This is a genomic window from Ferrovibrio terrae, from assembly GCF_943372915.1.
Taxonomy (GTDB): Bacteria; Pseudomonadota; Alphaproteobacteria; order Ferrovibrionales; family Ferrovibrionaceae; genus Ferrovibrio; species Ferrovibrio terrae_A.
Genome location: NZ_CALSAN010000006.1, coordinates 111,252 through 167,774 on the forward strand (window position 1 = coordinate 111,252; position 56,523 = coordinate 167,774).

Sequence of the window (56,523 nt, forward strand, 5' to 3'; positions counted from 1 at the left end):
CCCACTGGTGACGCATCTGAACGGCCAGCAGTTCGGCGCACCGGATGCCGGCGCCGACATGCAGTTCAGCCTCGCCGACCTGATCGCCCATGCGGCGAAGACGCGGCGGCTGCGCGCCGGCTGCATCGTTGGCAGCGGCACGGTGTCGAACCGCGATGCCTCGAAAGGGTTTTCCTGCCTGGCCGAAATCCGCATGATCGAAACGATTGCCGACGGCAAGCCGAAGACGCCGTTCATGAGCTTCGGCGATCATGTGCGCATGGAGATGACCGGCACCGACGGCCAGTCGATCTTCGGCGCGATTGACCAGACGGTGGTGAAGTATACGGGGCCGTAAGCCGCCCCTACAAAAACCGTCACCCTCGGATTTATTCCGAGGGTCCATTGATATGTTCCGATGCGCGGAAAGACGGGATGGACCCTCGGCCATAAGCATTTCCTGGGCCCGAGGGTGACAGCTTATTTTCGTCGTCCCTGCGAAAGCGGGTATCCATCAAACGACAAGACCGGGTTCCGGCTTTCGCGGGAAAGAAACATCAAACCATTCGATACAACGAGAGTATCAACCGAAAAAATGCGATTGGTCGGATCGATGGTGTATCACCGATCATCACTGAAGCGGCACATTGATCACTTGCGATGTCAGAACAAACTCGAGCGGACTAACCTTTCGCGACAAGCCATTCACCTTCATGGGAGGCAGTGTCAGCCTGATGCGGGAAGGTCGAGCGGCGACAAATGCAGCCGTCGCCCCAAATCGGTCATTACGAAGATACTGTGTATTTGGCGTTACAATATCGTCATGGCGCCCGAGGCCCTTCAACGTGTCCGTCGCCGGGAAACTCTCAAAATAGCCCGGCTTGCCATTGCGGCCATAATGCGAAAACCGGAATGAGGATAAATGCGCAACGGCTTCGCCACCATTAGGCAGGACGGTCAACTGAAGCTCATCACTGTCCAGCTGGAGGCTTGTACCGTTGGACAAAATCACGCTTAGGAATATTCCTATTCCCGTGTCACCAGGAGCCATACTGATCGCCACCTCGACACCTTCTGCCAATTGCAAGAGCGCGCCCGCATTCGCAGCGGTTTGGTTGCCATCCGCCTTATAAACTTCAATCTCTTTGGTACAGCTCGCAAGTACGACGAAGAGCAAAAGACAAGTCAGTTTTCGTGCAAGCTTGATTTTCATCACCCGCCCCCCACCGCCCGATCCGACACGAACGGATTGTTCTGCCGCTCCTGCCCAAACGTCGACAGCGGTCCATGGCCCGGCACAAACGTGATGCCGTCACCCAGCGGAAACAGCTTCTCGCGGATCGAGCGGATCAGGTCGGCATGGTTGCCCTTGGGAAAATCCGTGCGGCCGATCGAGCCCTGGAACAGCACGTCGCCCACCAGTGCTGCCTGCGACGGCGCGTGGTAGAACACCACATGGCCCGGCGTATGGCCCGGGCAGTGGATCACATCGAGCACCAGGTTGCCGACGGTGACCGTATCGCCGTCCTGCAGCCAGCGCGTCGGCGTGAAGCTGCGGCTCGGCGGAAAGCCATATTGCTGCGCCGCGGCCGGCATGCCGTCGATCCAGAACTTGTCATCCACATGCGGCCCCTCGATGGGCAGGCCGAGCTGTTCCGCGATCTCCATCACCGCGCCGGCATGATCCAGATGGCCATGCGTCACCAGCAGCTTTTCCAGCGTCACGCCATGGCGCTTTGCTGCGGCCAGCAGCTTCTCCGGCTCGCCGCCGGCATCGACCAGCGCGCCACGCATGGTCTCGGGGCACCAGATCAGCGAGCAGTTCTGCTGGAACGGCGTCACCGGGTTGATTTCGGCATGCAGACGCGGCGCGGCGTCTGAGGTCTGGCTTTCTGCGGTCATGCCCCCGGCTTACCCCGCAGCACCCGGGATTGGCAATCTCCCGCCGCCGCACCTTGCCGAAAGCCGGCAGCCACCCCATATGGGCTCAACAACATATTTTAATGAAAACAATCACTTAAGATGCCTTTGGTATGAAATAAGACGGAATAAGCATCGAATAAGCTGGAATAAGCGTCGCATAAGCCGAAACAAGCCGGAATAAGCGCCGGATAGCATGGTTTAACCGGCCGGACCTGTTTCACGTGAAACATAGCGCGAACACCGGACCTGGGCTGTGGATGCTTTCAGGCCCTGTCACAGCCCGCGCCGCCCAGCAGAATCCCTCGGCGGGATCAACGGGTTGCCCGGGCTTCCGCGATGGTGTACGGCAGGCGGTCTGGTCGCGAGAAGCTCTGGGAATCGCATGGCGAAAGCACAGAAATCGGCAGCAAACGGCAAGCGCACCGCCGCCTCGAAGCAGGCCGGCGGCAAACCGCTGATCTATGTGCTGAACGGCCCGAACCTCAACATGCTCGGCCTGCGCCAGCCCGAGATCTATGGCCACGACACCCTGGCCGATGTGGAGCGGCTCTGCGCCGCCGCCGCCAGCCGGCTCGGCCTCGCCATTTCCTTCCGCCAGAGCAACCTCGAGGGCGAACTGGTCACCTGGATCCAGGAAGCCCGTTCCAAGGCCGCCGGCATCGTGCTGAATGCCGGTGCCTATACCCACACCTCGGTCGCCATTCTCGATGCCCTCAATGCGGCCGAGAAGCCCTGCGTCGAGGTGCATCTGTCCAACATCCACCGGCGCGAAAACTTCCGCCATCATTCCTACGTTTCGCTTGCGGCGAAGGGGATGATCTGCGGCTTCGGGCCGAAGGGTTACGTGCTGGCGCTCGAAGCGCTGGCCGATATCGTCTGAACCGTTTCGTCTGTCTATTTGAGAATACAGGAGTAGCGCATGGCCTCCGCGCCCAAGGATAAAGCCGCCAAGCCCGCCAGCAGCAGCCGGGTCGACCAGCAGATGATCCGCGACCTCGCCGATCTGCTGAACGAGACCGGCCTGACCGAGATCGAGTGGAGCGAAGGCCCGCTGAAGGTCCGCGTCACCAAGGCCGGCACGCCGGTCTATGCCGCCGCACCGGTCGCCGCGGCCGCTGCTGCCGCGGCCGTTGCCGCCGCCGGCGGCGCGCCGGCGGCCAGCGACGATGCCAGCCATCCGGGCGCCGTGAAGTCGCCGATGGTCGGCACCGTCTACACCGCGCCGGAGCCGGGCGCCGCCGCCTTTATCAAGATCGGCGACAGCGTCAATGCCGGCCAGACTGTGCTGATCGTCGAAGCGATGAAGACCATGAACCCGATCACCGCGCCCAAGGGTGGTCGCGTCGCGCGCATCCTGATCGAGAATCAGCAGCCGGTCGAATTCGGCCAGCCGCTGCTGATCATCGAATAACGTCAGCCCAAGCAACACAGAACAGGGCCGCGTATCATGTTTGAGAAGGTGCTGATTGCCAATCGCGGCGAAATCGCGCTCCGCATCCATCGTGCCTGCCGCGAGATGGGCATCCGCACCGTGGCGGTGCATTCCACCGCCGATGCCGATGCCATGCATGTGCGCATTGCCGATGAGTCCGTCTGCATCGGCCCGCCGCCGTCGAGCCAGAGCTACCTGAACATCCCTGCCATTATCTCGGCTGCCGAGATCACCGGCGCCGAAGCGATCCATCCCGGCTACGGCTTCCTCTCGGAGAATGCCAAATTCGCCGAGATCGTCGAGGCGCATGGCATCACCTTCATCGGCCCGACGCCCGAGCATATCAAGCTGATGGGCGACAAGATCACCGCCAAGGATGCCGCCCGCGAACTCGGTATTCCGGTCGTGCCGGGCTCGAAGGGTGCGGTGGAAACCGAGGAACAGGGCCTCAAGCTTGCCGCCGACATGGGCTATCCCGTGCTGATCAAGGCCACCGCCGGCGGCGGCGGCCGCGGCATGAAGGTGGTGCGTTCGCCGGCCGAGTTCGGCACAGCGCTGCAGCAGGCGCGCTCGGAAGCGCGCAATGCCTTTGGCAACGACCAGGTTTATGTCGAGAAATATCTCGCCCGCCCGCGCCATATCGAGATCCAGATTTTCGGCGACGGCCAGGGCAATGCGGTGCATCTGGGCGAACGCGACTGCTCGCTGCAGCGCCGGCACCAGAAGGTGCTGGAAGAAGCCCGCTCGCCGGCGCTGAATGACGCGCAGCGCAAGACCATCGGCGACATCGCCGCCAAGGCGATCTCCAAGCTGAATTATCGCGGCGCCGGCACCATCGAATTCCTGTTCGAGAATGGCGAATTCTATTTCATCGAGATGAATACCCGCCTGCAGGTGGAGCATCCGGTGACCGAAGCGATCACCGGCCTCGATCTGGTGCGCGAGCAGCTGCGCATCGCCGATGGCGCGCCGCTTGGCTATACGCAGGACGACATCAAGTTTTCCGGCCATGCCATCGAATGCCGCATCAATGCCGAGAATCCGCGCACCTTCGCGCCCTCGCCCGGCCGCGTCACCGACTATCATGCGCCTGGCGGCCTGGGTGTGCGCGTCGATTCCGCGCTTTACACCGGCTACCAGATCCCGCCGCATTATGACTCGCTGATCGGCAAGCTGATCGTGCATGGCACCAGCCGCAACGAATGCCTGATGCGCCTGCGCCGGTCGCTGGAGGAATATGTGATCGGCGGTCTGGAAACCACCATCCCGCTGCATCTGGCGCTGATCAACGAACCCGATTTCGTCAACGGCGCCTATGACATCCACTGGCTGGAAGAGTTCATCGCCAGGCAAAATTGAGGCCGGCAGAATTGATCCCGGCGGGATGCGTGCTAGCTTGTAAAGCATGAGCGCGCATCCCGAGCCGCTGACGCCTGAACTGCTGCTGCAGGCCTATGCCCGCGGCTATTTCCCGATGTCGGATTCCGCCGATGATCCGGGCCACTTCTGGGTCTATCCCACCAGGCGCGGCATCCTGCCGCTCGATCACTTCCACCTGCCGCGCAAGCTGGCCCGCAAAGTACGCCAGGGCGTCTACACCGTGTGCATCGACCACGACTTCGCTGGCGTGATTGCCGCCTGTGCCGAGCCCACGCCACATCCGCAGCGCCACAGCACCTGGATCAACCAGGAAATCCGCGACGCCTATACCGAGCTGCATCGCTTAGGCTTTGCCCATAGCGTCGAATGCTACGACGAGTCTGGTGCCATGGTCGGCGGGCTGTATGGCGTAAGGCTGGGTGCGGCGTTTTTCGGCGAGAGCATGTTCAGCCGCGCCACCGATGCCTCAAAGGTTGCGCTGGTGCATCTGGTCGGCCGGCTGATCGCCGGCGGCTTCACCCTGCTGGATACGCAGTTCGTCACCGAACACCTGAAACAGTTCGGCGCCATCGAGGTGAAGCGCGACGATTATCTGGAACTGCTGATGGACGCGCTGCCGCGCCGGGCAGATTTCTACTGCCTGGGCGCCGATGCGCCGCCCGAACTGGTTTTGCAGTCGATCAGCCACACGTCATAGACCGCGTGTTCCAGCGGGTTGAGGCCCGGACTGGAGGCAAACATCCAGCCCTGAAAGAGTGCAATGGCCTGCTGTTGGGGCCGCTGTTCGAGGATCTCGAGGAAGGCGGTGCTTTCCGGCGGATATTCCGGCGGCCGTTTGCGGCAGGCCCGCACCGTCACCTTCAGTGTGCCGAAACCGATGGTCTGGTCCACCGGCGCCTCAAAGGTGTAGATGCGTGCGGTGATCTTATCCAGCCCCTGCAGCACGGCGATCGGCATGGGCGTCGAGGGATATTGCGGCTGGGCATCGGAAAGCTGCGCCAACACAGCCGGGGCCCACAGCACCGGCAACAGCATCAGACAGCGGCACAGGAAACGCAGCACAGCAGCTTTCAGTTCGCCTTGGGCAGCGGGCTCAGTTCGGCGCCACCATCGGCAGGCTTATCCTTGCCGGCGCCGGTTGCGCTGAAAATCGCCTGCCCGATCAGATCCATCAGGTTGACGGAGCCTTGCGTGAACTTGATCTCGGACCCCGGCTTCAGGGCGGTGTTGCTCCCGCCGGGCTCGACCGAAATGAAGTTGCCGCCCAGCAGGCCTTCGGAGGCGATCTTCACTGCGCTGTCGTCGGGCAGCTGGTAGCGGCTGTCGACGCTGAAGGTCACGATGGCATCGAAGGTTTTGGGATCGAGCGTCTGCTTGGTCACGGTGCCGATCTTGATGCCGCTGAGCCGCACATCGCCGCCGGTGACCAGGCCATCGGCGCGGTTGAAGCGCGCCTGCAGCTCGTAGCCATTCATGCGCCCGCCGCCGACACCGCCGGTGGTATAGGCAAAGGCCAGGAAAAAGCCTGCGACCAGCAGTACCACTGCGCCGATCAGCGTCTCGACCAGATTGCCGTTCATGCTTGCCGCCCCTGCCTGCTCTTGTCGTTATTCAGGCTGCCAGGCCTGATAGTCGCCGGTCGCGGCCGCGCGCTGGCCGCCCTTGGCGACGCTGCCCTGCGGCCGGTAGGCGTAGGGCGTGCCGCTCAGATTGGGCAGATGGTCCTTCTCCCACGGCTTGCGCTCAACGCCATGGATCGGCGCGTCATCGATGGTGTAGTGCAGCCAGGCGTGCCATTCCGGCGGCACCTTGGAGGCTTCCGCCTTGCCGTTGTAGAGCACCCAGCGCTTCTTGGCCGCGCCGCTCTTGGTGCGGAAATAGCGATTGCCGAACCCGTCGGTGCCGACGAGTTCGCCCTTCCACCAGGTGAAAAGCTTGGTGCCGATCAGACTCATGGGACTGCCACCCTCAGGCCGGGAATCCGGCCGAAAAATCCTGCCGGACTATGGCATTACAGGCGCGGCCGGGCAAGTCTCGGTCGCAGTGCGGCAACCACGAGAAAGCCGGGAAAAGCCCGGAAAACCATTACCTTGAGGCCAGCCCGGGTGCGCTCACCCCGCCTGTACCAGCAGGACTTTTACATCCATGGTTGCGCCGTTTGAGAAAACCAGCTGCGGCCCCTCGCCCTGAAAATCCTTGAAGGTGATCGACCCGCTGCTGTCCTGGAAGGTCAACTTCAGGTCTTTGCCAACCAGTTCGGCCTGCACAGCCGCCTGCGCAATGCCATTCAGCTTCAGCTTCGAACCCTCGCTGCCGTAAGCGCCGCTGACCGTATCGTTGCCATCGCCGCCAGCGACGCCGGAACGGGAATAGGTGATCGTGGCCCCCTTGCCGACGGCGATCACGTCATTGCCTGCACCGCCGGTCACCGTGCTGCCATTGCCCACGGCGATGGTGTCGTTGCCGGCGCCTCCGCTGGCCTGGCTGTTGCTGGCCACCGCGATGGTGTCATTGCCGGCATCGCCATGCACGCTGCTGTTGGCCGCACCTGCAATCACATCGTCACCCTCGCCGCCCGAGACGCTGCCGCCCGGTCCCACGGCGATCACATCGCTGCCGGCACCGCCCTCGACCGTCGTCCCGGCGCCGGCTGCAATCGTGTCATTGCCCGCACCACCGGCGACCGTGGAATTGCGGCCGGCGGCAACCGTGTCGTTGCCGGCACCGGCATCGATATCCGCGCCCGCGCCAGCCGCAATCGTGTCGTTGCCATTGCCGCTGCGGATCACGGTCCGGCCGCTGGCCGCGATCACGTCATCACTGCCGGCCGGTGCGGGAGTCTGCGTGGACGGCCGGTAGGTCACGGGCTGCGCCACCTGGACCGTGGTACTGCTGATGGAGATGGAAATCGAAATCTTCTCGACCGTGATCTGCACACCCGCCACGGTGCCGCGATCCAGCGCTTTGAGCTTGTCGCGGATTTCCCGGCTGGCCGCGACCATGTGATCCGCCAGCTTCGACAGGGTCTTTAGCGCTTTCAGCATGTTCTGCAGACGGTCGGCATCCGGCGACAGCGAAACCGAATCTTCTTCCGTCTTCTTCACACCCTCGCCGCCTTGGACCGGCACCGGTTTCGGCGTGGGCTTGGCGTTCGTCTGCACCGTGTTAACGTTAACGCGGACAGCCAAAGCCGATGTATCGCTCGCGCGTGCATAAGCCAGGGTATAAGCGGATTGCGACTCAGTCTGCGTCACGGATGACATGGGGTTCTCCCTTCCGTCGATACGGCCCGATTCTGGACCACCTGAAACGAAACTCGCTTTACCCCGCCCTGCGATCGCCTTCTGGCATTGCGGGACAGAGGATGGCCTGATCAGGCCTTGAGGTTGATCTTGTGGGCCATCGAGGCGTTGGCGGCGTCAACTGCGGCCTGTCGCGCCGCCGCAGCATTCTGTTTCGCCGCCTCGGCCTTCTGCTCTGCCATTGCGATGTCTTCGGCTGTCCCGACGGCGCGCTTGCTGCCGTCAGCGAAACTCATGGTCACCAGACCCTTCTGGTAACCCTGCAGCAGAATCGAGCCATCCTGCCCACTGAAGCTGATCCGCAGGCCCTCCGCAGTCGCCGTGACCTCGACATCGTCCCTGGTTATGCCCTTCCCGAGATCCAGCCTGAGCGTATCGAAACTCCCACCGGGGTCTTTACTCGTGACGGTATCATGGCCATCGCCACGCGCATATTCGATGGTGCCAGACCCGCTCGGCCTTCCCAGGAGATTGATCACGTCATTGCCGGTGCCGCCGTTATACCTGCTCAGCCGCCCATAGCCGGACAGTGTGTCGCTGCCATTTCCGCCATACATCCTGCCGCTGCCTGTGGTGTGCATGACGTCGTCGCCATCGCCGCCATAGGCTGTCGAGAGACTCCCGACCTCGAACCGGTCGTTTCCGGCATCGCCATAAACTGTGCTAGTGCTGAACGTCTTGAACGTATCGTCGCCCGCGCCGCCATGGGCGGTGCCATTTTGATCCAGCCGGAAGCTGTCGTTGCCGGCTTCGCCAAAGGCCAAACCATTCGCTACGACATGGAACGTGTCGTTGCCATTCCCGCCATAGACGCGCGAATTCATCGCCTGATAGGCGAAATCGTCGCCGTTGCCCAGATGAGCCGTTCCATTCGCACCGAGATAGACGAAGTCAGCGCCATTGCCGGTCGATACCGTGCCATTGTGATGGACGAAGACCACATCATTGCTGGAACCGGTATCAGTCCTGGCGTTGCCAAAGACCTCGACCACCTTGAAGTCGATGGTCTCGCCGGTTTCGTTGTAGGGCACCGCCGCGGCGTAGCGGCTGCGCACATAGGCTTCGAACGAATCCTGCCAGGTCGGCGCTCCCATCGGGTGATCGAATTCGGCCACGTTCCGTCCCGCCTTCTGCAACGCGTCCACGCTGCTGATCACGTTCTGCGGAGCGACCTGCGTACTCACCGTAATTTTGGTGCTGGTCACGCCCGGCATCAGGGATGCGGGCGATTGCGGCGCGGCGGCCGGCGATACAGTCGCGGCAGGCTTGATCGCGGGACGGATGGTGGCCGCTGCAGGGGAAGATGCAGCCGTGCCCGGTTTGCGGGCTGCATCTGTAAGGAGGGTAAGCGCGGCGAGGCCGCTGCTCAGGCTGCTGATACTCGTCACGGGATTCTCCCTGACTCCACCGCCCCGGTCAGTCGCCGCTCCCTTCTGGGATCAGGCGATCATCGGTCTGGCCAAGCAGCGCATAAAAGCGGCGCAAAGGTCAAGGAAAAAGTATCGCTAAACGTGTGTTCGCATCACGACATACGCCGGAATGCAACCGGCGCGATGCAAAACCTAACGCGCCGTAATCAGGGCGATTTCCTGGGCGAATTCGCGTTGCAGCTCGGCGCGGGCCTTGGTCTCGAAGCTGGGATATTTGGCCGCGGCGGCCTGCAGGGCGGGATTGTCCAGCGGCAGTTCCTCGGGCCGCAGGATGTCACTGGCCTTCACGCCGCCCTTGCTGCCGGCGCCGAGCACGGCGCGGGTCAGCACCGTGGTCAGCAGGCGCTGCCCCTCGCCGCTGGCGAAATAGGCATCCAGCGCACCGAGTTCGGCCGGGGTGTAGCTGGTGGCCGCGGCATTGACCACTGCGCCGCGGAAGCGCGGCCCGGCGGTGGGCGCGCGCTGGCGCAGGTCGGCGGCGCGCTGCTGCTCGGCGGCCGTGCCGTTGGGCAGGAAGTTCAGATAGAGCTGGGTGATCGCCTCGACGCGCTTTTCCAGCCCGATGGTGGTCATCAGCCGCTCGGCCGCCGCCCGGGTCGCCTTGTCCTGGGCAAAACTCGGGCCGGCCGCGAGGGCGGCAAATAGCATGACGGCGGCGAACAAAAGGCGGTGCATAAGCGAATCCCAAATAAGTCGGCGAGTCATAGTGATACGAGGAATGTGGCAAAAACCTGTCAATCAAACATAGCCGATTCGGTCACAGATTTCATGTTTGACTCACCCCCGCACATCCATAGATTTAGCTTCGTTACGACGACTTGGCACTAGATGTTGGGTTTTTCCCCGAAATCAGTCGCCGGCCAGACCACAACATATTGATCTTATTCGGCAACTCGTTCGGCGGGGAATCACGGTATGCGTATTCAGCGGCATTTCACAGTGGCGGGTCAGGATGCTTATGCCGGCCTGGAGTGGAAAACCACCACCAGCGAAATCCGCAATCCCGATGGCAGTGTGGTGTTCCGCCTCGACCAGCTGGAAGTGCCGGCCGACTGGAGCCAGGTCGCCGCCGACGTGCTGGCGCAGAAGTATTTCCGCCGCGCCGGCGTGCCGGTGGCGCTGAAGGCCGTCGAAGAATCCGACGTCCCCGATTTCCTGTGGCGCCGCGAAGCCGACGCGGATGCGTTGAGCGCGCTGCCCGAGAAGGATCGCTTCACCCAGGAAAGCAGTGGTCGTGAAGTGTTCGACCGCCTTGCCGGCACCTGGACCTACTGGGGCTGGAAGGGCGGCTATTTCGATTCCGATGAGGATGCGCGCGCCTTCTTCGACGAACTGCGCTTCATGCTGGCGGCACAGATCGCCGCACCCAATTCACCGCAGTGGTTCAACACCGGCCTGCATTGGGCCTATGGCATCGACGGCCCGGCCCAGGGCCATCACTACGTCGATTACAGGACCGGCCAGCTGACCGCCTCGGCCTCGGCCTACGAACATCCGCAGCCGCATGCCTGCTTCATCCAGTCGGTGCAGGACGATCTCGTCAACGAGGGCGGCATCATGGATCTGTGGGTGCGCGAGGCGCGCCTGTTCAAATACGGCTCGGGCACCGGCAGCAACTTCTCGCGCCTGCGCGGCGAAAACGAAAAGCTGTCGGGCGGCGGCAAGTCGTCGGGCCTGATGAGCTTCCTCAAGATCGGCGACCGCGCCGCCGGCGCCATCAAGTCGGGCGGCACCACGCGCCGCGCCGCCAAGATGGTGATCTGCGATATCGACCATCCCGATATCGAGCAGTTCATCGACTGGAAGGTGAAGGAAGAGCAGAAGGTCGCCGCCCTCGTTGCCGGCTCCAAGCTGTCGCAGAAGCATCTGGGCGCCATCATGGCCGCCTGCCAGCTCGGCAGCGGAGACAGCCGCTTCGATGCCAAGAAGAACACCCAGTTGCGCAAGGAGATTCTCGCCGCCCGCAAGGCGATGATCCCGGAAAACTACATCCAGCGCGTCATCCAGTTTGCCAAGCAGGGCTACACCGAGATCGAATTCCCGGCCTATGACACCGACTGGGATTCGGAGGCCTATCTCACGGTCTCGGGCCAGAATTCCAACAACTCGGTGCGCGTCACCGATGGTTTCCTGAAGGCGGTCGAAAACGACGGCGACTGGAACCTGACCTATCGTGGCAACGGCAAGGTGTCGAAGACGCTGAAGGCCCGCGATCTGTGGGAACAGGTCGGCTATGCCGCCTGGGCCTCAGCCGATCCGGGCATCCAGTTCGATACCAGCATCAACGAGTGGCATACCTGCCCCGCCGATGGCCGCATCAATGCGTCCAACCCGTGTTCGGAATACATGTTCCTCGACGACACGGCCTGCAACCTCGCCTCGATGAACCTGATGTGCTTCCGTCAGGCCGATGGGAAATTCGACACCGCCGCCTTCGAGCATGCGACGCGGCTGTGGACCGTGGTGCTGGAAATCAGCGTGCTGATGGCGCAGTTCCCGAGCCGGGAAATCGCCGAACGCAGCTACAAGTTCCGCACGCTGGGTCTGGGCTATGCCAATCTCGGCGCCCTGCTGATGTCCTGCGGCCATTCCTATGATTCTGACGCCGGCCGCGCGATCTGCGGCGCCATCACCGCGCTGATGACCGGTGTGAGCTATGCCGCCTCGGCCGAGATGGCCGGCGAACTCGGCCCCTTCCCCGGCTACGCGCCGAATGCCGAAAACATGCTGCGCGTGATCCGCAACCATCGCCGCGCCGCCCAGGGCGATCACTTCGGCTATGAGGGTGTCACCACGCCGCCGGTGCCGCTGGATCATGCCAGCTGCCCCGACCAGGCGCTGCTCAATGCCGCTGAAAACGCCTGGGACCGCGCGCTGGAGTTGGGCAGCCAGCATGGCTTCCGCAATGCACAGGTCAGCGTGATCGCCCCCACCGGTACCATCGGCCTGGTGATGGATTGCGACACCACCGGCATCGAGCCGGACTTCGCGCTGGTGAAGTTCAAGAAGCTGGCCGGCGGCGGCTATTTCAAGATCATCAACCGCACCGTGCCGCTGGCGCTGAAGACGCTGGGCTACAACGACGGCCAGATCAAGGCGATCATCGATTATGCCGTCGGCCATGGCACGCTGCAGGATGCGCCGGGCGTCAACCATGACACGCTGAAGGCCAAGGGGCTTTCCCAGGCCACCATCGCCAAGGCCGAAACCGGCCTGCGCGGTGCCTTCGATATCAAGTTCGTGCTGAACCGCTGGACGCTCGGCACCGACACCTGCAAGGCACTCGGCTTCACCGACGCCCAGCTGGACGATCCGGCCTTCGACCTGCTCACCGCACTCGGCTTCAGCAGCGACGAGATCGCCGCCGCCAACCTGTATTGCTGCGGCGCCATGACGGTGGAAGGCGCCCCGCACCTGAAGGACATGCACCTCTCGGTGTTCGACTGCGCCAACCCCTGCGGCAAGGATGGCGTGCGCTTCCTCTCGGCCGAGAGCCATATCCGCATCATGGCCGCCGCGCAGCCCTTCATCACCGGCGCGATCTCCAAGACCATCAACATGCCGAACCTGGCAACGGTGGAGGATTGCAAGACCGCCTACATGCTGTCGTGGAAGCTGGGCTGCAAGGCCATCGCGCTGTATCGCGACGGCTCCAAGCTGTCCCAGCCGCTGCAGACCCAGACGCTGGAAGACGATGCCGCCAACGACACCGGCGAAAGCATCGCCGAACAGGTGGCCGAGGCCCCGGCGGCGGCGCGCGCGCAGATTATCGCCGAGCGCATCGTCGAGAAGCATATCGCCGGCCGCCTGAAGCTGCCGCTGCGCCGCAAGGGCTATACCCAGAAGGCGATCGTCGGCGGTCACAAGGTCTACCTGCGCACCGGCGAATATGACGAGGGCAAGCTGGGCGAGATCTTCATCGACATGCACAAGGAAGGCGCCGCCTTCCGCAGCCTGATGAACAACTTCGCCATCGCCATTTCCATCGGCCTGCAATATGGCGTGCCGCTGGAGGAATTCGTCGATGCCTTCACCTTCACCCGCTTCGAGCCCTCGGGCATGGTGGAGGGCAACGACGTCATCAAGATGTCGACTTCGATCCTCGATTACGTGTTCCGCGAACTGGCGGTGAGCTATCTCGGCCGCACCGATCTGGCCCATGTGCAGCCCGATGACCTGCGCCATGACACCCTGGGCGCCAAGCAGGCCCCGGCGGCGGTGAAGCTGCAGGTCGAGCAGGAGGCCATCAAGGTCGCCTCCACCGGCTATATCCGTTCCAACCTCTATGTGCTGCAGGGCGGCCAGAATCGCGGCGCCGTCGCCGAGATGCAGGCCACCGGCACGGATGGCCCGGCCATGGCGAGCCCGATAATGCATGTCACCACCGACACGCATACGCATGTCGAGATGGATGTGCCCGCTGCGGCCATGGGCGCCATGATGGGTGGCGGCAACAGCAAGGTCGAACAGCGTGCCCTCGCACGCATGAAGGGCTACGAGGGCGACAGCTGCCCGGAATGCGGCAACTTCACCCTGGTGCGCAATGGCACCTGCCTGAAATGCGACAGCTGCGGCGGCACCACCGGCTGTTCATAAAGCTCTGACGCTTCCCTCCAGGGAGCAGCCCTGGCATCTGCGGATGCCGGGGCTTTTTTTGGCTGCCCCGGCAAATCCTGCCGGCCGGGCAGGTTTTGCCTCCACGCCGCAACAATTTGCAACGACATTTCAATAGGTTACAGGTCTTCGCCGATGGCCTGTCGCTTGCAGGTGTGTCCTGGAAAAGGACACCCGCATGACCACCATCGCCACCGCCTATAGCAGCACGATCTATCCCGGCACCCTGAAGCCGGCGACCACCGACACGACTGGCAGCAGCGGCACGCCCAGCACCACGACACCGGTGATGGTCGCGACCGACCTGCGGCAGGATGTCGGCGTCGAGGTGACGCTGTCGCCGGCCGCCCTGCAGGCGCTGGCCCAGCAGGCCGCCGCCGCGGCCACGCCGGACGACGAGGCGCAGATCACCGCGAAAATGAAGCTGATCCTGTCCAACATTTTCCTCGAAAGCGCCAAGCAGGCAGAAGAGGCCGACAAGGCCGTGCCGCCGCTGACCGGCGACGAGACGGTCGATGCCAAGCGCAAGGCCGCCGCCCAGCAGGCCAGCGATTTCCTCGATGGCAAGGCCGCCAATCCGTTCAAGAACAAGTCCCCGGCCGAACTCGCCGCCGTGATTGTCGACAAGGACAGCAAATACACGGTGAACGAACGGCGCGCCGCCTACAGCGAATTCGCGCGCCAGGATCATGCCCGCATCATGGACGAGCTGACGCCGAAAACCGAATTCGACAAGAAGGTGAATGATGCCGAAGTGCCGGAGTCCGGCACGCCGGAACGCAAGGCGGCGGCCAAGAAGGCCACCGACTTCCTCAATGGCGGCGGCAAGGTGAAGAACCCGCTGACTGACAAAACCCGCGACCAGCTTACCGCCATCATCGCCAACGACACCGGCGATTACACGGTGAACGAACGCCGTGCCGCGCTGGCCCAGCGCGATACCCTGGAAAAGGCCATCCTGGCCAAATCGGCCAAGACGATGACGCTGGATGAAAAGCTGAAGGCGAATAACGAGGCCATCAGCGGCGCCAGCGCCGAAGCCGTGGCCCGTGCCCGCCTCGCCACCCGCTATGTGAATGGCTGGGACAAGGCCAATCCCTTCGCCGGCCTGAGCCGCGAGGAACTGAATGCCATCGTCTATGACGAGAGTAAAAGCTTCACCACCAACGAGCAGCGCGCCGCCTTTGCCGAGCTGAAGCAGCATCTGCCGGCCTCCGCCATCCCGGCCGACAGCAGCAAGACAACCGATACCAAGAAAACCTCGACCAGCACGACCAAGACCACGACGAAAACCGACGATCCCTACAACACCCAGGGCGCCTACAGCAGATACATGCTGCAGCAGCTGACCCGTGCCAACAACACCTCCTACATGCTCAGCCTCATGGGCGGCGGCAGCGGCAGCAGCTCCGGCTACGGCCTCGCCAACTATCTGCGCGCCTGAGGATGAGCACATAAAAAAAAGCCCCTGCGCTTGGCAGGGGCGAGTGTGTCACTAGGGAGGAAACGCGTACTGAACTCGCAGGGCGGGCCTGAACTGCCGATGGCAGTGGGGTGGGCCCGCGCCCTGTGAAATCACCATACGCCCGCGGGGTGCCGGCGGCAGGTTACGACTTGGCAACCCCCACGTTACAAATCGATAATCCTGTGGCGGCGCGCATCTGCGGGTATGCAGTTCGCGTCACGCCGCCCGCGCCTGGCTGAGCGTGGCCTCCACCTGGCGGTCGAGATGCGCCACCAGGTCGGCCGGCAGCTTCAGCTTCTGCACCAGCGCGGCGAGATGGGCTTTCTCCGCCGGATGATCCGGATCGATGGCGATGCGCGAGGCCAGATACAGTTCGGCGCCCTGCTCCGGGCTGCTGGCCGAAGCCGCCACGGCATCCACCGAAATCGATTGCGACAGCAGGTCGAACACCGCCGCCTTGGTCTCGGCATTCAATCCCATGCGCTCGATCTCGCCGAACAGGCGCTGCTGCTCCTGCGCATCCAGATGGCCATCCGCTTTCGCCGCCGCCACCATCGCCTGGATCAGCGCCAGCTCGAAAGGCTGGCCGTTGCGCGCCGGCGCCGATGCCGGCAGGTAGCGCGGATCGACCTGCGCCATGTCGCGCGGCTGCGCCGCCGGTGCGGTGGCGGGCGTATGGCCATCCTGGTAATTGCGATAGGCGCGCCAGGCCAGCAGGCCCAGCGCCGCGGCACCGCCATACATAGCGACATTGCCCGCCATCTTGCGCGCCGACTTGTTGCCGGCGATCAGGCCGAGCAGGCCGCCGACCGCCAGCCCCTTGCCGCCGCCCAGGCTGTCGAGCCCACGCCGAATAAGATCACCTTGGGCGAGATCGCCAAAATTGGTTTGACCCTGTTGTCCGCCGGCCAGGGGTTTCCCGCCGAGAAACTGGTCCAGCAGGGATTTCGCATCGATCATTGCTCGTCTAGCCTCCGTTCATGATCTGGAGGGCGAGAGATCGGGATTGCGCCGCGCGGCTTCAAGGCCGCGCAGGCTTTCATCTTGGCGTGATCGCGGTGCTGTTGCCGTTATTCGGCCACATTCCTCCGGTCGCTGCCATGGAGGCGCTCTGGCAGGCCGATATCCTGGTCCAGGTGAATGCCGTGCGCGCCACGCGCAGCCTGCCACCGCTGCACTGGAACCCGCGGCTCGCCGCCGCCGCCGCCAGCCATGCCGCCGATCTGCAGGGCTGCGGCCGGCTGACGCATGACGGCTGCACCGGCAGCACCCTGCCGCAGCGCGCCGAACAGGCCGGCTATGCCTACCGCCGCGTGGCGGAAAATCTGGCGCTCTGTGCCTGCGATGCGGCGGAGGTGGTGCGGCTGTGGCTGACCAGCGCCGGCCATCGCGCCAACCTGCTCGATCCGAATGTCACCGAGCTGGGCGCCGATACGCGGGCGGATGCGGCGGATTTACGCCGCGCGCAATGGGTGCTGGTGCTGGGACGGGAGTAAACTCACCCCTGCCCGAAGGCGAGCTTGAGCGCGGTGCCCATTTCGGCAATCGCCTGGGTCGCCTGCGGGATCACCTTGCCGAGCACGACAAAGCCGTGGATCTGGCCGGGGAACTCGCGGAACACCACCGGCACGCCAGCCTGCTTCAGCGCCACCGCATAGGCCTCGCCCTCGTCGCGCAAGGGATCATGGCCGGCGACCAGCACATAGGCCGGCGGCAGGCCGGCCAGGCTTTTGGCGCGCAGCGGCGAGGCGCGCCAGTCGTCACGATCCGCCGTTCCGTTCAGATACTGCAGCTGGAACCAGTCCATGCTGTCGCGCGTCAGCAGGTGATCCTTGGCAAAGCTTTTGTGCGACTGCGTATCCATATGCATGTCGGTGGCAGGATAGATCAGCAGCTGGTAGCCGATCTTCGGCGCCGTCGCATCGCCATCCTTGCGCTTGCCGCGCGCCATCAGCGCCACCACGGCGGCGAGATTGCCGCCGGCGGAATCGCCGCCGACCGCCAGCCTGTCCGCGTCGATGCGCAGCGACTTCGCCTCGCCCGCCACCCAGTGGGCGGCAGCATAGGCATCGTCCACCGCGGCGGGGAATTTGTGTTCCGGGCCCATGCGGTAATCCACCGAGACGACGGCGCAGCGCGCCTCGTTGGCCAGGCTGCGGCAGACCACGTCATGGGTGTCGAGATCGCCGATCACCCAGCCGCCGCCATGATAGAACACCAGCACCGGGATCGGTTCGCGCTTGTCGACGCCGGCCGGGCGGTAATAGCGCAGTGGGATCGGGCCATGCGGGCCGGGTGCGGCGATATTGTCGAGCTCGGACACCTCCGGCGGCTCCGGCGTCACCGCGCCGCGGGTTTCCTTGTAGAGCTGGCGCGCATCGGGCGGCGTCAGCGTCGAGACATCGGGACGGCCGGCGGCCTTCACGGCATCGAGGAACGACTTGGCTTCGGTGTCCAGCATGGCGAGGCAATCTCTGTTGTTGTCAGCCCAGCGCGGGGAACAGTCCGCGCAGGCCATTGGCAAAGATTTGAACCGCAACCGCGGCGAGCAGCAAGCCGAAAATGCGGTTGAGGATATTCAACCCGGTACGGCCAAGCCGGTCGCCGATCGGCTTGGCCAGCTGCAGAACCACCCAGATGCTGGCACAGATCAGGCCCAACACGGCAACGCTGACGCCCTTGTGGTCCCAGCCGGCACCGCGCTCGATATGGATGATGGTGGCGGAAATCGAGCCCGGACCGACCAGCAAGGGCATGGCAATCGGCACCACGCCGACGGCGGAACGGTCATTGGCCTCGGCGGATTCCTCGGGCGTCTGCTGCTGCAGGCTGAGCTGGGCGTTGATCATGCTGAGCGACATCAGGAACAGCACGATGCCGCCGCCGACCTGGAAGGCCGGCAGGCTGGCGCCCAGCAGCCGCAGGATCAGGTCGCCGGAAAAGCCGGCGATCACCAGGACGACGAAAACGGCCAGGGCAGCCGTGCCGGCGGTGCGCCTGCGCTCGGCATTGGAGCGCCCCTCGGTCAGCAGCAGGAACAGCGGGATCGCGGCAAACGGATCGAGAATCGAAAACAGCGTCAGGGCAAAGCGGACATAATCGACCGGATCGAGCATGGCCGCCTCGCCTGTTGCGTCAGCTGGGTTTTTTCTCGGTGTCGGGGGCGACGACGCGGATATGCAGCTCGCGCAGCTGCTTCATCGTCACTTCGCTAGGCGCCTGCATCATCAGATCCTGCGCCTGCTGGTTCATCGGGAACAGCACGATCTCGCGGATATTCGGCTCATCGGCCAGCAGCATGACGATGCGGTCGATGCCCGGTGCGATGCCGCCATGCGGCGGGGCGCCGTACTTGAATGCATTCAGCATGCCGCCGAACTTGCCTTCCACCACCTCGGGACCATAGCCGGCGATTTCAAACGCCTTGTACATGATCTCGGGCTTGTGATTGCGGATCGCGCCCGACGACAGCTCCACGCCGTTGCAGACGATGTCGTACTGGTAGGCGTTGATGGTCAGCGGGTCCTGGGTGTTCAGCGCTTCCAGCCCGCCCTGCGGCATCGAGAAGGGGTTGTGGCTGAAATCCACCTTCTTCTCGTCCTCGTTATACTCGAACATCGGGAAGTCGACGATCCAGCAGAACTTGAAGACGTTCTTCTCGCAGATATCCAGCTCGTCGCCGATGCGGATACGCGCCTGGCCGGCCAGCTTGGCGGCCGGCAGCTCCTTGTCGCAGGCGAAGAAGATGGCATCGCCGTCCTTGACGTTGCCCAGCTTCTTCAGCAGCGCGATGCGGTCGGCATCCAGGAACTTGGCGATCGGGCCTTTCGCTTCACCATTGTCGAGGATGATGTAGCCCAGGCCGGCAGCGCCTTCCTGGCGCGCCCAGTCGTTCATCTTGTCGAAGAAACTGCGCGGACGGCCGGCGGCGCCCGGTGCCGGGATGCCGCGCACGACAGCGCCATTCTCGATGTTGCGCGCGAACACGCCGAAGCCCGAGCCGCGGAACACCTCGGTGACATCGGCCAGCAGGATCGGGTTGCGCAGGTCCGGCTTGTCGGAGCCGTATTTCAGCATCGACTCGCGATACGGGATGCGCGGGAATTCGGCAGGACCACAGTCGCGGCCATTGGCGAATTCCTGGAACACGCCATGGATCACCGGACCGACGGCGTTGAACACGTCATCCTGCTCGACGAAGCTCATCTCGACATCGAGCTGGTAGAATTCGCCGGGTGAGCGGTCCTTGCGCGCGTCCTCGTCGCGGAAGCAGGGCGCGATCTGGAAATAGCGGTCGAAGCCCGACACCATGATCAGCTGCTTGAACTGCTGCGGCGCCTGCGGCAGCGCGTAGAAGCGGCCGGGATGGATGCGGCTCGGCACCAGGAAGTCGCGCGCGCCTTCCGGCGAGCTGGCGGTCAGGATCGGGGTCTGGAACTCCATGAAGCCCTGATCGGTCATGCGGCGGCGGATCGAGGAGATCACCTTGCTGCGCAGGATGATGTTGTTGTGCAGCCGCTCGCGGCGCAGGTCGAGGAAGCGATACTTGAGCCGGATGTCTTCGGGATATTCCTGCTCGCCGAACACCGGCATCGGCAGGTCCTGCGCCTCGCCCAGCACCTCGATGCTGGAGACCACGACTTCGACGCTGCCGGTGGGCAGGTTCGGGTTCACGGTGTCGCCAGTGCGCGCCACCACCTTGCCGGTGACGCTGACCACGTATTCCGAGCGCAGCGCCTCCATCTGGGTGAAGGCGGCCGAGCCGCTCTGCGCCACGCACTGGGTGATGCCGTAATGGTCGCGCAGGTCGATGAACAGCAGGTTGCCGTGGTCGCGCTTGCGATGGACCCAGCCGGCGAGTTTCACCTCGGCGCCGACCTGGTCGGAACGCAGCTGGCCACAGGTATGGGTGCGGTAACGGGACATCGCCAAATCCGTCGAAAAAGCTGAGGAAATCAAAGGGGGAACAGGCCCGTTCGGGGCCGGAAAGTCAAGACCGATGCGGCCGGAATTTCGCCCGGCTCGCGTGGCAAAATCGCAGCCGGCCCGCCCGGCAGGGTTGGGCCGGCAGGAATGGCATGCTAAAGCGGAACCATGCGTGCCGATCCCTCCCCGATTACCGCCACCGAAGAGCTTGCCCAGTTCTGTGCCTCCCTGGCCACGACCGAATACGTGACCGTGGACACCGAGTTCATGCGCGAGACCACCTACTGGCCCAAGGTCTGCCTGATCCAGCTGGCCGGCCCCGACGAGGCGCGGGTGATCGACCCGCTGGCCGAGGGCCTGGACATGGAGCCGCTGTTCGCGCTGCTGCGCAACAAGGCCGTGCTGAAGGTGTTCCATGCCGCGCGGCAGGATCTGGAAATCTTCACCAAGCTGATGGGCGAAGTGCCCAGCCCCCTGTTCGACAGCCAGGTGGCGGCCATGGTCTGCGGCTTCGGCGACCAGGTGAGCTACGAGCAGCTGGTGGCCAAGCTGGCCGGCGCCCAGGTCGACAAATCCTCGCGCTTCACCGACTGGGCACGCCGGCCGCTGACCGAGAAGCAGGTGGTCTATGCGCTGGGCGACGTCACCCATCTGCGCAAGATCTATGAAAAGCTGAATGCCAAGCTGCAGAAATCCGGCCGCGTCGAATGGCTGGCCGACGAGATGGCGCTGCTGGCCGATCCGGCCACCTATGAGGTAGCGCCGGACAACGCCTGGCGCCGCCTGAAGCCGCGCACCACCAAGGGCGAATACCTCGCCGTGCTGCAGGCGGTCTGCGCCTGGCGCGAGATCGAGGCGCGCAACCGCGACATCCCGCGCCAGCGCATCATCCGCGACGAGACGGTGATGGAAATCGCCGCCCACCCGCCCAGGGCCGCCGACGACCTGGAGCGCATGCGCGGCCTGTCGAAAGGCTTTGCCGAGGGCAAGATGGGCACCGGCCTGCTGGCCGCCATCGCCGCCAAGCTGGCCAGCCCGAAGGAGACCTGGCCGACCCTGGAGCGCGAACCGGAACTACCGCGCGGCATCGGGCCCCTCGTTGAACTGCTGAAGGTGCTGCTGAAGCTGAAATGCGACGCCCATGACGTGGCGCAGAAGCTGCTGGCCAATTCGTCCGACCTCGACAAGATCGCCGCCGACGACAATGCCGATGTGCCCGCCCTGCAGGGCTGGCGCCGCGAGATGTTCGGCAACGATGCGCTGCGCCTCAAGCATGGCGAGCTGGCGCTGGCCGCCGAAGGCACCCGCATCAAACTGGTCGAACTGAAGAAGTAGGCCCTACTTGCCCTTCAGCACGCGCAGTTCGGCGGCGCGGTTGAAGGCCTTGCCCAGCGCCTCGACGCGGCGCTGCACCGCTTCGCCATCCAGTGCGCCATGCTGCGCCGGCAGCTCCAGCACGATGCCATTGCCATTGGGCCGCAGCCGGCAATCGGCCAGCACGCCCGGCACACCGCCCGACAGCGTCTGCGCCAGCCGCAGCGCCAGGCCGACACGCTGGGCATAATCGATCTCTTCCACCGTCAGCAGCTGCCAGGCCGGTGCGGCGACCGGATCGCTGGCGGTGCCGACATAGCGGGTGAACACGGTAAGCGCCAGCAGCGCGCGCTCGCTCTGCGTGACGGCGCCAAAGGGCGCATGCAGGATGACGCCCAGCGACTGCTCGCCGCGATAATCGGGATGCACGCGCCAGGCGGTGTCGGCCAGGATGGCGGCGGCATAGCGGATACGCTGGCGCTCCAGCGTGTCGCGCTCGAACAGCGGCGCGATGAAACGGTCCAGCTCGGCGCCGTGTTCGCCAAAGCGGTTCTCGCGCTCGGCCATGTGGCGGCAGGTCGCCAGCAGCGGGTCTTCACTGCGCTGGCGTTCGTCCAGCAGCGCATAGGCCAGGCCCTCACGCAGGCCGTTGGCCGAGAACACCACATCCTTGGGTTCCAGCACCTTCAGCAGCCGGCGCATCACCAGGGCGGCCAGCGGCAGTGAATCCTGGCGCTTGCGCGGTACGCCTTCCACGCGGGTCAGCGACTCCTTGCTCTGCTTGGCCAGCAGGCGAGTGAAGTCGGTCGCCTCGCTGCGGCCCAGCGTATACTGGTGGATGATGTGCAGCGGACTGTGCATCTGCGCCATATGCACGCGCGCAATGGCGCGCCACGATCCGCCGACCGCGTAGAGCGACTTGCCCTTCCACTTCTTCAGCCAGCCGACCTCGGCGATCTTCTCGTCGATATAGGCCTTCACCACCGGATAGGAATCCAGGTTGGCGATGCGCAGCGGGCCCAGCGGCAGGGTCACGCTGTCGCCCAGCTTGTGACCGTCCAGCGCCACCAGTTCCAGGCTGCCGCCGCCGAGATCGCCCATCACGCCGCAGGCATCGGGAATGCCTGACAGCACGCCATAGGCCGAATAGGTCGCCTCTTCCTGGCCGGTCAGCACGCGCACACTCTCGCCGGTCTCGCGTTCGATCTGGGCCACGAATTCGGCGCCGTTGCTGGCATCGCGCACCGCGGCGGTGGCGACGATCTGCAGCACGCGCACATCCATGCGGCGCGCCAGCACGACAAAGCGGCGGATCGCCGCCAGCGCCTGTTTCGCGCCATCGGCGTCCAGCGCACCGGTCTGCCCCAGGCCACGGCCCAGGCCGCACAGCACCTTTTCATTGAACATGCCGGTCGGCATGCGCAGCGGCTCGCCGAACACGACGAGACGCACCGAATTGGATCCTATGTCGATAACACCCAAAGGCAGCGGTGAAGCGGCCGACGCGTTTACGGACTTGGCAAGCGATTGTGCGACGGCCACGCAGTTCCTACCCGGTTTTCCATTGCAGGCGCGGCAGGGCTCCGGCCTTCTTGAGCGCCTTGCCACGACCCGACAGGCTGGGATTGGTCATGAAGTAGGTATGCGCGCTGAAGGCGTCGGGGTCCGACGACACCCGCGTATACTGGTCATCGGCGCCCAGGGCCCAGCTCTGCGCCTGGTCTTTCAGCGTCGCCACCATGATCTGGTCGAGAATCTGCTCATGCACGGTCTGGTTCTCGATCGGGATCAGAACCTCGACGCGACGGTCGAAGTTGCGCGGCATCCAGTCGGCCGAGGAGATGAACAGCTTGGCTTCCGGCGACGGCAGGCCATGGCCGGACCCGAAACAGACGACACGCGAATGTTCGAGGAAGCGACCGATCAGGCTGCGCACGCGGATATTCTCGCTCAGGCCCTTCACGCCCGGCCGCAGGCAGCAGATGCCGCGCACGATCAGGTCGATCTGCACGCCGGCCTGGCTGGCCTGGTACAGCGCATCGATCACCACCGGGTCGACCACGCTGTTCATCTTGGCCCAGATCGCCGCCGGACGGCCCGCCTCGGCATGGCGGATTTCCTCGTTGATCAGTTCCAGCAGGCGCGGCCGCAGCGTGTATGGCGAGATCGCCACCTTCTTCAGGTTCTCCGGCGCGGCATAGCCGGTGAGGAAGTTGAACAGATAGGTGGCATCGTGGCCGAGATCGTTATCGTCGGTGAAGAAGCTCAGGTCGGTGTAAACCCGCGCCGTATAGGGGTGATAGTTGCCGGTGCCGAAATGCACATAGGTGTTGAGATGGCCGCTTTCGCGCCGCACCACCAGCGAAATCTTGGCATGGGTCTTCAGCTCGATGAAGCCATAGACCACCTGCACGCCGACGCGCTCCATGTCGCGCGCCCATTTGATATTGGCGGCTTCGTCGAAGCGGGCCTTCAGCTCGACCAGCGCAGTCACCGACTTGCCGGCCTCGGCTGCCTCGATCAGGGCGCGCACGATCGGGCTGTCATCCGAGGTGCGGTACAGCGTCTGCTTGATCGCCACCACATGCGGATCGGCCGCGGCCTGACGCAGGAACTGCACCACCACGTCGAAGCTTTCATACGGGTGATGCACCACCAGGTCCTTGGCGCGGATCGCGGCAAAGCAGTCGCCGCCGTAATCGCGGATGCGCTCGGGGAAGCGCGGGCTGAAGGGCGGGAATTTCAGCTCCGGCAGGTCGTCGACGATCAGCCGCTTGGTATCGGCCAGGCCGAGGATGCCATCGACCACGATCACCGCCTGCTGGCTGACCTCCAGCTCCTCGCAGACGAACTTACGCAGGTCTTCCGGCATGCCGGCATTGATCTTGAGCCGGATCACGTTGCCGCGGCGGCGGCGCTTCAGCGCGGTCTCGAACAGGCGGACCAGATCCTCGGCCTCTTCCTCGATTTCGATATCGCTGTCGCGCGTGATGCGGAACTGGCCGGTGCCGAGCATCTCATAGCCCGGGAACAGCTTGTTCAGGAACAGCCCGACCAGGTTTTCCAGCGACAGGAAGCGGATGCCATCGCCCGGCAGGCGGGTGAAGCGGTCGACCTGACTCGGCAGCGGCAGCAGCGCATTCAGGCTGCGACCGTCACGAATCCGTCGCATTTGCATCACCATCGCGAAACCGAGATTGGGGATAAACGGAAACGGATGCGCCGGGTCGATGGCGAGCGGCGTCAGAACGGGGAAGACATGGGCGAGGAAATAATCCTCCAGCCAGCGCTTGTCGTCGGCCGAGAGCTGGTCGGGTTCCAGCACCTGGATGCCGGCCGTCGCCATCTCGCGGGTCAGCGAGCGCCAGCAGACCTGCTGCTTGTTCATCAGGTCGGCGGCGGCCTCGTTGATCTGGGCCAGCTGCTGGGCCGGGCTCAGGCCGTCCTGGCTGATTTCCTCGATTCCGGCGAGGATCTGCCCGTGCAGGCCGGCCACGCGGACCATGAAGAATTCGTCGAGATTGTTGGCCGAGATGGAGAGGAAGCGCAGCCGCTCCAGCAGCGGATAGCGCGTGTTGTTGGCCTCTTCCATGACCCGCAGATTGAAGGCCAGCCACGACAGCTCGCGGTTGATGAACCGTTCGCGCGGGCTCAGCGCGATCTCCGGCCGCCCCGGCAGCGTGGCCGCCGTCGCGGGCGCAATACCGCCGGCGGGCTGGTTGCCCGTAATCCTGAGATTGTCAGCCACTTGTTGCATAATTCAGACGCCTCTGTCGTTACCGGCCGCCTGTCCGGGACTGTGCCGGTCGACGCCTTCGGGTATAGGTCTAACCACCGTTTATGTCAAAGCGGCGACAGCCCGGCCCACAAGTCGCAATAAAGGATAAGCCTATGCTCCGCCTGTGGCTTTTGCGCCATGCCAAGTCTGCCTGGGATGACCCGGAGCTGGACGACTTCGCCCGCCCTTTAAGCCCGCGCGGCAAGAAGGCCTGCCGGGCGCTGGCCCGCCATATGGGCGAGCGCGCCCTGCAGCCCGATCTGGTGCTGTGCTCGCCCTCCACCCGCACCCGGCAGACCTGGGAACGGCTGGAAAAGCGCCTGACCCTGGATCGCCCGCCCCGGATGCCCGGCGAGGCGCGGGCCCGGTTCGAGCCGTCGCTGTATCTGGCCGAGAGCACCACCCTGCTGGCGCTGGTGCGCGCCACCCCCACGGCGGTGCGCGAGCTGATGCTGATCGGCCATAATCCCGGCCTGGAGGATTTCGCCCGCGAGCTGACCGGCACCAGTGCCGGCGATGCGCTGTCCCGCCTGACGGAAAAATATCCGACCGGCGGCCTCGCCGAACTGACCTTCTCGGTCAAAAGCTGGGGTCAGGTGACGCCGAAGAGCGGCTTCCTCGCCAGCTTCGTGGTGCCGGCACAGCTGGAGGGTTAGCCGAAACGCATTGGGCGGACGCATCGCTGCACCCGTCCTCTGATGCGATGATCGCGCGCCAGGGTAGCGCGCCGGGTAGCGCCGGCACCGTGTCTGGCGCTAGCATGGGGGCATCCCGCGCCGTCCCTGCTGGCCTTTCATGCTCGACATCAACACTAGCGTCCTGCTGCTGACCGCCAACATGCTGTTGCAGGCGGTCGGCTGGCTGCTCATCTGGGTCACGCAGCGACGCATCTATCAGGTCAATCTGCTGGCCGCCGGCTTCGCCATGTATGCCGGAACCATGGTGATGCTGGTCGCGCGCGACACCATGGCGGCGCCCGCCGCCCTCATCATCATCGTTCATAACATCGCCATCGTGCTCGCCAATGCCCTGGTTGTGCAGGGTGTGGCCAGCTTCCTGGGGCAGCGCGGCTATCCGGTTCTGCTGATGGGCTGTGTCATGGTCACGGCGATTCTCTGGCCCATCTTCATGGCCGTCGATCCCGACAATGTCGGCATCCGCGTCCTGGTCCACAACACGCTGAACACGATTTCAGCCATCATACTGGTTCGCATCATGATGCTGGATCGGAGCCAGCCGGCTGTGCTGCGCTGGTCGATGATGGTCCTGATGGCCAGCGAAATCGCGGCCCTGACAGTACGCAGCATCGTGACGGTCCGCATCATGGACACGCCCGGCATCACGTTCGACGCCACGGTGCAGGCATGGTATTTCTTCTTCTTCAACATCTTCATCACCGCCTTCTTCATCCTTCTGCTCATCATGGTTGGTCACAAGCTGGCCTCCGATCTGCGGCAGCGCAATGTCGCCCTCCAGAATGAAATTGCCGAACGGCGCAGTCTGCAGGAGCAGCTGACCTCGGCGCTGGAGAAGGAAAATGCCCTGCATGAGGAACAGAAACAGCTGCTGCGCATGGTGACGCATGAATTCCGCACGCCGCTGGCGATCATAGACCGCGCCGCCGAGATGATCGGCATGACCCAGACCGCCACGTCGGACGCGGTGTCGACACGAATCGACAGCATCCGTGGCGCCGTGCAGCGGCTGGTCAAGCTGACCAACCGCTTCCTGGACTCCGAACGGGATGACGGCGTGGTGATGGCGGCCGAGCGCATTGATATCGGCAGCCTGCTGCAGCGCGTCGCACGACATTTTTCCGGCCTCGATACGGCCGGCCGCCTGCATATCTCGCGCAGCGGTCCCTTGCCGTTCTATCACGGCGATCCGGAAATGCTGACCACGGTGCTGATCAACCTGGTCGACAACGCGCTGAAATATTCGGCGCCGGACAGTCCGGTAGAGATCGATGCCGCCCTCGAGAATGGTGAAATCGTGCTCGCGGTGCGCGATCGCGGCATCGGCATTCCGGCCGGCGAACTGGCATCGGTCGGCCGGCGCTTCTTCCGCGCGTCCAACACCACGCCGGCCACCGGCACCGGCATCGGCCTGTATAACGCGCGCCGGCTGCTCGAGTATCATCAGGGCCGGTTGGCGATCAATGCGCGCCCTGATGGCGGCACGATTGCCGAGGTTTCCCTGCCGCTGCGCGGCGCCAGTGCAGTCCTGCTAGAGGCACTATGACTTCGTTGCTTGTTGTCGAAGACGAACCGTCCCTGCGCAACGACCTTGTCGAATACCTGACCATGAAAGGCTTCGATGTGCGTGGTGTCGGCACTGCGCAGGGCCTGCGCCAGGCACTGGCCGGGCCCGTAACGCCCGCCATCGTGATCCTGGATATCGGCCTGCCCGATGGCAACGGGCTGGACCTGGCGGCGGAGATTCGTGCCACGCTGGACTGCGGCATCATCATGCTGACCGCGCTGGGCGAAGCCGATGACCGCGTGCGCGGTTTCGAGAGCGGCGCCGACATCTACCTGGTGAAACATTCCACCCTGCGTGAGATCGAAGCCACGGTGCAGAGCCTGCTGCGCCGCCTGCAGGATCCGCGCAACCGTGCCGTCGGCCGCTTGCCGGATCAGTGGCGGCTGGACCGTGCGACCTGGACACTGGCGGCGCCGAACAGCAGTGCCATCAAGCTGACCGCCACAGAATTCGCCTTCATCGTCGCCCTGATGGAGCGCGGCGGCCAGCCCTGCTCGCGCGAGGACCTGACGCAGTTGCTGGCCCGGCCGCAGACCAACTGGGACAACCGGCATCTCGACGCGGTGGTCAACCGCCTGCGCCGCAAGATCAAGGACTATGCGCAGATCGAGGCGCCGATCAAGATGATCTATGGCCGCGGCTATGCCTTCAGCGCGCCCGGCAGCATCGAGGGATAGCGATGAGCGATGTGATCAATCTCAACAAGGCGCGCAAGGCGCTGGCCCGGCGCACCGCCAAGGAACAGGCCGCGCAGAACCGCGTCACCTTCGGCCAGAGCAAGCCGGTGCGCGACAAGGCGAAGCAGGACTCCGCCCGCGCGGCAAAAAACCTCGACGGCAAGAAGCTGGAGGATTAGCCCGCCTGCTGCTCCAGCAGGCGGCGCGCCAGCGCCACGGTGACGGCGCGGTTTTCCGCCAGCGAGGCCGCATCCAGCGCCGCCACCACCAGGCGGGCGGCATGGCAGCTGCGCTCGATGCGGGCGGCGAGATACTTCACCACCTCTTCGCTCACCTGCAGCTGGCGGTCGGCAAACAACTTGACCAACACGGCGCTCAGCAGCGCGTCATCGGGCTCACTGATGCGTTCGGCCGGCATCGCCTTCAGCCGCGACATCAGGTCGGGCAGCGTGTAACTCCAATGCGCCGGCGCCGCCGCACCGGTCAGCAGCAGCGGGTGGCCGCGCTCGCGCATCAGGTTGATGAGATGGAACAGCGCCACCGGATCGACACCGGCATCGGCATCGTCCAGCGCCAGCGGCTGCTGCGCCAGCGCATCGACGGCGGCCGGCGTCAGTTCCTGGGGTGCGATGATGCGGGCCTGCACCTGCGCCGCCCAGATCTGCGCCAGATGCGTCTTGCCGCAGCCGGCCGGGCCATAGAGCACCAGCGCGGTCTGGATGCCGCGGTCAATCGCCTGCAGGGCTGTGGCATTGCCAGGCACTTCGAGGAAATCCTCGCGCGCCCATGACGTCGGCAGAGCAAGGCCGAGGCTCAGCTGGTTCGATGCCATGGCTGCCTACTCGGGCTTCTTGGGCGGGGCGCCGGGCCGGTAGAGGTAGCTCTCGCGGTAACGTTCCAGCGCAAAGCGCGCCAGCACGCCGATCACCGCGAACAGCGGCACCGCAATCAGGATGCCGACAAAGCCGAACAGGCTGCCGCCGGCCAGCAGGGCGAACATGATCCACACCGGATGCAGGCCGACGCGGTCGCCGATCAGCACCGGATGCAGGAAATTTCCCTCGATCATCTGGCCGAGAATGAACAGGCCGGCGACCAGGCCGATCCACAGCGGCTCGTTCCAGAACTGCGCCACCGCCACGCCGACCGAGACGGCAAAGCCGAGCACCGTGCCGACATAGGGGATGAAGGAGATCATGCCGGCAGTGACGCCGATGAACAGGCCGAATTCCAGGCCGAGCGCGGTGAGCCCGATGCCGTAGAAGGTGGCGAGGCTGAGGCAGACCAGCATCTGGCCGCGCACGAATCCGGCCAGCACCTTGTCAATCTCGCGCGCCTGCTCGCGGATGGTCTCGGCATGGTCGAGCGGCAGGTAGTCATTGATGCGCCCGATCATCTCGTCCCAGTCGCGCAGCAGGTAAAAGCCGACCACCGGGGTGATGACCACCAGCGACAGGATGTTGAAAATCGCCTGGCCGCCACCGAGCAGGCCGGTCAGCACGCCGCCGATCACCTTCATCACCTGCTCGCTATGGCCGCCGAGCGCCGTCTTGGGGTCGACGCTGAGGTCGATGCCGAAGCGTTCGGCCCAGCCCTGCGCAAACGGCAGCACGCGCTCATTGAACAGCGCGATGTATTCCGGCAGATGCACCAGGAATTTGGCGAACTGCTCCTGCACCAGCGGCACCAGCAGCACGATCACCAGCGTGGCGCTGAGGAAGAACAGCCCGATGATCAGCAGGGTGGCGAGCCAGCGCGGCACGCGGCGGCGTTCCAGCCAGTCGGCGGCCGGGTCGAGGAAATAGGCAATCGCCATGCCGGCGATGAAAGGCAGCAGCATGTCGCGCAGCAGGATCAGCAGCGCGAAGGTAACGACAATGATCGCCACCCAGGCGATCATCTGCTGGCGGCGGGTCATGGCTTGCGGCTCCGCATCACCCAGAACCCGTCGCGCAGCGTGAGCGATACATCGCGCTGGGCCAGCGCGGTGCTGAGCTGTTCGGTCTCGCCATAGAAATCGAGCAGGATCTGCGCGTCGCGATGCGACACCTGCAGCACCTCCACCTTGCGCACGATCGGCACGGCGGCCAGGGCGCTGCGCAGCCTGTTCCATTCGGCCAGGCCGGCAAAGCCGGCGGCGACGCTGAGCTGACCCTGCTTTTCCAGGTCGATCACGGTGGCGTATTTCCAGCGCGTCTCGATGCGGCGGGCGATCTCGATGGCGGCGGTCAGCAGCGTCTCTTCCTGGGTGCCGCCGGTGGCGGTGAAGGTCTCGATGCGGTCGAGGAAGGCGGCCTCGCCCTGGTGCTGCATCTGGATGTCGATGCGGATATTGCCGGGATCGGCCTGCTGCAGCGTAGCCGCCAGCACCAGCACATCCTCGAAGCCGCCGCGCCGGGCCAGCGCCCGCAGTTCTTCGGGGCTGCCGAGCAGGCGCTCGACCGAGGGGCCGTTGGCCATGGCGGGCGCGATGCTGAGCGGCACCAGGCCGCCCTCGGCATCGGGCCGTTTCAGCCAGGCCTCGCGCCAGGGATTGTCGGCCTCCCACAGCTTAGGCCCGGCCACCGACTGCCACAGCGGCACCAGCAGCACCGGCCGGCTCGGGGTTTCCGAATAGGGCAGCTTGCTGTCCTGCAGCAGGCGGCGCACCGCATCGGCGCGGAACTGCACGCTGATCTTGCCGATATAGCGGGTGGCCGAGGCGCGTTCCTCGTCGATGCCGAAGCCGCCGACCACCTCGTTCAGCACCGCCTCGTTCGGGCGCGGCAGCCGCCCGGCATCGTCAGGCAGGGTCAGGCGGCGCAGCAGCGTGGTGAAGGCGCGGCGCTGGCCCTCGGCGAGCGCCAGGGGTCGGGCGGATGCGGCGCTGTCGGCGCTGGCATCCACGGCAATGCCCGACACGTTGAACGGGTCGACCGGGCGGGCCGTTGCCGCGGTGTTTGGCGGAGTCGTCTGGGCATGGGCGTCCAAACCCGCGCCCAAGGCCAGGAATGACGTGAAAAGCACATAAAAACAGGCCCTTAGCGGGCGACCGAGGAGCATTGCAAACACAGGGGGAATAAGTATGTTGCCACAATTGCTGAGCGCCATTCAGTCTACCCGCCGTGGAGGCCATCATCAACACGTCGCCGCTTTATAAGGCCGCTGGTGTCGATATCGACGCTGGCGAGGCCCTGGTCGATGCGATCAAGCCGCTCGCCGCCTCCACCCGCCGCACCGGCGCCGATGCCAGCCTGGGCGGTTTCGGCGCGCTGTTCGACCTCAAGGCCGCCGGCTTCACCGATCCGATCCTGGTGTCGTCGACAGACGGCGTCGGCACCAAGCTCAAAATTGCCATCGAGACCGGCCGCCATGACGGCGTCGGCATCGACCTGGTCGCCATGGTGGTGAACGACATCCTGGTGCAGGGCGCCGAGCCGCTGTTCTTCCTCGACTATTACGCCACCGGCAAGCTGGAGGTGGATGTCGCCCGCCGCGTCGTCGCCGGCATCGCCGAGGGTTGTCGCCAGGCCGGTTGCGCCCTCACCGGCGGCGAAACCGCCGAGATGCCCGGCATGTATGCCGCCAAGGATTACGACCTCGCCGGCTTTGCCGTGGGGGCTGCCGAACGCGGCCGCCTGCTGCCACAGAATGTAAAGCCGGGCGACGTGCTGCTTGGCCTCGCGTCGTCGGGCGTCCATTCGAACGGTTTTTCGCTGGTCCGTAAGGTGATTGCCGATAACGGCCTCTCGTTCGAGAGCCCCGCCCCCTTCGACCCGTCGAAGCCGCTGGCGGAAATCCTCATGGTCCCAACGCGCATCTACGTGAAAAGTTGCATGCCGCTGGTGCGCGAGGGCCTGATCAAGGCGATGGCGCATATCACCGGCGGCGGCCTGGTCGACAATATCCCGCGCGTGCTGCCCGATGGCACCGACGCCATCGTGGACGCCACCGGCTGGACCCTGCCGCCGGTGTTCAAATGGCTGAAAGCCGCAGGCAGGATCGACGACGCCGAAATGGCCCGCGCGTTCAACTGCGGCATCGGCCTGGTGGTGGTGGTGGCGAAGGAAAAAGCCGACACCGTGATCGCCAAGCTGAAAGCCGCCGGCGAGACCGTGTCGCGCCTTGGCGTGATCGAGGCGCAGCAGGACACGGCGGCCGAGCCGATGGTCAGCATGCGCAACTGCGACACGGCCTGGAACTAAGCTCCATGACTGCCGGCAAACGCGCTGTCGCCGTGCTGATCTCCGGGCGCGGCAGCAACCTGCGCGCGCTGATCGCGGCCGCCGCGGCCGATGACTACCCGGCCCGCATCGCGCTGGTGCTCTCCAACAAACCCGAGGCCGAGGGACTGGAGATCGCGCGCGCCGCCGGGATCGCGACGCTGGTGATCGAAAGCCGAGGCAAGGCGCGCGCAGAATTCGACACCGAGATGGATGCGGCGCTGAAAGCCCGCGGCATCGAGCTGATCTGCCTTGCCGGTTTCATGCGGCTGCTGACGACAGAGTTTGTGCAGGCCTGGTATGGCCGCATGATCAATATCCATCCCTCGCTACTGCCGGCCTTCAAGGGCACCGATGTGCATGCGCGCGTGGTGGCCAGCGGCGTGCGTTTCACCGGCTGCAGCGTGCATTTCGTCAGCCCGGAAATGGACGAAGGCCCGATCATCGCGCAAGCGGTCGTGCCCGTGCCGCCGGATGCGACGGCAGACAACGTGGCCGAGGCCGTGCTGGAACAGGAACACACGCTCTATCCGCAGGCGCTGCGCCTGCTGGCCGAGGGACGGCTGGTGATCGAGGGGCAAAGGGTGCGGATACGCCCCTGATCGTCGCCCTCGGGCTTGACCCGAGTGTCCATTACCCTTGCCATTAGCAGTATCAGTCCTCTGGCCGACAAACACTGCCCTTGCCATCGGATTCAAATCCGACACAAATAACCGCTTAAGGTCTTCCCACACCCATCGCAGCACTTTTTGCACCTTGAGGTGTATTCACGCAACGCGTCAAACAGCAACTGCCACATGCCAGTCGGGATCTTGGAAGTCTGTTTGGACAAACCAATCCGAATCTGCGAGGGCAGCGTACGTCGTTCGACTCCAGCCGTTGAGAACGAAATCCGGACTATTCGCATTGTCTAGCAGGAAATCCTTGAAGCTATCTGGGGTGAGACTACGCAGGCTTTTCGCACGAGTTTGTACAACTTTTGAAACCTCGGCTCCCGCTTGTATAGAGAAGCGAGAGGCAAGCTTGTGGCTATTGAAGTGGCTACGAACGCGTCCTTTGTCAGCAATCGGCCAATGATCTGGAGGCGCACACTCGAACTGAACCAATATCGGATTACACCATTGAACCGAGGCAGTGACCCATCGCTCCTCGAAAAACCGAGTTTGATCGAAATAGGGATGCAACGTCTGTTCGTGGAATCCGACGCCGAAAGAGGCATTCCGGCCAGTATTGCAGTCTCGACAACATGGCACCAGATTGCGTGGATGCACGGAATATGCTGGAAAGATCGCTTTCGGCAGATAGTGGTCGAGCGTCCGCGCTTGGCCTAGGCCACCGCAAAGTGGGCATAACCCACCTGCTGCCGTAAGCAGGTTATCATAGATATCTCGCGATGGTCCCGTCGTCTTAACCATATAGTCTGTATAGAGGTTCATTAGCTGTAGCTTACTAAGCGTACCTGCAATCAAGACATGTGGTTTTCCGTGCTGGGCACGAGGTAAGCCTATCCAATTTGCGATCTGACTTGCCGCGGCAAAATTGACATTTGCCTGCTCTATACTCGCGCGGTTGGCAGAATAATGGGCGCGCAATGCAATATCGGCGACTGCGTCAACGCATGAATCAAAAGTAGCAATCGCGTCATATGGCGGGGTGTTCATCTTCTTCACGAGACCGCCCCCGCTGCATCGCGATTAGCTACCATGGCGCGAAGTATACCGCGGGCCTCTTGGCCTAATTGCTCACCATATGCAGCCACGATTTCATCATAGGTTCCGCCCTCAGACACTGATGCTTGCAGAAGTGCGTGATATCCAGACCGCGAGACTTCGAGACCAAACACCTCACGGGTAAGAGAGCCAACATTCTCGCCAAAGGTTTCGACTTGAGGCCGCTCCGCGTGCATTGATAGACGGGAGCGGTTAATGACATGGACGCATGATCGCGGCACCTCTTGCAATACGACTGGTGAATGGGTTGCGATGATGGCAACCCCATTTCGATTATGCAGCAATTCGCTCAGGGCGCGAGTGAAGGCGGATAACAACGGGGGGTGAAGATGGCTCTCTGGTTCATCCAATAGGATGAGCGTCTTTTCCTCTACACGAGCTACTAAGCGAGATATCGTAAGCAGTACGACTGCGTGGCCCGAACTCATGCACTCCACCAATCTGGCCGCCGAGTGCTTTAGTGCTTCACCTTGAATTTCCACGAGTCGAGAAAGGTCCATCCCTGCAAAATTCTCATCCGACTCCAGGGTATTGATCGCTTTCAGCCATCGCTCCTTCCTGCCTTTGTCTGCAAAGCATTCTCCGAGGCTGGCGACGCATTCCTCGCGGAGTGTCGCTAGAGACTTCAGCAGAGTTCCTCCTTCGTCTTCAATGTCCTTAAGACCGATATAGCTATATCGGGTGCCTAAGCCCGGATCGGAATTCTCGGGTGGTGGCATGAATGGATCGAACGCACTGAACGCTACCGAAATGAGAGAGCTAAAATAGCTCTCCGGAATTGGGACGGGGGAGAACATATGGTTGACAAAGAATCTGGCGCCGGTCGAATCCGGACGGATGATGGCGGAAACCATCTCATTGAGCAGCGTCGTCTTGCCGACCCCGTTCCGACCGATCAACGCATGAATGTTAGTACTCGGCATAGAGCTTGCGTGCACGGCGAAGCCTAAATTGATCCCGGCAACAGTTTCTGACTGTGGTCTTGAAAATATAAAGTCGTAATCGGTTAGAGGAGCGCCACCAGAAAGTACGCGACGGAATTGCCCGTCAATCGAACTCAGGCTTACTGAACGGAGCAGCGAAGTTCTGAACACATCCTCTTGCTGGACGGCTTGCGCGAGGCTGTCGTCTAAAACGATATCCCGCAGCCCGCGCAGGAAGGACAATCGAGTTTGCTCGGATACGTTCGCTAGCGTAGCGTAGTACGAAACATCCTGTCCGAGAGAAAAGTATTGGTCGGATAGTGCCGAGAATGGCGGCGAAAAAGTCGAGTACGTGGAAGCCGATGTTGTCTGGCCGAAGAACCCAATCTTCACATTGCCAAGCTCGAAAGGAGTTCCATGCTCATCAAATAGAAGGACATCGAACATGGTGACAAAGGAATAATCGTTCCAATAGTCCACCCGTAGATGTGCCGTATCGCGACCTGCTGTCGGAAAGCGCTGCCCTCGGTTGACAATGTCGAACTGCACGTCCTTCCCCCGTTCCCAACCAACTTCTGCCTACGATAGACCTTGATTTGCCAGCACTAGCACGCCCAAAAGTAAGTGAGGTGGGATGCTCGGCACAAGGCCGGGCATCCACGCGTTTTTTATTTCCTACGACCGGCCACTCACGCCGCCTTCAGCGTAAAATCGACATGGACCGCGTCATAAGGAAACACATATTTCGTCTCGTCGCGGTCGATGATGTCTCGGGTAAAATTTTTCAAAAAATCTCAACTGAAAAGCATAAGCGTTAGTTTCTAGGTTTACCTTTTTCTTCTGTAGCATGTTCAAGGACAATTTCTGCCTCTTTAGCAGGAATATCAAAATGCTTCGCCAATTGCAGAGCAAGCATTGATTGGTCGTCGTGCCAACGATCATGAAAATCTATAATTGTCGCCCCGATCAATTCGCCGCCTTCATAACGCCAAACGATACCATATCTGTCTTCCACTCCACGCGTAGATGGGGCGCTACGCGTGCTGATATACAGAACATCAGAACGAGAATCGTATTTCACCATAAAAGTCTTGTCTGTCTTATTTGGCATTTTTGTTACTCCGCCAAATAATTTCTGGCTCATGGTCTGTACTGGCAAAATAAGCCGTCCTTACTCTACCAGAGCCTTCTTCAACCGGCTTAACCGCAACTCTAAACGGATCACCTGAACGATTGGTGGAATTGGCATCCACAAATACATAAGAGCCGCCATAGCTCTTTTCGACGTGCGTAGGATCAGAGATAGCAGACGCCAAGGCACCCTCGATAGAGGGTAACTCTATCGGCACCTCCGGATGACGCTCCCGAATATGTCCCACAGTTTCTTGATAAAATCTTACTTCGGTCAACCCGGGTACAACATTGGTCTTTATGACCTTGTAGTCAGTCATTTCTGCACTGAACGACCGCGCAGGAAATCGGTTTCGACAACGCCGTATTGTTTCTCGATCGCCTGCACTGTTTCGTTGGCCAACACGGCCAAATCTTTCAGCGTTTGAATACTCATGTGCATTACAACCGTGGGAACGGAAACGCTTGTGATGTCGCCTGTATCAGGAACAGGGGCGGGTACGTTGCGCGAAAATATCACCGCCACCGTATTGGCGGCCGCCCCGATCTGGACACCCGACGCGTAATACTCCGGGATTGCCATTGGAACGGCTTTCTGGACCGCATGCTGCGGCTGAGCATTGTTTTCTGTCATATCCCCACCTTGGTTGCAGTCATTCAACCAGTAGGCCGCCCGAGTTGCAAATATGCCAAGAGGGCAATTCGTTAATGAGCCTCATAAGGAGTGTTAGAAGTATAACATGCCGCTTGAATAAGAACGAAGCAAGAATATATGAAATGCGGAGTTGTTGGTCATCGTGAATACAGATGTGTTCACCCGCCCGCCTGCTCAAGGCTGGCGGGAGTGGATTGCCTATTCGGGCAACGGGCGCGGGAACGAACCGCAACGAACCCGAACGGGCTCAAACGAACCCGAACGAACCCCAACGGACCTGAACGAACCTCAACGAACTTCAACGAACCCGGGCGAACTCCAGCGAAGCGCCACGAACGCTGGCGAACACTGGCGAAGCCCCGCGAACACTGGCGAAGCGGCGCGAACGGCGTGGATGCCCGGCCAGGAAATGCTTCTTGGGCCCGGGCATGACGGCTTTTGGGGTGGCGGGCCTTTATGGGGTGATGCCGGAAAATGGCAGCAGGTCCGCAGCGCGGCGATGACAGCGCAGACCTGACCCGCATGGTCCTGAGACCCGCCAACAAAAAAGCCCGGCATCGCTGCCGGGCTTCCTGTATCAGCCGAAGCTGAAAGACTGGTTCAGCCGACGATCTCGGTGCCGGCGAAGAAATAGGCGATCTCGACCGCAGCGGTCTCGGCGGCGTCCGAGCCATGCACCGAGTTGGCTTCGATGCTCTCGGCGAAATCCTTGCGGATGGTGCCCGCTGCTGCGTTAGCAGGATTCGTGGCGCCCATCACGTCGCGATACTTGGCAATGGCGCCCTCGCCTTCCAGCACCTGCACCACGACCGGGCCCGAGATCATGAACGACACCAGGTCGTTGAAGAACGGACGGGCCTTGTGCACGCCGTAGAAGGTCTCGGCCTGGGTCTTGCTCATCCAGATGCGCTTCTGGGCCACGATGCGCAGGCCGGCGGCCTCGATCTTGGCATTGATCGCGCCGGTCAGGTTGCGGCGGGTCGCGTCCGGCTTGATGATCGAGAAAGTGCGTTCGAGCGCCATGATTGGTGGTCCTTTGGGTCTTGGCTAAAAATCGGTGGCGGGTATATAGAGGCTCCGCCGAGGACCTGCAACCGTCCCGGCCCTCCCAAACCCCGCCAGCCCGCCCCGGCCAGCCAAGTTAAGTTGTTATAAATGCTGTCTTTTCGTGAACTGACCTACCGGATCGCCGGCCGCGTGCTGCTGGACCATGTCTCGGCGACGATCCCGGCCGGCCACAAGGTCGGCCTGGTCGGGCGCAATGGCACGGGCAAATCCACCCTGTTCAAGATCATCTGCGGCGAGCTGCAGACCGAGACCGGCGGCGTCGAGCTGCCCAACGACTGCAAGATCGCCAAGCTGCCGCAGGAGCCGCCCTCGGGCGCGATGACGCCGATCCAGTATGTGCTGGCCGCCGATACCGAGCGCGAGGCGCTGCTGATCGAGGCCGACGAGCTGGAGAATTCCACCAGCATGGAAGATGCCGAGCGCATCGCCGCCGTGCATATGCGGCTGGCCGAGATCGATGCCCATACCGCCCCGGCGCGCGCCGCCGTCATCCTGGCGGGCCTGGGGTTTGATGAAGCCGCGCAGAACCGCCCGCTCGAAAGCTTCTCCGGCGGCTGGCGCATGCGCGTCGCACTCGCCGGCTGCCTGTTCTCCGAGCCGGACCTGCTGCTGCTCGACGAGCCGACCAACCATCTCGATCTCGAAGCCGCGCTCTGGCTCGAAGGCTACCTGAAAACCTATCCGCGCACGTTTCTGCTGATCAGCCACGACCGCCATTTCCTCAACTCGGCGATCGAGCACATCCTGCATATCGATAACACCAAGCTGGTGCTCTATCGCGGCAACTACGACACGTTCGAGACCGAGCGCCGGCTGCGCATGGAACAGCAGACGGCTTTCGCGACGCGCCAGGCCGAACAGCGCAAGCATATGGAAGAGTTCGTCGCCCGCTTCCGCGCTTCCGCCTCCAAGGCGCGCCAAGCGCAGAGCCGCCTGAAGATGCTGGCCAAGATGCAGCCGATCACGGCGGCCATCGAAGATCCCACGGTGATCTTCCGCCTGCCCGATCCGGAAGAGCTGCCGCCGCCGCTGATCGTGCTGGATCACCTCACCGCCGGCTACACAACAGATAAGCCGGTGCTGCGCAATCTCGACCTGCGCATCGACATGGAAGACCGCATCGCCATGCTGGGCGCCAACGGCAACGGCAAGTCGACGCTGGCCAAGATCCTCGCCGGCACGCTCAAACCCCAGGCCGGCCGCATCCAGCGTTCGGGCAAGCTGCGCATCGGCTATTTCGCCCAGGACCAGGACGAGGTGCTGGACGAAGACCGCACGCCGGTCGAGCATCTGGCCGACCTGATGCCGAAATGGACCATCGAGCAGCTGCGCACCCGGCTCGGCAGCTTCGGCCTGACGCGCGAAAAGGCGCAGACGGTGGCCGGCAAGCTGTCAGGCGGCGAACGCGCGCGCCTGCTGTTTGCCATGGTGACCTACCATGCGCCGCATCTGCTCATTCTCGACGAACCGACCAACCATCTCGACATGGACACGCGCGATGCGCTGGTGCAGGCGGTCAACGAGTTCAAGGGCGCCGTGATTCTCGTCAGCCATGATCGCCATATGGCGGAAGCCTGCGCGGATCGCTTCTGGCTGGTCGGCGACGGCACGGTGCAGGATTTCGACGGCGATCTCGACGATTATGCCAAACTGCTGGCCGACCGCCGCCGCACGGCAGCGAGCACGGTGAAGCTGAAAGGTGGCGGCAAGGCCGTCGATGCCTCCGCCGACCGCAAGGCCGACCGCAAGGCCGCGGCGGCCGCGCGCCAGGCGCTGGCGCCGCTGCGCATCGCCGTGCAGACCGCCGAGAAGGCGATGGCGAAGCTCAATGCCGAGAAGATGCGGCTGGATGCCACGCTCGCCGATCCCGACACCTATACGAAACTGGCACCGGCGAAGCAGGCCGAGCTGCAGAAGCAGCATGGCGATCTGGTGAAGCAGCTCGAAGCAGCGGAAGAAGCCTGGCTCGACGCCCAGGCGAAACTGGAAGAAGCCCAGGCGGAAGCGGCGTAAGGCGCCTGCCTAGCCTTCCGCTTTCTTGACCCAGCCGCCGGTGTCCTCAGACTGCTGCCAGTAGGTCAGCTTGTGGCCGGCATCCTTGGCGCGTTTCCAGCGCTGGCGCGCGGCATCCACCGCGGCATCATCGTTGCCGTCGAACAGGTCGCAGACGCGGGTATAGGCGGCGAGATCGGCTGAATCGGCGCCATCGACCAGGAACAGCACATCGGCCTGGTTCGGCCGCTCGTCCTCGATGGTGAGGTAGATCGGCTGCCGGTCGGGGAAGCCGTCGGCCTTGAGGCCATGCGGCAGGAAGCTGGCGCGGCCATAGCTCCACAGCTCGCCGTTCAGCGCCTCAATGCGTTCGGCGCTGCCGCCTTTCACCACCGCGCGCCAGCCACGCTGCAGGGTCTTTTCCAAAAGCTCCGGCAGCACCTGTTCCAGGCGCCGCCGGGTCAGATGGTAGAACAGCAGCTCGGCCACGGGGCTTCCGCTCTTAGCGGTCTTCGTAGTGATCGGCGATCAGGCGGTTGAGCAGGCGGACGCCGAAACCGGTGGCGCCCTTGGGCACCGTCGGCTTGTCCTTCTTGCTCCAGGCCACGCCGGCGATGTCGAGATGCGCCCAAGGCGTCTTGTCGACGACAAAGCGCTGCAGGAACTGCGCAGCGGTGATCGACCCGGCACCGGCGCCGGGGCCGGCGATGTTCTGCATGTCGGCAATCGGCGACTTGAGGGTCTCGTCATAGGCTTCCGCCAGCGGCATGCGCCACAGCAGTTCGTCCTCGACCTTGCCCGAGGCGGCCAGCTGCTCCGACAGGCGGTCGCTGTTGGAGAACAGGCCGGCATGCTCATGGCCGAGCGCAATGATGATCGCGCCGGTCAGCGTGGCGAGATCGACCATGAACTGCGGCTTGAAGCGCTGCTGCGTGTACCACATGGCATCGCTCAGGATCAGGCGGCCTTCGGCATCGGTGTTCAGCACTTCGATGGTCTGGCCCGACATGGAGGTGACCACGTCGCCCGGGCGCTGCGCGGTGCCCGACGGCATATTCTCCACCAGCGCCACGACGCCGACGGCATTGACCTTGGCCTTGCGGCCGGCCAGCGCCGCCATGGTGCCGATCACGGCGCCGGCACCGGCCATGTCCCATTTCATCTCTTCCATGCCGCCGGCCGGCTTGATCGAGATGCCGCCGGTGTCGAAGCAGACGCCCTTGCCGACAAAGGAGACCGGCTTGCCGCCCTTCTTGCCGCCGTTCCACTGCATGACCACCAGCTTGGATTCGCGCTCCGAGCCCTGGCCGACGCCGAGCAGCGCGCCCATGCCGAGCTTTTTCATCTCGCGCTCGCCCAGCACCTCGACCTTGACGCCGAGCTTGGTCAGCTTGCGGCATTCCACCGCCAGGCTTTCCGGATAGATCACATTGGCCGGCTCGGTGACCAGATTGCGGGTGATGGTCACGCCGTCAGCCAGCTTGTCGAGCGGCTGGTACATCTTCTTGGCGGCTGCAGCGACCGGCGACAGCACGGCCACTGCCTTGAGCGAGGGCTTGTCCTTGTCCTTCAGCTTGGTGCGGTATTTGTCGAACCGGTAGCTGCCCAGCCGGGCGCCCAGGGCGGCCCGGGCGGCAGCCTCGGCCGCCGGCAGCAGGGTGCCCTTCAGCACCTCGGCGGCAATCGCCAGGTTGTCCTCGCCAGCCGTCATCAACCGTTTGACGCCGTCGGCGCCCAGCGCCTCATAGGCGGCAGGCTTGACCTCGGTGGTCTTGCCCAGGCCCGCCAGCAGGACGCGGCCGAGGCCGGCGCCGGGCGCCAGCACCTCCAGCCACTGCCCCTTGCCGCCGGTGAAGCGCGCCGCAGCGGCCATCGCCTTGCCCAGTGCGCCGCCACAGGCCTTGTCCACCTGCTGGCCGAACGGGCCGAGCTGGCGACCATCGCCCACCACCAGAATCAGGCTGCCGCGTTTCGGGGGTTTGGCGTCGACGATCTCGATTTTCATGATGCTCCAATCCGGGCAAAAAGCTGTGATGGACCGGTCGGGGACTATAGCGGTCCCGGCCTTGCCCGATCAATCCGCCCGGGCCGCCGAATCGCCGATTTTGCCTTATGGACCAAGTCGTTCTTTTCAGGCCGAGGCTGTGGCGAGCGGGGGCGGAATCGTTATACTGCGCGGCATGCGCGGGGTCGTCACCTACATCATGCGCCAGATCGCCTGGCCACTGGGATTTGCCACTCTCACCCTCACCGGGGTGATCTGGCTAACCCAATCGCTGCGGTTCATCGACCGCATCGTCAACAACAACCTCGCCTTCAACGATTTCTTCTATCTGACCCTGCTGGTTCTCCCCAGTATCGTGGCCATCATCCTGCCGGTCGCCGGCTTCTGCGCCACGCTCTATGCCTTCCACCGGCTGGCCAGCGATTCCGAAGTGGTGGTGCTGTCGGCGGCAGGCTTCAGCCGGCTCAGCCTCGCCCGCCCTGCCGTGATCATATCGGCCGGAGTCATGGTGGTGATGTATGCCATCCTGCTGTACCTGATGCCGCTGGGTTCGCGCACCCTGCGTGCCACGCAATACGAATTCCGCAACGACCTTGCCGGCATGGCCATCCTGGAAGGCGTGTTCAACACCCCGACCGCCAACCTGACCGTCTACGTGCGCGAACGTGACAGCAATGGCGACATGCTGGGCGTGCTGGTGCATGACAACCGCAATTCGGCCAGCCCGGTTACCATGCTGGCCGAGCGCGCGACCCTGCTGCGCACGCCGCAGGGCCCGCGCCTCTATATGGTCAAAGGCAACCGGCAGCAGATCGACGGCGAGCACAAATCGCTATCGCTGCTGTATTTCGACAATTACAGCCTCGATCTCGATTCCTACGCCCAGAAGGAAGGCCAAGCCTGGCGCGAGCCATCCGAGCGCTATCTGCATGAGTTGTTCAAGCCGGATATGAAAAACCCGGACGACGTCCAGCACTATGCCAAGCTGATTGTCGAAGGGCATCGGCGTCTGGTGACACCGCTGTATGCGCCGGCCCTGATCCTGATTGCGATCGCCAGCGTGATCGGCGGTGAGTTCAACCGCCGCGGCCAGGGCCAGCGCCTGGTGCTCGGCGCCGCCTTTGCCATTCTGCTGCAGGTGCTCAGCCTGAGTGTGACCCAGCTAGCGGTCAAAACCCTTGCGCTGATTCCACTGATGTACGCCGTGCCCGTCCTCGCCATCGCCGCCGCAGCCCTCGCCTTGCGCGAACCAATCCTGCGCGCCTCGCCACGGCCGGCCTGATGCGTCAATCCATAACCCTTTCACTCTATTTCGGCCGCCATTTCCTGGCTGCGATCCTGACCGTGCTGGTGGTACTAGCCGTGCTTGCGTTCAGCTTCGATGCGGTCGAAATGCTGCGTCGTGCCAGCGGCCGCGCGGATGCAACGCTGGATCTGGTCTTCGAGATGTCGCTGCTCAAGCTGCCATCGCTGATGACCAAACTGTTTCCGTTTGCTGTTCTGTTCGGCGGCATGCTGGCGCTCAGCCGCCTGACTCGATCACAGGAACTGACCGTCAGTCGCGCCGCGGGGGTATCGGTCTGGCAGTTCCTGTTCCCCGGCATCGCCCTGGCGCTGTCACTCGGCATCTTCCTTGTCACCGTCTACAATCCGCTCAGCGCGGCAATGCTGGCCCGCTATGAAAATATCGACGCCAAGGTGATGCGGGGCCGCACCAGCATGCTGGCGGTATCATCCAGCGGCCTGTGGCTGCGCGAGGCCGATGCCTCCGGCCAGGTCGTGGTACATGCCCTGCGCGTGGCGCAGCAGGGCGTCGAATTGCGTGATGCTATCCTGTTTTACTATGAGGGCCGCGACACCTTCGTGAAGCGTATCGATGCCTCCGTTGCCTATCTGGATCAGGGGCACTGGCGACTGCAGAATGCGATCGTCAGCTATCCGAACAAAGGCGCCGAGCGCTATGAAAAGCTGACGGTGCCGACGACGCTGACCTATGATCGCATCCAGGAAAGCTTCGCCTCACCGGCAACCATCTCCTTCTGGGAACTCCCTTCGTTTATTGCCACGCTGGAATCCGCCGGTTTTTCAGCGATTCGGCATCGGCTGCATTTCTACACGCTGCTGGCCTCGCCAGTGCTGCTCTGCGCCATGCTGCTGATCGCCGCCAGCTTCAGCCTGCGCCTGACCCGGCGCGGCGGCATCGGCACCATGCTGGCCGGCGGCGTCGCGGCCGGTTTCTTGCTCTATTTCACCGTCGAACTGATGCAACCCTTTGGCCTCAATGGGACCCTGCCGGTTCCGCTGGCCGCATGGGCACCTACTGCTGTCTTCGTCATGCTCGGCATTTCGCTGCTGTTTCATCTGGAGGACGGATGAGCGCGCGGCGCAGCGGCTTACTGCACGCAGCAATCCTTGCCTTGCTGCTGTCCTATTCCGCGCAAACCCAGGCACAAACGAACGAAGCAACGGCAACCGGCACAAATGCCCCGGTCCTGCTGACGGCTGACCGGCTCAACTACAACCAGTCACTCGGCATTGTGACAGCCGAGGGCAAAGTGGAGTTGTCACAGGGCAGCCGCACGCTGTTGGCCGATATGGTCAGCTACAACGAGCGCGATGACAAGGTGACGGCCAGCGGCAATGTCTCGCTGATGGAATCCAACGGCAACGTGCTGTTCGCCGAATACATGGAACTGACGGGCGGCATGCGGAATGGATTCATCCGCGATGTCTCCTTCCTGCTCAGCGATATGTCGCGCGGCGCTGCGGTCCAGGCTGAACGCAAGGACGGCAACCGCACGATCATGAAAAAGGCGGTCTACACGAGCTGCTCGCTATGCGAGAGCGACCCAACCCGGGCGCCGCTGTGGCAGGTCAAAGGCCGCGAGGTTGAGCACAATGAAGCCGAGCAGAATATTAAATATCGCGATGCGGTATTTGAGATGTTCGGCATTCCAATTCTGTATTCGCCCTATTTCAGCCATCCGGATCCGACGGTAAACCGCCGCAGCGGCTTTCTGCCGCCACGCTATACTAACAATCCATTCTTCCAGCAGGCGATCCAGGCCCCCTATTTCTATGTGATCGACGACTACAGCGACCTGACGGTAACGCCGCAGTATTCGACCCGCCAGGGCCCCTTCCTGGCCACGGATTACCGTCAGCGCACGGCGCGGGGCGAATTCCAGATCGATGGCAGCGTCGCCGATGAAGATGTCAGCGGCGACGTGCGCGGCCATATCCGCGCCAATGCCGCCTTCCGTGCCACGGATGATATCACTTACGGTGCGAATATCCTGCGTTCGACCGACGATACCTATCTGAGCCGGTACGCCATTCAGGATCGGCCTTCCGGCAATACCCTGGTCAGCCGGATCTATGGTGAAGCGATCAACAACCGGCATTTCGCCAGCCTGAATGCCTTCTCCTTCCAGAACCAGCTGGCCCGCGTGCGCAACAGCACGGTGCCGGTGGCCGTGCCGGTCATGGATTATTCGGCAGTCTTCGAGCCCGGTGATTACGGCGGTCGCTGGGGCCTGGACGCCAATATGGTGTCGTTGATGCGGGACCAGGGCACCGATATGCGGCGGCTGTCGTCCACCGTATCCTGGTCGCAACCCTACTATTCGCCCAGCGGCGAAGTCATCACCGCGACAGCACTGGTGCGTGCCGACGGCTACTGGTCGGATGATGTGAACCAGAGTCTTGTGCCTGGCGCCACCGGCGATTCCGCGGCGGCTGGTCGCGTCTTGCCCGTCGTCGCGCTCGACTGGCGCTATCCGATGATCCGTGATGAAGGCCGCATGCGTCAGTTGATCGAGCCGATCATCATGGGCGTGGTCAGCCCTTATGGTGGCAACCGCAGCGACATTCCGAACGAAGATTCGGTGAGTTTCGAATTCGATGAAACCAACCTGTTCTCGCTCAGCCGCTTCCCGGGGTATGATCGCTGGGACGGCGGCCCGAAGCTGAACTACGGCATGCGCATGGCGGCTTACGGCGAGAGCGCCGGCTATGTGGAATTCCTCGCCGGCCAGTCTCTGCGCGCCAAAACCGACGACACCTTCACGGCGGCGTCTGGTCTAGGTGATCAGTTCTCTGACTATGTCGGACGCCTCACCGTCTCGCCGGGCCGCTATATCCAGCTGGTTGACCGCGTACGGCTGGCGCAGAATAGTGGTTTCGAGGTCCGGCGCCATGAACTGGGCACAACCCTTGGTTCCACGGCAAACAACATCAGCATCTCCTATGCTGATCTCACCAGTACCGATTTTCTGCGGCAAACTGGACAGCAGGAAGCCATTGCTGCCACCATGCGGTTGCAGCTGACGAAATACTGGGCGACTGAAATTCGCCACACCCGCGACCTGAAGGATGATGGCTCTTTGCTGAATTTCGGCGGCTTGCGCTATACTGACGAGTGTTTCGACATCATCCTGTTTGCCGAGCGCACATTCACGATCAATCGCGACATTCAACCTTCAACAACCGTTGGCGTCCGCTTCAGGATCGCTTCGTTCAACTGAGCCCGCCCATGCACCGCCTGATCGCCCTCGTTGTTTTCATTCTGGCCAGCGCCGCCGCAATCCCGCTTCATGCGCAGGATCAGCAGCGGATCGTTGCCCTGGTGAATGACGAGGTCATTTCGCTCCGCGACCTCAACGAGCGCATGCGGATTATCATGGCGACAACCCGTCTGCCGGATAACAATCCCGAGATTCTGCGAGCCGTGCGCGAGCAAGCCCTGCGCTCGCTGATCGACGAGCGCCTGCAGTTGCAGGAATCGAAGCGCCGCAATCTGGCCGCGACCCAGCAGGACGTCGACAGCGCCATTGCCATGGTCGAACGCCAGATGAATATCCCGCCCGGCCGGTTTGAAGAATACATCCGGCGCTCCGGTGTCGATCCTGCCGCGGCGGTCACGCAGATCCGCACGGAGCTGACCTGGAACCGCATGGTGCGCGCCCGTGTTGGCGCCCAGGTGACAATCACCGAGCAGGAGATCGACGAGGCGATTGCCCGGCTGAAAGCCACCGTCGGCCAGACCGAAGACCTGTTGTCGGAAATCCTGGTCCCCGTCGACAGTCCCGACCAGGAAGAGCCGCAGCGTCAGCTCGCATTGCGTGTCGTCGAACAGATTCGCGGCGGCGCCAATTTTCCGGCCCTGGCGCGCCAGTTCAGCCGCGGCACCACCGCAGCCAATGGCGGTGATGTCGGCTGGGTTCAGCGCGGGGCCCTGAACGAGGAAGTCGATGCCGTTGTTGCAAAGATGAACAAGGGCGATATCTCCGAGCCGATCCGCACGGTCGGCGGGTGGCAAATCATCGCCTTGCGCGAGCGTCGCCGCATCGCCCTGCCCGGGGTTGAAGAAAACCGGGTCACGCTGAAGCAGATGCTGCTGCCACTCACCGCCAATGCGCCGGCGGCAGAGGTGGATGCGGCAATCGCCAAGGCGCGCGAAGCCCGTGGCGGCATCAAAAGTTGCGACGATGTCGAGACCGTGGCGGCGAAATACGACGCGCCCGGCTCAGGCAGCCTGGGTACGTTGCGCGTCGGCGATCTGCCGGAAGCTTTCCGGCAGGCGGTGATCCCGCTGAATGTCAACGAGACCTCGCAGCCGGTGCGGGCGTCCCGCGCGGTCCATCTCTTCACGCTCTGCGCCAAGGAAGACGCCGGCGGCCTGAACCGGAATGAAGTCCGCAATACGATCTTCGGTCGCCGCGCCGAACTGATGGCCCAGCGCTATATCCGCGAATTGCGGCGCGATGCCACCATCGAATTCAGATAAGGTGGCGACTTCCACTGAACGGATCGTGCCTTCACTGTCGGCCCCGCTTGCACTGACCATGGGCGAGCCCGCCGGCATCGGCGGCGAGATTTCATTGCAGGCCTGGCTGCGGCGACGCGAAGCCGGCCTCAGTCCCTTCCTGCTGCTCGATGACCCCTACCGGCTGCAGGCGATCGCCACACAGCATGGCTGGAGGGTGCCGCTGCAGGTGGTGGCCCAGCCTGAAGACGCCCTCACGGTGTTCGACACCGCCCTGCCGGTCCTGTCCGTACCGCTGCCCGCCATCCCGCAGCCCGGTATCCCGGACCGGCTGAATGCGCCGGCCGTGCTGCATGCCATCGAGCTGGCCGTCACGCTATGCCGCAATGGCAGGGCCGCGGCGCTGGTGACCAATCCGATCCACAAGGCAGCCCTTTACGATGCCGGCTTCAGCCATCCAGGCCATACCGAGTTCCTTGCCGCGCTGTGCGATGTGACACGTCCGGTGATGATGCTGGCCTCGGACCGCCTGCGCGTCGTTCCCGTCACCATTCACGTGGCGCTGAGTCGGGCGATCGAGTTGCTGGATACCGACCTGATCGTGGAGACGGCACGGATTACGGCGCATGACCTGCGGGAGAAATTCGGCATCCAGCAGCCGCGCCTGGCAATCGCCGGTCTCAATCCCCATGCCGGTGAGAGCGGCAGCATGGGCAAGGAAGACGCCACCATCGTGGCGCCGGCGGTGGCGCGCTTGCGTGCCGAGGGTATCGATGCGCGTGGGCCCCTGCCGCCTGACACCATGTTCCATGCCGAGGCGCGTGCCGGCTACGATGCCGCGATCTGCATGTATCACGACCAGGCCCTGATCCCGATCAAGACACTGGATTTCGATAGCGGCGTGAACGTGACTCTGGGCCTGCCGGTGATCCGCACCTCGCCCGACCATGGCACGGCCTTCGACATCGCCGGCAAGGGCATCGCCAAGCCCGACAGTCTGATTGCCGCGCTGAGAATGGCCGCAGCCATGGCTGCGCACCGGACCATATCGGGCGTCGATGTCAGCAGCAATTGAGGCGCTGCCGCCACTGCGCGAGGTGATCGCGCAGCATGAACTGGCTGCGCGCAAGGCGCTGGGCCAGAACTTTCTGCTTGACCTCAATCTCACCCGCAAGATTGCCCGCGCCGCCATGCCCTGGACGGCTGCGCAAGCCGTGATCGAGATCGGCCCCGGCCCCGGCGGGCTGACCCGCGCCCTGCTGCTGGAAGGCGCCCCGCGCGTGGTGGCGGTGGAACGCGACGAGCGCTGCCTCGCCGCCCTGCAGGCCGTGGTCGATGCCGCCGATGGCCGGCTGGCGCTGCATGCCGGCGACGCGCTGGAAACCGATTTCAACACGCTGGCGCCACCACCCTGGCAGGTGGTTGCCAACCTGCCCTACAACATCGCCACGCCTTTGCTGCTCGGCTGGCTGGCCCAGCCACAGAATTTCACCCGCATCACCGTTCTGGTGCAAAAGGAAGTGGCCGAGCGGATGGCGGCCAAGCCCGGTGGCAAGACCTATGGCCGCCTGGCCGTGGCATCGCAGTGGCGTGCCAATGTGCGGCTCTTGTTCGATATCGGCCCGCAGGCCTTCGTGCCGGCGCCGAAGGTGACCTCGACCCTGGTGGAACTGACCCCGCGCGCGCCCTTGGCCGAGGCGGAACCGGCCAAGCTGGAACGGGTGACGGCAGCCGCCTTCAACCAGCGCCGCAAGATGCTACGCGCGGCCCTGCGGCCGCTATGGCCCGATGCGGACGCCAAGCTGGCTCAGGCTGGTATCGACCCGACCCGGCGCGCGGAGACGCTGTCGATCGAGGAATTCTGCGCCTTGGCGCGCTTGCTGTAATCAGCGGCCTTCGCGCAGCTGCTTGACGAAGTCGACCAGACCGACGCCGCGATGGCGCTTCAGCCGTTCGGCGCGGAGGATGGCATCGACTTCGGCCAGGCAGCGATCGATATCATCGTTGATCACGACGTAGTCGTATTCTGCCCAGTGGCTGATCTCGTCAGCCGCTTTCGACATGCGCTTGGCGACCGTCTCGGCGGAATCCTGCGCCCGCGTATGCAAGCGCTTTTCCAGGTCGCGGGTCGATGGCGGCAGGATGAACACGCTGACCAGATCGTCGCGCGCGCGCTGGCGCAACTGCTGGGTCCCCTGCCAGTCGATATCGAACAGGATGTCCTGTCCGGCCGAGAGCCGCTTTTCGACCTGCTCGCGTGGCGTGCCATAGTAGTAATCAAACACCTTGGCATGCTCGAGCAGTTCCTGGCGGTTCACCATGAGGCCGAAATCGTCGGAGCCGATAAAGTGGTAATGCGTGCCGTCGATCTCGCCGGGACGGCGCGGCCGCGTCGTCACCGACACCGAAAGATGCAGGTTGTCGTCACGCTCGAGCAGGCGGCGCGAGATCGTGGTCTTGCCTGCACCCGATGGTGAGGACAGCACCAGCATCAGGCCGCGGCGGGCCACGGTGATCGGGGCGGATTTGGCCTTACTCGACATGCGCCTTACTCGACATTCTGGGCCTGCTCACGCAGACGGTCGATGACCAGTTTCAGATCAAGGCCGATGGCGGTGAGCCCGGCATCCAAGGACTTGGAGCACAGCGTATTGGCCTCGCGGTTGAATTCCTGCATCAGGAAATCCAGCTTGCGGCCAACACCCTTGGCATCGCCACCGCCGATCAGGCTGCGTGCGGCCTCGACATGGGCTTTGAGGCGATCGAGTTCCTCGCGGATATCCAGACGGGTGATCTGCAGGGCCAGCTCCTGCGCCAGACGTTCCTCGCTCACCGGCGGCTTCTGCGCCAGCAGATCGTCAAGCTGTGTCCGCAGGCGACGCCGCAGGGCTTCGGGCCGCACCGCCTCCACGCCGGCAGCACGCGCCGTGAGGCTGGCAATCTCGCTGAACTGCCCCGACAGCACTTCAGCCAGCTTGGCGCCTTCGGCGTTGCGGCTTTCCACCAGGCGATCCAAGGCAGCCGCAAAACTTTGCTTGAGCGCGGTTTCCAGGGCGGCACGGGCCGCTTCATCTTCGGTCACGCCGCCGACCGGCTCGACCACGCCGCGTACGGCCAACAGGCCGTCCAGCCGCGGTGCGCCGACGCCGCGCGCTTCCAGCTTGGCCGCCATCGCAAGCAGCTGCTCCAGCAACGCCTCATTCAGGCGATAGGTCGGTGCGGCTTCTGCGCTCTCGACGAAATTCAGGTTGAGATTGACGTTGCCGCGCACCAGCCTGGCCTGCGCCTGGCTGCGCAGCTCTGCCTCGATGGCATCGAACCCCGGCGGCAGACGGAAACGCAGTTCCAGCCCGCGGCCGTTGACCGACTTGAGTTCCCAGATCCAGGCCTTGTTGCCAACGCGTCCGTCGACGCGGGCGAAGCCGGTCATGCTGACAAGCGACACGATTCCCCCGAAAGTGCTACGGTGCGCCGCACTATAGTGAAAAACCGGTTGAGGGTCGAGGCTAAGTCATGGAACAAAAACCCCAATCCGCCAAAACCCTGTCCGGCATTATCATCACCGGGGCCTCCAGTGGGATCGGCGAGGCGCTGGCCGTTCTGTATGCCCGGCCCGGCGTGCTGCTGGCGCTGACCGGCCGTGATGCAGAGCGTCTGAATGCCGTGGCCGCGTCCTGCCGCCAGCGCGGTGCGATCGTCGAGGCCGAAACGGTGGCCGTCACCGACCGTGCGGCCATGCAGGCTTTCATCGAAACCATCGCATCGAAAAGCCAGCTCGATCTGGTGATTGCCAATGCCGGCGTCGGTGGCGGTTTCAAGACCTGGGACCAGTTCGACGGCCATGTGCGGGCCATCACCGATGTGAATATCGGCGGCGTGCTGAACACGGTGAATCCTGTCGTGCCGATCATGGTGCGACAGGGCGGCGGCCAGATCGCCATCGTGTCGTCGATGGCCGGATTCTTGAGCATGCCCGGTGCAGCACCCTATTCAGCCACCAAGCATTTCGCCCGCTCCTATGCCGAGGAACTGCGCGGCATGCTGGCGCCCCGGGGCATCCGGGTATCGGCGATCTGCCCGGGCTTCGTGGTCAGCCGCATGACCGCGCGCAACAAGTTTCCCATGCCCTTCCTGATGGACACCGACAAGGCGGCCCGGATCATCCGGCGTGGCCTCGCCGCCAATCGCGGTCGCATCGCCTTTCCCTGGCCGATGCTGGCGATGATCCGTGTGCTCGGGCTGCTGCCCTATCCGCTGCTCGACTGGATCCTGCGCCGCAGTCCGGCGAAGGACTGATTGAGTTACCGGCGCTGCGTGGCGCGATAGGCCGCCACGTTTTTCAGATGCTGGTCGTAGGTGGTGGCGAACACATGGCCGCCTTTTCCGTCCGCCACGAAATACAGGAAACCGTGGCTTTCCGGCTGCAGCACGGCGGCGATGCTGGCGCGGCCGGGATGATTGATCGGCGTCGGCGGCAGGCCGTCAATGGTGTAGGTGTTCCATGCGCTCGGCTGGGCCAGATCATTCAGCGTCAGCGGTCGCTCCAGTTCGCGTTCGCCGCGCGTGATGCCATAGGCCACGGTGGGGTCGGCCTGCAGCTTCATGCCACGCTTCAGACGATTGAGATAGACACCAGCGACGCGCGCACGCTCGGCCGGCACCGGCGTCTCGGCCTCGACGATGGAGGCCAGGATGATCGCCTGTTCCGGCGTGGCCAGCGGCAGGCCGGCCGCGCGCTTCGGCCATAGCTCGGCCAGCAGATCGTCGCGGCTCTTGCGCATGCGCGCAACCAGATCGCTGCGCGTATCGCCGTGGATATACTGATAGGTCTCCGGCAACAGGCTGCCCTCGGGCACCGGCGTCGTCGGCCAGGCACCGGCCAGGGCTTCGCCCGCTTCGATGATGCGACGGATTTCCACCGTCATCTGTCCTTCAGGGATGGTCAGGCGTCGCGCCAGCACCTTGCCCGCGGCGATGCGTTCCAGCACCTGGCGCGGCGTATCGCCCGGTGCGAACTGATATTCGCCGGCCTTGAGGCTTGGGGCCAAGCCGGTATGCCAAGCGGCCAACTCCACAAGGCGCGCATGCTGCACCACTCCGGCCTCGGCCAGACGTTCGGCGATGCCGGCAACACGCGTGCCGCGCGGGATCAGCACAATACGGTCCTGCGCCAGCGGACCGGGACTGTCGAGCCAGTCGGCATACCACAGCCAGGCCGCAGACAGGGCGATGGCGCCCGCCAGCAGGACTGCCAGCAGGCCGCGCAGCAACCGCTTCATCGGGGTTTTAGGCGTCGTACCGCTTCAGGACCAGCGAGGCATTGGTGCCGCCGAACCCGAAGGAATTCGACAGCGCCGCGCGCACCTCGCGCTGCTTGGCCTTGTGCGGCACCAGGTCGAGGCCGATCGCGACATCACTGGGATCGTCGAGGTTCAGCGTCGGCGGCACGATGCCGGTCTTGATCGCCAGCGTGGAGAAGATCGCCTCCACGGCGCCAGCCGCGCCGAGCAGGTGGCCGATCGACGACTTGGTCGACGACATCGACAGGCTGCCCATCGCATTGCCGAACAGGCGCTTCACGGCGCCCAGCTCGATCTCGTCGCCCAGCGGCGTCGAGGTGCCATGGGCATTGATGTAGTCGATATCGGTCGGCTGCATGCCGGCCCGCTTCAGGGCCATCTGCATGCAGCGGAAGGCACCATCGCCGCTCTCATGCGGCGCGGTGATGTGATAGGCATCGCCCGACAGGCCATAGCCGACCACTTCGGCGTAAATCTTGGCGCCGCGCGCCTTGGCATGCTCGAGTTCCTCGAGCACCACCACACCGGCACCCTCGCCCATCACGAAACCATCGCGACCCTTGTCCCAGGGGCGCGAGCCCTTGGTCGGATTGTCGTTGAAGCCGGTGGACAGGGCACGCGAGGCACAGAAGCCGGCGACACCGAGCGGGCCGATGGTGGCTTCGGCACCGCCGGCCACCATCACATCGGCATCGTCCCACATGATCAGACGAGCGGCATCGCCAATGGCATGCGCGCCGGTCGAACAGGCGGTGACGACAGCGTGGTTCGGACCCTTGAAGCCGTATTCGATCGAGACATGGCCGGAGACCAGATTGATCAGACGGCCCGGCACGAAGAACGGGCTGATACGGCGGGGGCCCTTTTCCTTGAGCAGGATCGCGGCTTCCTCGATACCATTCAGGCCGCCGATGCCGGAGCCGATCAGCACGCCGGTACGGCAGCGCTGCTCTTCGTCGGCCGGAACCCAACCGGAATCCTTCACCGCCTGCTTGGCGGCTGCCAGCCCGAAGACGATGAAATCGTCGACGCGCTTGCGATCCTTCGCCTCCATCCATTCGTCGGGATCGAAAGCATCGGCACGGTCAGGGAAATCCGCCTTGAGCGGAACCTGACCGGCGATTTTCGCGGACATCTCGGAAGCGTCGAAACGGGTGATCGGGCCAAGGCCGGATTCACCGTTGATCAGACGCTGCCAAGTGGCCTCGACGCCGCAGGCGAGTGGCGTGACCAGGCCGAGGCCGGTGACGACGACACGACGCATAGCGGTACCTTTCGTGACTGAACGGATAGAGGCGAGACGCGGCGGTCGATTAAGACGCCGACCGCTCCTTGATGAAATCAATCGCGTCCTTGACGGTCAGGATCTTCTCGGCGGCATCATCGGGGATCTCGACGCCGAACTCTTCTTCGAACGCCATCACCAGCTCGACCGTGTCCAGGCTGTCCGCGCCCAGGTCATCAATGAAGCTTGCCGCCTCGGTGACCTTCTCTTCTTCGACGCCAAGATGCTCGACGACGATCTTCTTAACGCGCTCAGCAATGTCGCTCATTTCATAAATCCCTGTGGTTGTGGCTGCCAACACCAGCATTTACGCGACTGGCGGTGGGCAGATGGGGGCCTCCCTTAGCATAGAAACCCCGCGCTTCCAAGCCGTTCCGGGAGCCCGGAACGGTGTGATTCGAGACCGGATTTCCTTAGGAAATCATGGCCATACCGCCGTTAACATGCAAGGTCTGTCCGGTCACGTAAGCCGCTTCCTCCGAGGCCAGATAAACCACCGCAGCGGCGATTTCCGCACCCTGGCCGAGTCGACCGGCCGGAATCTTCTGGGAAATCATTTCCTTCTGCTGATCGGTCAGCACATCGGTCATCGCGGTCTGGATGAAACCCGGGGCGACGCAGTTCGCGGTGATGTTGCGCGAGGCCACTTCCTGGGCCAGCGCCTTGGTCATGCCGTTCAGGCCGGCCTTCGCAGCTGCGTAATTGATCTGGCCCGGATTGCCCGTTGTGCCGACCACGGAGGAGATGCTGACGATGCGGCCCCAGCGGCGCTTCATCATGCCCTTCAGCGAAGCGCGGGCGAGCCGGAAGGCGGCGCCCAGGTTGACGTCCAGCACCGCCTGCCAGTCCTCGTCCTTCATGCGCATCGCCAGGGTGTCGCGGGTGATGCCGGCATTGTTGACCAGGATATCGACCTGGCCCATGGCGGCCTCGGCCTGGCCGACCAGGGCATTCACCGCCGCAATATCGGCGAGGTTGCAGGGGACGACATGAACACGGCTGCCCAGCTTGGCTGCCAGTTCCTGCAACACGGCTTCACGCGTGCCCGAGATCGCCACGGTGGCGCCCTGCGCATGCAGCGCGGTGGCGATCGCAGCACCGATGCCGCCGGTGGCACCGGTGACGAGGGCAAACTTGCCGGTCAGATCGAACATATGCGTATCCTTCTCAGAGGCCCGAAGAAATCAGAGAGTCTTGGCCCAGTTTTCCAGATCAGCCGGCAGGCCGATGCTGATCGGTTCGATATCCTTGTCGATGCGCTTGACCAGACCGGCCAGCACCTTGCCCGAACCCAGTTCGACCACCTGTGCAACACCCTGCGCCTTCAGCCACTGCACGCCTTCGCGCCAGCGCACCAGGCCGGTCACCTGCTGCACCAGCAGTTTCTTGATGTCGTCGGGGTTGGACTCGCCCTTGGCCGTAACGTTCGAAACCACCGGCAGTTTCGGCGCATTCATGCGAACGCCGGCCAGGGCTTCCGCCATCGCATCGGCGGCCGGCTGCATCATCGCGCAATGGAACGGCGCGCTGACGGGCAACAGCATGCCGCGCTTCACGCCCTTGGTCTTCGACACCTCGATGGCGCGCTCGACGGCGCTCTTCTTGCCCGAGATCACCACCTGGCCGCCGCCATTGTCATTGGCGCAGCCCAGCACTTCGCCCTGAGCAGCCTCGGCCACCACCTGCATGGCGACATCGAGTTCGGCACCCAGCAGCGCGGCCATGGCACCCTCGCCCACCGGCACGGCCTTCTGCATCGACTGGCCACGCAATTTCAGCAGGCGCGCGGCATCGGCAACCGTCAGCGCACCCATGGCGCACAGCGCGGAATACTCGCCCAGCGAATGGCCCGCAGCAAAGGCACCCTTGGCTGCCAGGTCGACGCCGAAATCCTTCTCGGCCACCCGCACCACCGCCATGCTGGCGGCCATCAGTGCGGGCTGCGCATTCTCGGTCAGCTGCAGATCGGCTTCCGGGCCCTCG

The 56,523-nt window shown here is 63.6% G+C and carries 55 protein-coding genes (2 of these 55 running past the window's edge); 23 read left to right on the top strand and 32 right to left on the bottom strand.

Annotation, left to right across the window (positions count from 1 at the left end; genetic code table 11):
• Positions 1–337 carry the final stretch of a fumarylacetoacetate hydrolase family protein gene (locus tag AAG821_RS06285; RefSeq protein WP_341912774.1) on the top strand. The gene continues 650 nt to the left of window position 1, outside the view, so 337 of the gene's 987 nt are visible here — the last part of the coding sequence; its start codon lies beyond the left edge, outside the window; the stop codon is at positions 335–337.
• A gap of 273 nt (positions 338–610) precedes the next feature.
• Here AAG821_RS06285 and AAG821_RS06290 read toward each other — a convergent pair whose 3' ends face one another.
• The gene (locus AAG821_RS06290; protein WP_341912775.1) at positions 611–1,192 is read right to left on the bottom strand and encodes a hypothetical protein; all 582 of its coding nucleotides are present in this window, start codon (positions 1,190–1,192) and stop codon (positions 611–613) included.
• A complete protein-coding gene (locus tag AAG821_RS06295; protein ID WP_341912776.1) occupies positions 1,192–1,881 on the bottom strand; it encodes an MBL fold metallo-hydrolase in 690 nt (229 codons plus the stop codon). The genes AAG821_RS06290 and AAG821_RS06295 overlap by 1 nt, the downstream gene beginning before the upstream one ends.
• A 403-nt stretch (positions 1,882–2,284) precedes the next feature.
• On the opposite strand from AAG821_RS06295, the gene aroQ reads away from it, so the two are divergent.
• Genes aroQ through aat form a run of 4 tightly spaced genes read left to right on the top strand, consistent with a single transcriptional unit; the run spans position 2,285 to position 5,411 of the window.
• Complete coding sequence (gene aroQ, locus AAG821_RS06300; protein WP_341912778.1) at positions 2,285–2,782, top strand: type II 3-dehydroquinate dehydratase; 498 nt, start codon at positions 2,285–2,287, stop codon at positions 2,780–2,782.
• Between the two features lie 39 nt (positions 2,783–2,821).
• Positions 2,822–3,313 carry an acetyl-CoA carboxylase biotin carboxyl carrier protein gene (gene accB, locus AAG821_RS06305; RefSeq protein WP_341912780.1) on the top strand — a complete coding sequence of 164 codons (492 nt, stop codon included), beginning with the start codon at positions 2,822–2,824 and terminating at the stop codon, positions 3,311–3,313.
• A 36-nt stretch (positions 3,314–3,349) separates the two neighbouring features.
• Positions 3,350–4,693, top strand: coding sequence for an acetyl-CoA carboxylase biotin carboxylase subunit (gene accC / locus AAG821_RS06310; RefSeq protein WP_341912782.1), 1,344 nt, complete (start codon positions 3,350–3,352; stop codon positions 4,691–4,693).
• A 46-nt stretch (positions 4,694–4,739) separates the two neighbouring features.
• Positions 4,740–5,411 (top strand): leucyl/phenylalanyl-tRNA--protein transferase, encoded by a 672-nt coding sequence (aat, locus tag AAG821_RS06315; protein ID WP_341912784.1) that lies wholly within the window; start codon positions 4,740–4,742, stop codon positions 5,409–5,411.
• Here aat and AAG821_RS06320 read toward each other — a convergent pair.
• The 6 genes from AAG821_RS06320 to AAG821_RS06345 all read right to left on the bottom strand — a co-directional run bounded on the left by AAG821_RS06320 (position 5,348) and on the right by AAG821_RS06345 (position 10,121).
• On the bottom strand, positions 5,348–5,776 hold the full coding sequence (locus AAG821_RS06320) for a DUF2155 domain-containing protein (protein WP_341912786.1): 429 nt from the start codon (positions 5,774–5,776) through the stop codon (positions 5,348–5,350). The genes aat and AAG821_RS06320 overlap by 64 nt on opposite strands.
• A gap of 8 nt (positions 5,777–5,784) precedes the next feature.
• The gene (gene mlaD, locus AAG821_RS06325; protein ID WP_341912788.1) at positions 5,785–6,294 is read right to left on the bottom strand and encodes an outer membrane lipid asymmetry maintenance protein MlaD; all 510 of its coding nucleotides are present in this window, start codon (positions 6,292–6,294) and stop codon (positions 5,785–5,787) included.
• A 27-nt stretch (positions 6,295–6,321) separates the two neighbouring features.
• Complete coding sequence (locus AAG821_RS06330; protein ID WP_341899292.1) at positions 6,322–6,669, bottom strand: NADH:ubiquinone oxidoreductase subunit NDUFA12; 348 nt, start codon at positions 6,667–6,669, stop codon at positions 6,322–6,324.
• A gap of 156 nt (positions 6,670–6,825) precedes the next feature.
• The gene (locus AAG821_RS06335) at positions 6,826–7,977 is read right to left on the bottom strand and encodes a hypothetical protein (protein WP_341912790.1); all 1,152 of its coding nucleotides are present in this window, start codon (positions 7,975–7,977) and stop codon (positions 6,826–6,828) included.
• A 110-nt stretch (positions 7,978–8,087) separates the two neighbouring features.
• Positions 8,088–9,404: a hypothetical protein gene (locus tag AAG821_RS06340; protein WP_341912792.1), complete on the bottom strand. Its 1,317-nt coding sequence runs from the start codon at positions 9,402–9,404 to the stop codon at positions 8,088–8,090.
• A gap of 174 nt (positions 9,405–9,578) precedes the next feature.
• Positions 9,579–10,121 (bottom strand): hypothetical protein, encoded by a 543-nt coding sequence (locus AAG821_RS06345; protein ID WP_341912793.1) that lies wholly within the window; start codon positions 10,119–10,121, stop codon positions 9,579–9,581.
• A 240-nt stretch (positions 10,122–10,361) separates the two neighbouring features.
• Between AAG821_RS06345 and AAG821_RS06350 the strand changes: the two genes are divergently transcribed.
• Together AAG821_RS06350 and AAG821_RS06355 are read left to right on the top strand one after the other, a co-directional pair.
• Complete coding sequence (locus tag AAG821_RS06350; RefSeq protein WP_341912794.1) at positions 10,362–14,042, top strand: vitamin B12-dependent ribonucleotide reductase; 3,681 nt, start codon at positions 10,362–10,364, stop codon at positions 14,040–14,042.
• Positions 14,043–14,238: 196 nt separating this feature from the next.
• On the top strand, positions 14,239–15,504 hold the full coding sequence (locus tag AAG821_RS06355) for a hypothetical protein (protein ID WP_341912795.1): 1,266 nt from the start codon (positions 14,239–14,241) through the stop codon (positions 15,502–15,504).
• 237 nt (positions 15,505–15,741) lie between these two features.
• Here the strand turns inward: AAG821_RS06355 and AAG821_RS06360 are convergent, their stop codons facing one another.
• Positions 15,742–16,485 carry a tellurite resistance TerB family protein gene (locus AAG821_RS06360; protein ID WP_341912796.1) on the bottom strand — a complete coding sequence of 248 codons (744 nt, stop codon included), beginning with the start codon at positions 16,483–16,485 and terminating at the stop codon, positions 15,742–15,744.
• 98 nt (positions 16,486–16,583) lie between these two features.
• Here AAG821_RS06360 and AAG821_RS06365 point away from each other — a divergent pair, with 98 nt between their 5' ends.
• Entirely contained in the window at positions 16,584–17,021 is a 438-nt protein-coding gene (locus AAG821_RS06365) for a CAP domain-containing protein (RefSeq protein ID WP_341912798.1), read from the top strand.
• 2 nt (positions 17,022–17,023) lie between these two features.
• Here AAG821_RS06365 and AAG821_RS06370 read toward each other — a convergent pair whose 3' ends face one another.
• The 3 genes from AAG821_RS06370 to aspS are packed head-to-tail and all read right to left on the bottom strand — an operon-like array spanning position 17,024 to position 20,451.
• Positions 17,024–17,986 carry an alpha/beta hydrolase gene (locus AAG821_RS06370; RefSeq protein WP_341912800.1) on the bottom strand — a complete coding sequence of 321 codons (963 nt, stop codon included), beginning with the start codon at positions 17,984–17,986 and terminating at the stop codon, positions 17,024–17,026.
• 22 nt (positions 17,987–18,008) lie between these two features.
• The gene (locus AAG821_RS06375; protein WP_341912802.1) at positions 18,009–18,641 is read right to left on the bottom strand and encodes a MarC family protein; all 633 of its coding nucleotides are present in this window, start codon (positions 18,639–18,641) and stop codon (positions 18,009–18,011) included.
• Between the two features lie 19 nt (positions 18,642–18,660).
• Positions 18,661–20,451 carry an aspartate--tRNA ligase gene (gene aspS / locus AAG821_RS06380; RefSeq protein ID WP_341912804.1) on the bottom strand — a complete coding sequence of 597 codons (1,791 nt, stop codon included), beginning with the start codon at positions 20,449–20,451 and terminating at the stop codon, positions 18,661–18,663.
• A gap of 168 nt (positions 20,452–20,619) precedes the next feature.
• Between aspS and rnd the strand changes: the two genes are divergently transcribed.
• Positions 20,620–21,786: a ribonuclease D gene (gene rnd, locus AAG821_RS06385; protein WP_341912806.1), complete on the top strand. Its 1,167-nt coding sequence runs from the start codon at positions 20,620–20,622 to the stop codon at positions 21,784–21,786.
• Positions 21,787–21,789: 3 nt separating this feature from the next.
• Here rnd and AAG821_RS06390 read toward each other — a convergent pair whose 3' ends face one another.
• A complete protein-coding gene (locus AAG821_RS06390; RefSeq protein WP_341912808.1) occupies positions 21,790–23,217 on the bottom strand; it encodes a Ppx/GppA family phosphatase in 1,428 nt (475 codons plus the stop codon).
• Between the two features lie 97 nt (positions 23,218–23,314).
• Positions 23,315–25,522 (bottom strand): RNA degradosome polyphosphate kinase, encoded by a 2,208-nt coding sequence (locus tag AAG821_RS06395; protein ID WP_341912810.1) that lies wholly within the window; start codon positions 25,520–25,522, stop codon positions 23,315–23,317.
• Between the two features lie 134 nt (positions 25,523–25,656).
• On the opposite strand from AAG821_RS06395, the gene AAG821_RS06400 reads away from it, so the two are divergent.
• From AAG821_RS06400 to AAG821_RS06415, 4 genes are all read left to right on the top strand, one after another.
• Entirely contained in the window at positions 25,657–26,199 is a 543-nt protein-coding gene (locus AAG821_RS06400) for a histidine phosphatase family protein (RefSeq protein WP_341912812.1), read from the top strand.
• Positions 26,200–26,338: 139 nt separating this feature from the next.
• Positions 26,339–27,784 carry a HAMP domain-containing sensor histidine kinase gene (locus AAG821_RS06405; protein WP_341912813.1) on the top strand — a complete coding sequence of 482 codons (1,446 nt, stop codon included), beginning with the start codon at positions 26,339–26,341 and terminating at the stop codon, positions 27,782–27,784.
• Entirely contained in the window at positions 27,781–28,482 is a 702-nt protein-coding gene (locus AAG821_RS06410) for a response regulator transcription factor (RefSeq protein WP_341912815.1), read from the top strand. Before AAG821_RS06405 ends, AAG821_RS06410 begins: the two co-directional genes overlap by 4 nt.
• Positions 28,483–28,484: 2 nt before the next feature.
• Entirely contained in the window at positions 28,485–28,661 is a 177-nt protein-coding gene (locus tag AAG821_RS06415; protein ID WP_341912817.1) for a DUF4169 family protein, read from the top strand.
• On the opposite strand, the gene AAG821_RS06420 is transcribed toward AAG821_RS06415, so the two are convergent.
• The 3 genes from AAG821_RS06420 to AAG821_RS06430 are packed head-to-tail and all read right to left on the bottom strand — an operon-like array spanning position 28,658 to position 31,452.
• Positions 28,658–29,314, bottom strand: coding sequence for a DnaA/Hda family protein (locus AAG821_RS06420; protein ID WP_341912819.1), 657 nt, complete (start codon positions 29,312–29,314; stop codon positions 28,658–28,660). The two genes, AAG821_RS06415 and AAG821_RS06420, sit on opposite strands and share 4 nt — an antisense overlap.
• 6 nt (positions 29,315–29,320) lie before the next feature.
• A complete protein-coding gene (locus AAG821_RS06425) occupies positions 29,321–30,400 on the bottom strand; it encodes an AI-2E family transporter (RefSeq protein ID WP_341912821.1) in 1,080 nt (359 codons plus the stop codon).
• Positions 30,397–31,452 carry a DUF2066 domain-containing protein gene (locus tag AAG821_RS06430; protein WP_341912822.1) on the bottom strand — a complete coding sequence of 352 codons (1,056 nt, stop codon included), beginning with the start codon at positions 31,450–31,452 and terminating at the stop codon, positions 30,397–30,399. The genes AAG821_RS06425 and AAG821_RS06430 overlap by 4 nt, the downstream gene beginning before the upstream one ends.
• Positions 31,453–31,586: 134 nt before the next feature.
• Here AAG821_RS06430 and purM point away from each other — a divergent pair, with 134 nt between their 5' ends.
• Together purM and purN are read left to right on the top strand one after the other, a co-directional pair.
• Entirely contained in the window at positions 31,587–32,666 is a 1,080-nt protein-coding gene (gene purM / locus AAG821_RS06435; RefSeq protein WP_341912824.1) for a phosphoribosylformylglycinamidine cyclo-ligase, read from the top strand.
• 5 nt (positions 32,667–32,671) lie between these two features.
• Positions 32,672–33,286, top strand: a complete 615-nt coding sequence (gene purN, locus AAG821_RS06440; RefSeq protein ID WP_341912826.1) for a phosphoribosylglycinamide formyltransferase — start codon at positions 32,672–32,674, stop codon at positions 33,284–33,286.
• A 177-nt stretch (positions 33,287–33,463) separates the two neighbouring features.
• Here the strand turns inward: purN and AAG821_RS06445 are convergent, their stop codons facing one another.
• From AAG821_RS06445 to ndk, 6 genes are all read right to left on the bottom strand, one after another.
• Positions 33,464–34,354, bottom strand: coding sequence for an HNH endonuclease signature motif containing protein (locus AAG821_RS06445; protein WP_341912828.1), 891 nt, complete (start codon positions 34,352–34,354; stop codon positions 33,464–33,466).
• Entirely contained in the window at positions 34,351–35,886 is a 1,536-nt protein-coding gene (locus tag AAG821_RS06450; protein ID WP_341912830.1) for an AAA family ATPase, read from the bottom strand. The genes AAG821_RS06445 and AAG821_RS06450 overlap by 4 nt, the downstream gene beginning before the upstream one ends.
• A 265-nt stretch (positions 35,887–36,151) precedes the next feature.
• Positions 36,152–36,448: a DUF2283 domain-containing protein gene (locus tag AAG821_RS06455; protein ID WP_341912832.1), complete on the bottom strand. Its 297-nt coding sequence runs from the start codon at positions 36,446–36,448 to the stop codon at positions 36,152–36,154.
• The gene (locus tag AAG821_RS06460; protein ID WP_341912834.1) at positions 36,438–36,788 is read right to left on the bottom strand and encodes a hypothetical protein; all 351 of its coding nucleotides are present in this window, start codon (positions 36,786–36,788) and stop codon (positions 36,438–36,440) included. The genes AAG821_RS06455 and AAG821_RS06460 overlap by 11 nt, the downstream gene beginning before the upstream one ends.
• Positions 36,785–37,102, bottom strand: coding sequence for a hypothetical protein (locus tag AAG821_RS06465; RefSeq protein WP_341912835.1), 318 nt, complete (start codon positions 37,100–37,102; stop codon positions 36,785–36,787). The genes AAG821_RS06460 and AAG821_RS06465 overlap by 4 nt, the downstream gene beginning before the upstream one ends.
• Before the next feature lie 621 nt (positions 37,103–37,723).
• The gene (gene ndk / locus AAG821_RS06470; protein ID WP_341912837.1) at positions 37,724–38,146 is read right to left on the bottom strand and encodes a nucleoside-diphosphate kinase; all 423 of its coding nucleotides are present in this window, start codon (positions 38,144–38,146) and stop codon (positions 37,724–37,726) included.
• A 132-nt stretch (positions 38,147–38,278) separates the two neighbouring features.
• On the opposite strand from ndk, the gene AAG821_RS06475 reads away from it, so the two are divergent.
• Positions 38,279–40,204, top strand: a complete 1,926-nt coding sequence (locus AAG821_RS06475) for an ABC-F family ATP-binding cassette domain-containing protein (RefSeq protein WP_341912839.1) — start codon at positions 38,279–38,281, stop codon at positions 40,202–40,204.
• Between the two features lie 9 nt (positions 40,205–40,213).
• Here AAG821_RS06475 and AAG821_RS06480 read toward each other — a convergent pair whose 3' ends face one another.
• Together AAG821_RS06480 and AAG821_RS06485 are read right to left on the bottom strand one after the other, a co-directional pair.
• Positions 40,214–40,672: a DNA polymerase III subunit chi gene (locus AAG821_RS06480; protein WP_341912841.1), complete on the bottom strand. Its 459-nt coding sequence runs from the start codon at positions 40,670–40,672 to the stop codon at positions 40,214–40,216.
• A gap of 13 nt (positions 40,673–40,685) precedes the next feature.
• Positions 40,686–42,188: a leucyl aminopeptidase gene (locus AAG821_RS06485; RefSeq protein ID WP_341912843.1), complete on the bottom strand. Its 1,503-nt coding sequence runs from the start codon at positions 42,186–42,188 to the stop codon at positions 40,686–40,688.
• Between the two features lie 175 nt (positions 42,189–42,363).
• Between AAG821_RS06485 and lptF the strand changes: the two genes are divergently transcribed.
• The 6 genes from lptF to rsmA are packed head-to-tail and all read left to right on the top strand — an operon-like array spanning position 42,364 to position 49,841.
• A complete protein-coding gene (lptF, locus tag AAG821_RS06490; protein WP_341912845.1) occupies positions 42,364–43,470 on the top strand; it encodes an LPS export ABC transporter permease LptF in 1,107 nt (368 codons plus the stop codon).
• Positions 43,470–44,564: an LPS export ABC transporter permease LptG gene (lptG, locus tag AAG821_RS06495; protein WP_341912847.1), complete on the top strand. Its 1,095-nt coding sequence runs from the start codon at positions 43,470–43,472 to the stop codon at positions 44,562–44,564. Before lptF ends, lptG begins: the two co-directional genes overlap by 1 nt.
• The gene (gene lptD / locus AAG821_RS06500) at positions 44,561–46,714 is read left to right on the top strand and encodes an LPS assembly protein LptD (protein ID WP_341912849.1); all 2,154 of its coding nucleotides are present in this window, start codon (positions 44,561–44,563) and stop codon (positions 46,712–46,714) included. Before lptG ends, lptD begins: the two co-directional genes overlap by 4 nt.
• Positions 46,715–46,722: 8 nt before the next feature.
• Complete coding sequence (locus AAG821_RS06505; protein ID WP_341912851.1) at positions 46,723–47,976, top strand: peptidylprolyl isomerase; 1,254 nt, start codon at positions 46,723–46,725, stop codon at positions 47,974–47,976.
• A 1-nt stretch (position 47,977) separates the two neighbouring features.
• The gene (pdxA, locus tag AAG821_RS06510; protein WP_341912852.1) at positions 47,978–49,030 is read left to right on the top strand and encodes a 4-hydroxythreonine-4-phosphate dehydrogenase PdxA; all 1,053 of its coding nucleotides are present in this window, start codon (positions 47,978–47,980) and stop codon (positions 49,028–49,030) included.
• Entirely contained in the window at positions 49,014–49,841 is an 828-nt protein-coding gene (gene rsmA, locus AAG821_RS06515) for a 16S rRNA (adenine(1518)-N(6)/adenine(1519)-N(6))-dimethyltransferase RsmA (RefSeq protein ID WP_341912854.1), read from the top strand. Before pdxA ends, rsmA begins: the two co-directional genes overlap by 17 nt.
• Here rsmA and gmk read toward each other — a convergent pair whose 3' ends face one another.
• Both gmk and AAG821_RS06525 read right to left on the bottom strand, forming a co-directional pair.
• Complete coding sequence (gmk, locus tag AAG821_RS06520; RefSeq protein ID WP_341912856.1) at positions 49,842–50,498, bottom strand: guanylate kinase; 657 nt, start codon at positions 50,496–50,498, stop codon at positions 49,842–49,844.
• Positions 50,499–50,503: 5 nt separating this feature from the next.
• On the bottom strand, positions 50,504–51,400 hold the full coding sequence (locus AAG821_RS06525) for a YicC/YloC family endoribonuclease (protein ID WP_341912858.1): 897 nt from the start codon (positions 51,398–51,400) through the stop codon (positions 50,504–50,506).
• A gap of 68 nt (positions 51,401–51,468) precedes the next feature.
• Here AAG821_RS06525 and AAG821_RS06530 point away from each other — a divergent pair, with 68 nt between their 5' ends.
• Positions 51,469–52,251 carry an SDR family NAD(P)-dependent oxidoreductase gene (locus tag AAG821_RS06530; protein WP_341912860.1) on the top strand — a complete coding sequence of 261 codons (783 nt, stop codon included), beginning with the start codon at positions 51,469–51,471 and terminating at the stop codon, positions 52,249–52,251.
• Positions 52,252–52,256: 5 nt separating this feature from the next.
• Here the strand turns inward: AAG821_RS06530 and mltG are convergent, their stop codons facing one another.
• From mltG to fabD, 5 genes are all read right to left on the bottom strand, one after another.
• Positions 52,257–53,234 (bottom strand): endolytic transglycosylase MltG, encoded by a 978-nt coding sequence (mltG, locus tag AAG821_RS06535; protein WP_341912862.1) that lies wholly within the window; start codon positions 53,232–53,234, stop codon positions 52,257–52,259.
• Positions 53,235–53,241: 7 nt separating this feature from the next.
• Positions 53,242–54,519: a beta-ketoacyl-ACP synthase II gene (fabF, locus tag AAG821_RS06540; RefSeq protein ID WP_341912864.1), complete on the bottom strand. Its 1,278-nt coding sequence runs from the start codon at positions 54,517–54,519 to the stop codon at positions 53,242–53,244.
• 49 nt (positions 54,520–54,568) lie between these two features.
• A complete protein-coding gene (locus AAG821_RS06545; RefSeq protein ID WP_290809430.1) occupies positions 54,569–54,808 on the bottom strand; it encodes an acyl carrier protein in 240 nt (79 codons plus the stop codon).
• Positions 54,809–54,953: 145 nt separating this feature from the next.
• Entirely contained in the window at positions 54,954–55,694 is a 741-nt protein-coding gene (fabG, locus tag AAG821_RS06550) for a 3-oxoacyl-[acyl-carrier-protein] reductase (protein WP_341912866.1), read from the bottom strand.
• Between the two features lie 30 nt (positions 55,695–55,724).
• Positions 55,725–56,523, bottom strand: partial view of an ACP S-malonyltransferase gene (gene fabD / locus AAG821_RS06555; protein ID WP_341912868.1) — the 3' portion only. It continues 143 nt past the right edge of the window; 799 of the gene's 942 nt are visible here — the last part of the coding sequence; its start codon lies off the right edge, out of view; its stop codon occupies positions 55,725–55,727.

What these genes read in the sequence shown, in the direction of transcription:
- AAG821_RS06290 (WP_341912775.1), bottom strand. Translation starts at nt 1,192, where the DNA reads ATGAAAATCAAGCTTGCACGAAAACTGACTTGTCTTTTGCTCTTCGTC.
- AAG821_RS06295 (WP_341912776.1), bottom strand. Translation starts at nt 1,881, where the DNA reads ATGACCGCAGAAAGCCAGACCTCAGACGCCGCGCCGCGTCTGCATGCC.
- aroQ (WP_341912778.1), top strand. Translation starts at nt 2,285, where the DNA reads ATGGCGAAAGCACAGAAATCGGCAGCAAACGGCAAGCGCACCGCCGCC.
- accB (WP_341912780.1), top strand. Translation starts at nt 2,822, where the DNA reads ATGGCCTCCGCGCCCAAGGATAAAGCCGCCAAGCCCGCCAGCAGCAGC.
- accC (WP_341912782.1), top strand. Translation starts at nt 3,350, where the DNA reads ATGTTTGAGAAGGTGCTGATTGCCAATCGCGGCGAAATCGCGCTCCGC.
- aat (WP_341912784.1), top strand. Translation starts at nt 4,740, where the DNA reads ATGAGCGCGCATCCCGAGCCGCTGACGCCTGAACTGCTGCTGCAGGCC.
- mlaD (WP_341912788.1), bottom strand. Translation starts at nt 6,294, where the DNA reads ATGAACGGCAATCTGGTCGAGACGCTGATCGGCGCAGTGGTACTGCTG.
- AAG821_RS06330 (WP_341899292.1), bottom strand. Translation starts at nt 6,669, where the DNA reads ATGAGTCTGATCGGCACCAAGCTTTTCACCTGGTGGAAGGGCGAACTC.
- AAG821_RS06335 (WP_341912790.1), bottom strand. Translation starts at nt 7,977, where the DNA reads ATGTCATCCGTGACGCAGACTGAGTCGCAATCCGCTTATACCCTGGCT.
- AAG821_RS06345 (WP_341912793.1), bottom strand. Translation starts at nt 10,121, where the DNA reads ATGCACCGCCTTTTGTTCGCCGCCGTCATGCTATTTGCCGCCCTCGCG.
- AAG821_RS06350 (WP_341912794.1), top strand. Translation starts at nt 10,362, where the DNA reads ATGCGTATTCAGCGGCATTTCACAGTGGCGGGTCAGGATGCTTATGCC.
- AAG821_RS06355 (WP_341912795.1), top strand. Translation starts at nt 14,239, where the DNA reads ATGACCACCATCGCCACCGCCTATAGCAGCACGATCTATCCCGGCACC.
- AAG821_RS06360 (WP_341912796.1), bottom strand. Translation starts at nt 16,485, where the DNA reads ATGATCGATGCGAAATCCCTGCTGGACCAGTTTCTCGGCGGGAAACCC.
- AAG821_RS06370 (WP_341912800.1), bottom strand. Translation starts at nt 17,986, where the DNA reads ATGCTGGACACCGAAGCCAAGTCGTTCCTCGATGCCGTGAAGGCCGCC.
- AAG821_RS06375 (WP_341912802.1), bottom strand. Translation starts at nt 18,641, where the DNA reads ATGCTCGATCCGGTCGATTATGTCCGCTTTGCCCTGACGCTGTTTTCG.
- aspS (WP_341912804.1), bottom strand. Translation starts at nt 20,451, where the DNA reads ATGTCCCGTTACCGCACCCATACCTGTGGCCAGCTGCGTTCCGACCAG.
- rnd (WP_341912806.1), top strand. Translation starts at nt 20,620, where the DNA reads ATGCGTGCCGATCCCTCCCCGATTACCGCCACCGAAGAGCTTGCCCAG.
- AAG821_RS06395 (WP_341912810.1), bottom strand. Translation starts at nt 25,522, where the DNA reads ATGCAACAAGTGGCTGACAATCTCAGGATTACGGGCAACCAGCCCGCC.
- AAG821_RS06400 (WP_341912812.1), top strand. Translation starts at nt 25,657, where the DNA reads ATGCTCCGCCTGTGGCTTTTGCGCCATGCCAAGTCTGCCTGGGATGAC.
- AAG821_RS06405 (WP_341912813.1), top strand. Translation starts at nt 26,339, where the DNA reads ATGCTCGACATCAACACTAGCGTCCTGCTGCTGACCGCCAACATGCTG.
- AAG821_RS06410 (WP_341912815.1), top strand. Translation starts at nt 27,781, where the DNA reads ATGACTTCGTTGCTTGTTGTCGAAGACGAACCGTCCCTGCGCAACGAC.
- AAG821_RS06415 (WP_341912817.1), top strand. Translation starts at nt 28,485, where the DNA reads ATGAGCGATGTGATCAATCTCAACAAGGCGCGCAAGGCGCTGGCCCGG.
- AAG821_RS06420 (WP_341912819.1), bottom strand. Translation starts at nt 29,314, where the DNA reads ATGGCATCGAACCAGCTGAGCCTCGGCCTTGCTCTGCCGACGTCATGG.
- AAG821_RS06425 (WP_341912821.1), bottom strand. Translation starts at nt 30,400, where the DNA reads ATGACCCGCCGCCAGCAGATGATCGCCTGGGTGGCGATCATTGTCGTT.
- purN (WP_341912826.1), top strand. Translation starts at nt 32,672, where the DNA reads ATGACTGCCGGCAAACGCGCTGTCGCCGTGCTGATCTCCGGGCGCGGC.
- AAG821_RS06455 (WP_341912832.1), bottom strand. Translation starts at nt 36,448, where the DNA reads ATGCCAAATAAGACAGACAAGACTTTTATGGTGAAATACGATTCTCGT.
- AAG821_RS06460 (WP_341912834.1), bottom strand. Translation starts at nt 36,788, where the DNA reads ATGACTGACTACAAGGTCATAAAGACCAATGTTGTACCCGGGTTGACC.
- AAG821_RS06465 (WP_341912835.1), bottom strand. Translation starts at nt 37,102, where the DNA reads ATGACAGAAAACAATGCTCAGCCGCAGCATGCGGTCCAGAAAGCCGTT.
- ndk (WP_341912837.1), bottom strand. Translation starts at nt 38,146, where the DNA reads ATGGCGCTCGAACGCACTTTCTCGATCATCAAGCCGGACGCGACCCGC.
- AAG821_RS06475 (WP_341912839.1), top strand. Translation starts at nt 38,279, where the DNA reads ATGCTGTCTTTTCGTGAACTGACCTACCGGATCGCCGGCCGCGTGCTG.
- AAG821_RS06485 (WP_341912843.1), bottom strand. Translation starts at nt 42,188, where the DNA reads ATGAAAATCGAGATCGTCGACGCCAAACCCCCGAAACGCGGCAGCCTG.
- lptF (WP_341912845.1), top strand. Translation starts at nt 42,364, where the DNA reads ATGCGCGGGGTCGTCACCTACATCATGCGCCAGATCGCCTGGCCACTG.
- lptG (WP_341912847.1), top strand. Translation starts at nt 43,470, where the DNA reads ATGCGTCAATCCATAACCCTTTCACTCTATTTCGGCCGCCATTTCCTG.
- lptD (WP_341912849.1), top strand. Translation starts at nt 44,561, where the DNA reads ATGAGCGCGCGGCGCAGCGGCTTACTGCACGCAGCAATCCTTGCCTTG.
- AAG821_RS06505 (WP_341912851.1), top strand. Translation starts at nt 46,723, where the DNA reads ATGCACCGCCTGATCGCCCTCGTTGTTTTCATTCTGGCCAGCGCCGCC.
- rsmA (WP_341912854.1), top strand. Translation starts at nt 49,014, where the DNA reads ATGTCAGCAGCAATTGAGGCGCTGCCGCCACTGCGCGAGGTGATCGCG.
- gmk (WP_341912856.1), bottom strand. Translation starts at nt 50,498, where the DNA reads ATGTCGAGTAAGGCCAAATCCGCCCCGATCACCGTGGCCCGCCGCGGC.
- AAG821_RS06530 (WP_341912860.1), top strand. Translation starts at nt 51,469, where the DNA reads ATGGAACAAAAACCCCAATCCGCCAAAACCCTGTCCGGCATTATCATC.
- mltG (WP_341912862.1), bottom strand. Translation starts at nt 53,234, where the DNA reads ATGAAGCGGTTGCTGCGCGGCCTGCTGGCAGTCCTGCTGGCGGGCGCC.
- fabF (WP_341912864.1), bottom strand. Translation starts at nt 54,519, where the DNA reads ATGCGTCGTGTCGTCGTCACCGGCCTCGGCCTGGTCACGCCACTCGCC.
- AAG821_RS06545 (WP_290809430.1), bottom strand. Translation starts at nt 54,808, where the DNA reads ATGAGCGACATTGCTGAGCGCGTTAAGAAGATCGTCGTCGAGCATCTT.
- fabG (WP_341912866.1), bottom strand. Translation starts at nt 55,694, where the DNA reads ATGTTCGATCTGACCGGCAAGTTTGCCCTCGTCACCGGTGCCACCGGC.